We start from the raw sequence: 42,432 nt of genomic DNA, 5'->3' as shown, positions 1-42,432 counted from the left end.
GCGCCGCTGGGTTTTTTTGCTCACGCACAGATGTGACTTCCCTCCCCCCCCCCCCCCTTTCCCGCAGCTATCCTCCCACCCAACCCCACCCCCCCCCCCCCCCCCCCCCCGCCACCGAAACTCGAAACGTTACTGGCGACCCGGGAACAGCCGTACCGCATCGGAGGGGAGCCGCCCGACGAGGAGCTCGGGCCGGTGACGGCGCGCGTGCTCGAGCTGCCCTGGGACGACGGCGTGTCCCTGATGACGAGAGAGGTGTTCGGCCGGCTGTGCACCGCCGCGATGCTTCCCGCGCTGGAGGAGGCATGCCGCGTGGCGGCCAGTCTGACGCGCCTGCCGGCTTCCCTCGATCCCTCGCCGTACGCCGTGACCCACCGCTACCACGAACCGTTCCTGGGCAGTGAGCAGGAGTGAGCCCGCCCTACTGGCACGCCCCGAACGGTCTTGGGCGCGCTGGTCCTCCGCTTTCGCGTCCTGGGCGGCGACGCATATCACGTATGCGGTCCGTTCCAGGCGGGCGGAATCCCTACGACCTGGCCATGTGGGTGTGGCCAGAGGCGACGGGGAGGCCCCGAACCATCACTCCGGTGGAACGGGGGCCCCGACTGCTGACGCCACACCCGGCGTTCCAAGTCGCAACGAACACGTTACGCACACCCCGCCGGGCACACCCACAGATCGTCACGCCGTTCACTCAATCGTGCCCATGTTCGCCAAAACAAGGTGCTGGCCAAACAGTTGTGAACCCCTTCGTCCGGGCGTACTGCCGAACTGGTGGGGCGGGGTCGAGGAACCGCTCGTCTACCTCACCCTGGGCACCGTGGCGGGCGCCATGCCGACCGCCGCCGGCCTGTACCGGGCGGCGCTGGAGGCGGTGAGCGGACTGCCGGTGCGGGTACTGCTGACGACGGGGCACGGCGCCGACGTATCGGGGCTCGGGCCGATTCCGCCCAACGTCCATGTGGAGGCGTGGGTGCCGCAGGCCGATGTCCTGGGCAGTGCCTCCCTCGTGGTCTGCCACGGCGGGTCGGGGACGGTCTTCGGCGCCCTGGCGGCAGGCGTCCCGCTGGTCTGCGTCCCCCTCTTCGCCGACCAGCCCGTGAACGCCCGGCTCGTGGCCGAGGCGGGCGCGGGGACAGCTGTCACCCCGACCGCGGGCCCGGCGGACGAGTCGACGGTGCTCGGCCCCGACGATGTCTTCCGTATCCGGTCGGCCGTCGAACTGGTCCTCAAGAAACCCTCGTACCGGGCGCGGGCCGAGTGCCTGTCCGACGAGATGCGGGCCACCGCCACGGACAGGGAACTGATCGGCGCCCTCGAACCGCGCTCCTGAGCCACGACATCCGCAGCTCCGCCCAGCGGCACGTCCGTACGGTGGGGTTCGGTGCGCCGAGGCGCTGTGGCGGCGTACGGGCGGGCATGGGAAAGAGATGGCACGAGTATCCGCACCCGTGATCAAGCTCGTCCGGCGTACGACCGAGCCCGTCGGAGCGCAGACCCTGCGTTCCACGGCAGCCTCCGTCATCGCCTACGTCGTGGCGGTGTGGACCCTTCCGCATCCGGCACCGCTCACCGCACCGCTCACCGCACTCCTCGTCGTACAGGTCACCCTCTACGCGACCCTCACCACGGGGATCCGCCGGGTGAACTCCGTCATCGTCGGGGTGCTCATCGCCAGTGCGCTCAGCTCCCTGGTGGGACTCAGCTGGTGGAGCCTCGGCCTGACCATCTTCGCCTCGCTGATCATCGGGCGGCTGGTGCGGGTCGACGAGTTCGTACCCGAGGTGGCGATCAGCGCGATGCTCGTACTGGGCGTCTCGCAGGTCGCCTCCACGGCATGGGACCGCGTGCTGGAGACACTGATCGGCGCGGGCGTGGGAATGCTGTTCAACCTGCTCTTCGCGCCACCCGTCTGGGTGCAGTCCGCGGGCGCCTCCATCGACAGTCTGGCCCAGGCGATGGGACATCTGTTCCGCGCGATGGGAGAGGACGTGGGCCGTCACACCTCCGTCCAGCGGGCGGTCGACCGGCTCCACGAAGCCCGTCGGCTGGACCATGACATCGTGGAGGTCGACGCCTCGCTGCGGCAGGCCGAGGAAGGCCTCACGCTCAACCCGCGCGTCCGGCAGGGACTGCTGTACCGGGTCGTGCTGCGTACCGGTCTGGACACCCTGGAGATCTGCGCCGTCGTGCTGCGGGTGCTGTCACGCACCCTGACCGACCTGGCCAAGGCCCGCACCGACGAGACGCTGTTCCCCGCCGACGTGGCCGAATCCCTGACGGAGCTGTTCGGACAGATGGCCGGTGCCATCGAGAGCTTCTCGGAGTTGATCATCACTCCGGTCGCGGAGAACGGCGAGGAGGCTGAGGACCGGCTCGCCCGCGCACTTGCCGTCAGCCGTGCGACCAGGGACCGGGTGGCGAACCTGCTCCTCGAAGACGTTCAGGAACATCCCAGACAGTGGCAGTTGCACGGAGCCCTGCTCGCCGAGGTCGACCGGATTCTGGACGAGCTCGACATCGACAAGCGCACGGAACGCCTGGGCAAGGAGCTCGACCGGCACTCGGCGCAACTGCACGAACACCATCCCTGGTTGCGTGCCGTATCGCGCCGGCTGCGAGGCAGTCGGACCTGAGCGGTGCGGGCGGGTGGCGTCACCCGGAGGCCGGAAGCCGTTCGATGGCGACCAGCGCCGCATCGTCGCCCAGGCGGCCGCCGGCGTGGCGGACAAGGTCGGCACACAGAGATTCCAGCAGGGAGTCCGGGCCCTGGCCGCATCGCAATGCGGCCCGCTCCGGGAGCGGATAGAAGACCCCTGACCGGTCCCGGGACTCGATGACACCGTCCGTGTACAGAAGCAGGGTGTCGCCGACGCCGAAGGCGAACGTCTCCGCCGTGTGTTCGGTGACCAGCAGGTGCGTCAGACCGAGCGGCGGGGCGGGCGCTCGTACTTTGAGCGGGATCGCCTCTCCCGCGCGTAGTAGGAGCGGCGGTGGATGACCGCAGCTGACGAGGTGGAGTTCGGTGGAGGCATCCGGGATGTCGAGAACGGCCGCGGTGACAAAGGACTCCGCAAGGTCCTGGTCGTCGTCCATGCCTTCGTGAACGGGGTGGTTCTCGTCCAGTGCGATGCTCGCCTCCAGATGCGCCACCAGATCGGGCAGCTGCGACTCCTGGCGGGAAAGAGCGTGGAAGGCACCCAGGACGCTGGCTGCCTCGCCGATCGCGGACAGTCCCTTACCGCGGACATCGCCGATGATCAGGCGGGTTCCGTCGGTGGTGCGGGCGGCCGCGTACAGGTCGCCCCCGATCTGCGCCTCCGCCTCCGCGGCCAGATAGGCCGAGGCGATGCGCAGGGGGCCACTGCGCCTGGGCAGCGGCCGAAGCACCACTCGCTGCGCCGCTTCGGCCACCGAACGGAGCTGGGACACCGCCTGCTCGTTCCGTTCTCTCAGATGGGCGAAGAAGGTGACGAAGCCAGAGATGAGAATGAGCGCGATGATCTGGTAGGTGTGATTGAGGTCGTTGATGCTGGTGCGCGCGATGGCCACCAGGGATTGGGCCAGCACGGCGACCGCACCGACGAAAGCGGTCATGCGCGGCCCCGTGAAAGAGGCAGCCACCGCGGGAGCCGCCACCAGGAACGGGCCGAGGTGCACATCCGGCGGCGAGGTGACGTCAACCACCGTGACGACGGCGATCAGCGCGAACGGCATCGCCACGAGAGCGTTCCTGCGCCTTCGGGTCTTTCGGAACGACTGAAGGAACCGCCGGGAAGCCATGCTTCCGGGATACCGCACCCGGTCCGCCTCCGCTCGCGTACCGCTGATCGGCACGCATGGCACATCCTCGGCTCCCGTCACTCCGTGTTGCACATCGCTCACTCGAACGGTCGCCCGATTTCACTCCCTTGCTTCGCGCGTCGCGCCATTCGGGCCGGGCCTGGCAACGCTGAGCCCACCAACCGCTCCTCGACGAAGAGAGAACAGCATGACCGTCTCAACCTTCCTCGCCCCGCGGATGCGGATACGCGGGCGGCGCGCGCAGACCGTCGCCGTGACGCTCACCGCGGCCGCCCTTGCCGCGGGCGCCGGACCTGCCGCAGCCGAGGGCGGTGTCGATCCGGTCGGCGCCAAGCCCACGGTGGTGGTGGTACACGGCGCGTTCGCCGATGCCTCGGGCTGGAACGGCGTGGTGGAACGCCTGCAGCGTGACGGGTACAAGGTCATGGCCCCGGCCAATCCGCTGCGCGGGCTCGCCGGTGACTCCGCGTACATAGCCGGCGTGCTGAAGAGCATCAGGGGCCCGATCGTGCTGGCCGGGCATTCCTACGGCGGTGCGGTGATCAGCGACGCCGCCGCGGGGAACCCGCAAGTGAAGTCGCTGGTGTTCGTGTCCGCGCTCATGCCGGACAAGGGGGAGAGGCTGTCGGACCTGTCGGCGAAGTTCGCGGGAAGCGAGCTGAATGCGGCTCTGAAGCCGGTGCCGTTCCCGGAGGCCGACGGAAAGGAGGGGACCGATCTGTACATCCAGCCCGCCAAGTTCCACGACGTCTTCGCGGCGGACTTGCCGTCGGGCACCACGGCCGTGATGGCCGCCACTCAGCGCCCCATCAACGGAGCCGCGTTCATGGGCACGGCGGCTGCGGCGGCCTGGAAGACCATTCCGTCCTGGGCGCTGGTGGCCACCCGGGACAAGGCCATCGCCCCGGATCTCGAACGCTTCGAGGCCAAGCGCGCCAATTCGCACACCGTCGAGGTCGACTCCTCCCATGTCGCGATGATGTCGCACCCCGATGTCGTCGCCGATCTCATCCGGCAGGCCGCCGGAGACCGAACACCCGCGAAGTCGCTCATGGCCCCGACGGGCACCAGCACTGTGGTCCTGGCCTGCATCGGCGGACTCGCGGGCGTGACCGTCCTGACAGGCGCGGGCCTGGTGACGGCGGCCCGCAAGCGCCGCGTCACCAATGACGGTCCCGACACGGCCCTCTGACACGAATACACGAATCAGCGAGCACCCGGTACCAGGCCGACCCCCGGGTTCGGCTGCGCCCGTCACGGCACGGCGCCACCAGGAGCTCCGCTCCGGCCCGGGGGCCGGAGCGGAGCTCCTGGGTGTCTACGGCACCAGCCGGGACTCCGACAGGTGGGGCGACGGCGGTGCCGCGCCGTCCACCGTCGCGGAGTGCAGCGCGGCGTGCTCCTCGCGGGACACGACCGACCGGCCGCCGCGCACCGTCAGCCGGCGTCCCTGAGGGGTCGTCCAGCACACCTCGGCGCAGTCGCCGACCACGTCCACCTCGGGATCCGGTGCCGGCTCCGCACCCTGCTCCGTGCCGGACCGTACGAGGGAGAGGGTCCCCGCCGCGAACGTGTCGCCCAACGCCGCCCAGCCCAGCTCGACCGGGGTCGCGCTCTCGAAAAGGACGACTTCGATCCGCACCCCGTCAGCGAGCGGGACCAGCCGGGCCGTCGGCGTACGGCCGCCGAAACTGCCCCCGGCCAGGCTGAAGCCCAGCCGCGCCGTCCCCAGGACGAGGTCGACATCGCCGTCGACCACGGACGTCTTTGCCACGGGCGGCGCACCGATCACGTCCACCACCAGACGCAGCGACCGCGCCCGGAACCGGTCACCCGGCTCGATCATGTCGAGGTGGTGGTGCCGGTCGCCCGCCGGGCAGGCGAAACCCGCCAACCAGGCCACATGCGGGCCGCTCTGCACGGTGGAGAGCACACCGGACGCGAAGTCGAAGTCCTCCGCCCCGTCGTCCCTCATCAGATGGACGTGCAGATGTCCGGGAGAGCCGTCGGGGCGCACCCAGTGGCCGAACAGGGGGCGGCGCTGCAGCCAGGTGTCCTGGTGGTTCACGCTGCCCAGTGTGGTGACCGCGTCCAGCCAGGTGGTTCCCGTCTCCGGGGAAGGGCTCTCGGCGAAGAGCTCCCGGTGCTCACGCTCACCCTCCAGTGCCAGCAGTCGAGGCAGGGCCCAGTCGGGCATGCGGTACTCCACACAGGCGTGCACACCGATCGACATCTCCCCCCGGACAGAGCCGATCTCCGGGGTGCTCAGCACACCGCGTACCGCCTTCACCAGGAACGGTGGCACGCCCAGATCGTTGCTGTAGCAGCGGGCCATGGGGCCGGAGAGCTGACGGGTCGGCGGGTGCCAGCGGGCCAGGAAGTGCAGCCAGAGCCGGTCGTGCAGCCGGTTGTTGAGCTCCAGCACCTCCTCGTCCCGGACGTGTTCCCTGATCAGGGGCAGCGTCTGGAGCACGACACCCCAGTAGGACGGGCTGTTGAACTCGGTGAAGCTGCCGGTGCTGTCAATCGCCTCGCACAGCCGCACCATGCGGTCCTTGCCGTACGCGAACAGCGCCTCGTCGTCGAGGAGCCTCCCGGCGGCAAGCGTGACGAACGTGCCCATCACGGCGACGTTGGTGTACGTCATGTGGACATTCCGGCGGACGATCGACGCCGCCGCGTGCCGTACCGACTCCCGGAGTTCACACAGCACCGCGGGTGGCAGACGGTCACCGGCCGGGCGTGCACCAGCAGCAGCTGGATACCGAGGAAGTCCGCCCAGTTCCAGTCGGCGGGGTCCATCTTCGCTGCCGGTTCCTCGGCGTAATAGCCCCAGATGCCCTAGGTGGCGCTCTCCGTGGACCGGTCCTGGAGCTCCGCGATCCGCAGGATCACTGAGTGAGCGTGCTCGCCGTCGCCGTCACCGTCCCGTTCGAGCAGCAGCAGCGCGTACTGCAGGGAGTTGCGGGTGGGGTGCGCAGGGCCGCCCTTGATGTGGGTGTGGATGGGGTTGTACGGGGCTTCGACCTGCAGCAGGTTCGCCTCGGAGTCCCAGCAGCGGTCGCCCTCGGAAAGGGCCGCTCGCAGCAGGGCGCGGTCGTACCCGGCGGCCGACCAGGCAGGGTGCACGGGATGTCCTCCAGCTCGCGATCGTCGGACCGACGATCTCCGGCAACGCTTGGGAAACGTTTTCCAGAGGCTAAGCCGATGTCAACGGCCGGGCAAGGGGCATGCGGTGAGACCCCGGGTCAGAAGTCCATCCCGAACCCATTGGCGCGGCGATATCGGGCGGTGCAAGGTGACCCCGGCTGGAAAACGCTTTCCAGTCCCGAAGGATCGGCGACAAAGGTACCCAGACCCCGGCGGCGTACCAACAACCCTTCCGCGACAAGGTCGTTGAGTGCCCGGACGGCGGTGGTGGAACTGACCCCGAAACGCTCGCGCAGCTGGTTCTGAGTGATGAACGGGGCGCCGGCCTCGTACTCGTCACGTGCCACCTCGGCCCGCAACTCATCCTTGATGCGCTGGTACTTGGGCCCGGACGTACCCATCCAGCCACCGCCCTCCCGGATTTTACGCGTCAATCGGCCTTGATCACAGTGTGGTGGCGGTTAACGTATTATTTCAAGGGGGTTGCGGCGAAAACCGGCAACTTAGTGCGTCAATTAGGGGAGTTGACGATTCAATGCGTCAATCCAGTGGCCCGGACGGGGTCCTCAGCCGGTCGTGCGGGGCGGCGGTGCCGTGCTGGCACGCACCACCAGTCGCGACGGCACGGCGAGCGTGCGCGGCGTCGCCGTCGCGTCGCCGAGGGCCAGCAGCAGCGCCCGGCGGCCGATCTCTTCGAGCGGCAGCCGCACGGTGGTCAACGCGGGCGTGACGTCGCAGGCCACCGGCAGATCGTCGAAGCCGACGACGGAGACATCGGCGGGCACGCTCCGCCCGAGGTCGTCACGGAGCGCCGCGAGCGCCCCGAGCGCCATGGCGTCATTGAGCGCGAAGAGTGCGGTGATCCCCGGCGACCTGCGGAACAACTGCACCGCCGCGGCCCGCCCGCCGTCCCGGGTGAAGTCGGCCTCGACGCGATGGCGCTCCTGAACGGAGATGCCCAGTTCGGCCGCCCGCTCCAGGAAGCCGTGCAGCCGGTCCTGTACGGAGACCAGCGCCAGCGGTCCGCAGATGATGCCGATCTCCGTGTGCCCCAGCCGGGCGAGATGCTCGGCGACCGCCCGGCCACCGTCGCGGTTTCCCGGCGCGATCGTGTCCACCGGAAGATCCTGGTGCGCGACCGCGGTCACCCGGCCGCCCTGCGCCGCGAACGCCTCCAGCTCCTGGGTGAGCGCGGGGCTCCCGCCGGTGAAGCCCGAGCCGGCCAGGACGACGGCGCGGGCCCGCTGCGCCCGCAGCCGTGCCACATACTCCGCCTGGAGTCCGGGCTCATGGAAGGTGCCGGCCAGCATCACGAGGAGCTTGTGGTCGCGGGCGACCTCCATGACACCGGCCGCGATGGCGGAGTAGTAGGCGTCGTTCACATCGTGCACGATCAGACCGACGATGGACGTCGTGGACTGCACGAGCGCGCGGGCCGGCGCGTTGGACACATAGCGGAGCCGGGCGGCCGCCTCCAGGACGCGCTCCTGCAGCTCCCGGGTGACGTTGCGGTCGCTGTCGCTGAGGACGCGCGAAGCCGTGGCGAGAGAGACCCCGGCGTCCTGCGCGACCTGCTGGAGCGTCACGGCGGACGGCGGGCGGGGACGGGCGGAACGTCGATTGACCTGGCTTTGCATAGGGCTACGATAGCTGCACTGAAAGCGTTTTCCCATTGCGTACGCAATAGGAAACCCGGCACCGGGACCTCGGTCGGCCCGTGCTCCATCGGCCCGGCCCGGTCGGCGGCATCGTGGCCTCGTCCTCAGAATCCTCTGGACGTCTCGTTCACCACGGGTGCTCCGCGAGGTACTCGGCGACCCGTTCCCGGTCCCATGCCCCGTCCGCGACAGTGACGCGGTAGCGGCGGGACAGGGTGTCGCCCGGGGCCAGCTCCAGTTCGTCGTAGAACGCGAAGGAGGGCGCGACGGCCGCGAAGGGTTCGTTGCGGACGAACCAGTGCGCCGGGTGGGTCCCACTCTCTCCCGTGTGATCGTTCTCCGGGGCGTGCCGGAAAATCAGTGTGGCGTGGCCGTCGGCGCCGTCGTGCTCACCGCTGTAGGCCAGCCACGGCGCCTGCGTCCCCATCAGCTCCGGCCCCGCGCCGTCCGGCCCGAGGATCAGCCCGCCCCGGAAGGCGCGCGGCCCACGCCAGAAGAGACCGGTGTAGCCCGCCGCCTCCCGGCCGTGCGTCGTGGGGCTGCCGAAGTGCAGCGGCTCGGTACGCCGATTGGTGATCGCGCTCGACCAGGTCAGCGTCCAACTGCCACCGGCGCCCGTACCGGCGCCGGATCCGGCGTGCTCCACGTCATGCATCTCGATACGCCGCTGCTCGTCCGCCCAGTGCGTGCCGTCGTGGTGGAGCCAGCTCAGCCGCTCCGCGATGACCGCACGCCCGGCGTCCGCCGCCACCTCGTCGAACCCGATGTGCGCCATCGATCCGACCCGTTCGGGCAGCGGCCGGTAGTCCTGGCCGTGCACATAGGTGTTGCCTCCCCACAGGTTCTGCCCGGACAGATGGGAGGCCGTCATCTGGAGGCCCTTGTGCCAGCGGAGATCACTGGGCCGATAGTCGGTGACAACGTTATCGGCCAGTGTGCGCATGGGGTGGACGTACGGCTTCGGGGCCCCCAGGCCGCCTCCGGGCGGTAGACATAGCTGATCAGATCGATGCCGCCCCGCTCCTCCGTGACCGTGATCCGGTCCCCGTGGGCGTGCGTGATGCGCAGTGGACTGCTCATGTCCCGAGTCTCCCGGGTACGACCGGAAAGCGCTTACCAAAACCTAGGGCCTGCGCCGGACGAACGTCAACAACAAGGAAACGGACCGGTGTTCCGCACGCTCGGCGCCCACCCGCTGCGCACCCCCCACCTGTGAAATTCCGGGCACGACCCGCAACCGGGGCTGCCGCCATGGATGGACAACGCTCCGAGCCCGCAGCCGCCGCGCACCCGGTTCCATCGGCCGAGCTGCCGGGATTCCCTCCCGGCGCCCGGGTGCTGATCGTCAACGCCGACGACTTCGGGATGTACCACGCGATCAATGCCGCGGTCGTCGATGTGATACCGGGGGCCGACCGGCCGACGGCTTGCCGCTCACTCATGGAAGGGCAGCAAGACGTCGGCCGTTTCTCTGAGGCAGGTACTGCGTGACACGGGTACTACGTGACGCAGGTACTACGTGACGCAGGTACTACGTGACGCAGGTACTACGTGACACAGGTACTACGTGACACAGGTACTACGTGACACAGGTACTACTTCGGCGGGCGGATGTTCTCGCTGCCGATGTTGCCCTGCTGGTCACTCTGCTCCTGCAGCTTCTGGGCCTTCTCCTGGAGCCGCCGGCGCTGCTCAGGGTCGGTGGTGCGCTCAGCGGCCTCGGTCATGTGCCGGGCCTTCTCGCGCAGCTGCTGCGCACGGTCACCGGATTCACGTGCAACGCTCATCATCGCTCCTTGTGCGGTTGGGAAGAGCTTGCTCCATCAGAGAACCAGCGTCGCCGGTTCACCGCACCTCGAATCGTCACTCAGTGTTACGGTGTGCCGTGGGGGTGGTGCGGCGCTGGCATGATCGAGGGCATGAACGAGAGCATCATCGCCGCGTGTGACGGGGCATCGAAGGGCAATCCGGGGCCTGCGGCCTGGGCGTGGGTCGTGGCCGATGCGCAGGGGCGACCGGAGCGCTGGGAAGCGGGTCCGCTGGGGACCGCCACCAACAATGTCGCCGAACTCACGGCGCTGCAGGAGCTGTTGGAGTCCACGGATCCGTCCGTGACGATCGAAGTACGGATGGATTCGCAGTACGCGATGAACGCGGTGACGAAGTGGCTGCCGGGATGGAAGCGCAACGGCTGGAAGACCTCGGCCGGAAAGCCGGTGGCCAACCGTGACCTGGTGTCCCGCATCGACGCCCTGCTGACCGGCCGGACCGTGGACTTCGTCTATGTGCCCGCCCACCAGGTGGACGGAGATCCGCTCAACGCCCTCGCCGACCAGGCGGCCAGCGAGGCTGCTGTGGCGCAGCGGCCGGCCGGTACCGCGCACGGCTCGCAGTTGCCGACGCCCGCTCCGGCCCGGGCGACCGAGGGGCGGGGCAAGAGTGCTCCGGCGAAGAAGGCAGGGGGCGCGGCGCGCTCCGCACGCTCCGGTGGAACCATCCGGGCCAGGTTCGCGGGCCGCTGCCACTGCGGAAAGCCTTACGCGGCACAGGAGATGATCGCCAAGAACCCTAACGGCTGGGGCCACCCGGAGTGCCGCACAGCGCCCGTCTGAGGCACGGCCCGTCGGGCCTGCGCACCCGGTGCGGCCCGACGGAGGCGGTTCGCCGCCCGGAGCGGGCGAGTGGCCACGCGAAATGGGGCCCGCGTGCCATGATGCGGCTCCGACGGCAGCGTCCGCAGTGCTCTGCCGATGCCGCCGGCAACGGCGACACGCTGGGGGGCGTATGGGAAGCACGGGCACGGTTCTGCGCGAATTGCGCGGCGCGCAGAAGACGGCCAAGGGGGTGTCGCTGTACTCGCGGTACGTGAACCGCCCGGCCGGACGGTTGTTCGCGGCAGGTGCATATCGCATCGGACTGACGCCCAATCAAGTCACGCTGATCAGCGCGGCATTCACCTTCGCCGCCATCGCCTCGGTGGCTCTCGTCCGGCCGTCCTGGGGGCTCGCGGTCGCGGTGTACGCGGGGCTCGTCATCGGCTTCGCCTTCGATTCGGCCGACGGGCAGCTGGCCAGGCTGACCGGCAGGGGAGGTCCGGACGGCGAGTGGCTGGACCATGTCGTGGACTGCGCCAAGATGATCCTCGTACACACCGCCGTGCTGATCTCGTTCCAGCGGTTTTTCGATCTGCCGGCCGAGGGCTGGCTGCTCCTGCCGCTGGGCTTCCTGTTCACCGCCGTTCTGACCTTCTGCGCCGGGCTGCTGCGTGAACAGCTGGGCAGGGCGGCCGCCTCGCCCACGGCGGGCAGCGGTGCCGCGGCCCCGGTGTCCCGGGTGCGGGCCGTGGCACTGCTGCCCGCAGACTACGGGGTGTTCTGCCTGGTGTTCCTGCTGCTCGGCGACCGGACCGCGTTCCGCATCGGCTATGCGGTGCTCGCTGTCGTGCACGCACTGTTCCTGGTGGCGTTCCTCGCCAAGTGGTTCAGGGAGCTGACAGCGCTCCGGACTGCGGACTGACGAGCGTGTCCAGCGCCCGGCGCAGCTGGGTGCTGGACGTGTGCACGGTGTACGGGAAGTAGACCACCTCGACGCCTACCTCGGCGAAGTCGTGCTCCAGCCGCTTGCCCTTCTCCGTGTCCCGCCAGTCGTCCCCCTTGAAGATGACGTCGAACCTGACCTGCTGCCAGGTCTCGACCTTGTCGGGCACGGTCTCGACGAACGCGGCGTCCACGTAGCGGACACTGCGTACGATCTCCAGCCGTTCCGGCAGCGGAATCACCGGTTTGTGGCCCTTGGCGAGCGCGGCCATCTCGTCCGAGACGACACCCGCGACGAGGTAGTCGCACTGGCTGCGGGCATGCCGCAGGATGTTGAGGTGCCCTATGTGGAACAGGTCGTAGACCCCCGGCGCGTAGCCGACCCTGTGCACCATCCGTTCTCTCCCCCCACGGTGAACGTGATGTCCGTGTCCAGCAGCCGTTGTCCGGACATGGCATCCGGTGCTGCGGGATATCGGTATCGGTGTTGATGGTGCAACGACCTTACTGTGAAGACCACTTGCGCATCTCGTGAACGGATAAGCTCACTTTTGGGGCTGTTCCTTGGGGGGAACACAGAATGTTCCGGGGGGAAGGCGAGCGTCCATGTCCGATGCCGATCGTCACAAGCCGTTCGAAGACCGCACGCTGCTGGTCGTCTCGACCAACTACGCACCGGAGCTGACGGGCATCGGCCCGTACGCCGCGCAGCTCGCCGAGCACTGGGCCGCGTCCGGGGCCGAGACCCATGTACTGACCGGCATGCCGCACTACCCGTCCTGGCGTACCGAAGCGGAGTACCGGGGCGTGTGGCGGGTCGCCGAGAAGCGGGCCGGGGTCACCGTCCACCGGCGAAGACACTATGTGCCGCCGCGCCAGACTGCCCTGCGCAGAGCGGCGTTCGAGGCCACGGTGCTCGGGCACGGTCTGCTGTCGCCGCCCGTTTCGCGTCCGCCGGACGCGGTGATCTCCCAGATGCCGAGCCTTGCGGGCGGTGTCATAGGGGCCCGGCTGGCGGGCCGCCACCGAGTCCCGCACATACCGGTCGTGCAGGATCTGATGGGTGCCGCCGCCGCGCAGAGCGGTATCCGGGGCGGGGGCCGGGCGGCAGCCGTCGCCTCGGCGGCCGAACGTTACGCGCTGCGCGGCGCCGCCCTCGTCGGAGTCATCCATGAGAGTTTCGTCCCGCGTGTCACCGAGTACGGCGTGGACCCGGGGCGTATCCGTATCGTTCCCAACTGGTCGCATGTGCAGGCGTCTTCGGCAGACCGCACGGGGACCCGGGCAAGACTCGGCTGGAGCGAGGGCACTCCCGTGGTCCTGCACTCGGGGAACATGGGACTCAAACAGGGCCTGGAGGTCCTGGTCGACGCAGCCCGGCTGGCACCGGAGATACGTGTCGTGCTGATGGGGGACGGGAATCAGCGCGAGGCGCTGCTGGGGCGTGCGACGGGCCTGCGCAATCTCGACTTCCTGCCGCCGGCCGGGGCGGACGAGTTCACGGACATTCTCGCTGCCGCAGATGTGCTGGCGGTGACCCAGCGGGCATCCGTGCTCGACATGAGCGTCCCGTCCAAACTTACCTCGTACTTCGTCTCGGGCCGCCCCGTCGTCGCCTCGGTCGCCGACGGGGGAGGCACCGCCCAGGAGGTCCACCGGTCCGGCGCCGGGATCCTCGTCGCACCGGAGGATCCCGCCGCGCTGCTGTCAGCCGTACGCAAGCTCTTCGAAGCGCCGGCCGAAGCGGACCGGCTCGGCGCCAACGGACCGCAGTACGTCGCACGTCACCTGAGCCGAGAGGCGGGCCTGGCCCGCTTCGACGCACTGCTCACCGAGGTCCTCGCGGACGCACAAGGGAGACCACGCCGATGACCCAGCCGATCCGCGCCCTGGAGGACCAGGACGAACCCGCGCTGCTGAGGGACCAGTTCCGTCAGCTCCTGCGCTATCGCGCACTACTCGCCTCCGGCGTGGTCCTCGGACTGCTGGGCGGCGGCTGGCTCGCCCTGAGCGGCGAGGAGAGCTACACATCGACGGGCGAGGTGGTCGTACGCTCCGCCGCCTCGGATCCCTTCGCCGCGGGCGCCTCCGCCGACAAGGGCATCAACATCGGCTCCGAGCGGCAGACCGCCGTCAGCGACACCGTGGGCACCCTGGCCGTCGGCTCCCTGGCCAGGCACGGCGACCGGGTGGAGGTCGGGACCCTGCTGTCCGGTCTCCAGGTCACCAACCCGCCGAACACCCTCGTGCTCCGCTTCTCCTACACCGGCCGCACCCCCGCGCTGGCGAAGGCGCGGGCCGAGGCGCTCGCCGACGCCTATCTGGAGATCCGCAGACAGCGCACCGAGGACAGCATCGCCAACATGGTCGACGGCTACCGTGCCCAGCTGAAGCCCCTCACCGAACAGCGCGATCAGTTGGCGGAGCAGGCCGGGACGAGCAACGACGTGACCAGCGCACGGGGCAACCTCGTGGTCTCGATCTCCGAACTGACCAGGAAAATCTCGGAGTTGCGCGCTCTGGACACCACTCCCGGCTATCTGACGAAGAAGCCCGTCGCGCCCACGGACCCCACCGGTGCGGGGCTGCCCCTGCTGCTCGGACTCGGCGGTGTCGTCGGGCTCGCGCTCGGACTGCTCCTTTCGTGGGTACGCCTGGTCTTCGACCCTGCCGTGCGCTCCACCCGGGAGCTGGTCCGTTCGCTCGGCGCCCCGCTGCTCGGCACCCTGCCCAGGGAACGAGCATCCGTGGGCGCGCTGCTCGCCATCGGACGGAGCGGGAGCCGGCTCGCCGAGGAGTACCGGGCGGTCGCCTTCCGGCTCGCCTACGACCCGTCGTTCGCCCAGCGCCGCAGACTCCTGGTCACGGCCCCGCGCGGGGACAACGACGCAGCGGCGGCCGCCGCGGTCAACCTGGCCGCGGCCTTCGCCGAGATGGGACGTGACGTACTCCTGGTCGAGGCCGATCTGCGCACCCCCTCGCTGGCCGGGGACCTCGGCCCGGCCGTGCAGGGCGCCGGGCCGCGCTGGGCGTCGGAGGGCGAACGGGCCTGGCCGTCGGACAGCCGGATGAATGTGGACGTACCCGGTTCGGGTGCCTTCACCCTGATAGCGGGCCGGCGCACGGACAACGTCCCGCGTGCCCTGACCTCCGCGCCCGTCGGACGGATCGTCGCCGAGGGCGACCGGCCGGGCGCCGTCGTCATCGTGCTGGCCCAGCCCGTGCTCTCGTACGCCGACGCCGTCGCACTGATCGACCGGGTGGAGGGTGTCGTGGTGGTCTGCGACCCGCGCGAGGTGCACCGCAGCGACCTGGAGCGGATCCGCGAGATCATCGAGGCGGCCGGAGGCTCCGTACTCGGCGCCCTGCTGCACCCCGGCCGGAGCCGCTACGAGCGCCGGGCCCGCAAGAAGGCCGGCCGGCGCCGCACGGGCGGCGGCCGGTCCGGCTCCGGGACGGGCCGGGGCGACGGCGGCCGCGGCGGCCGGGAGCACACCGGTGACCCGGCCGAGACGCTCGGCCTGCGCACCTTCGACTACACCGCGGGACACAGATGAAGGCACGGACCGCGATCGTCTGCTCGGTCGCGGACCAGGGCGTGGCGGCGCTCACCAACATCCTGGTGCTGGTGGCCGCCGCCCGGCTCTCCACGGTGGCCGACTTCGCCCGCTTCTCGGCGGTCTACCTCGCCTTCACCGTGTTGCTGGGGGTATCCGGCGCCTACACCGGGCAGCCGCTCGTGCTGCGGCGCGGCGAGAGTGACGAGGTGCGAGGGGCGTGCCGGTCGGCGGTCGCCTTCACCCTGCTCACCGCGACCGCGCTCGGCGCCCTGCTCGCCACCGTCTGCCTGACGCTGCCGGGAGCCACCGCCCGTGCCCTGATGATGCTGGGGCTCGTCCTGCCGGTGGTCCTGGGGCAGGACACCATGCGTTACGCCTTCTCCACCCTGCACCTGCCGCACCTGGCGTTGGCGAGCGATGTGCTCAGACTGGTCTGTGTGCTGGGCGCGCTGGCCATGCAGCCGTACGGTGCCCCGGCGGCCAGGCTCGTCAGCGTCTGGGGGCTGTCCGCGCTGCCCGCCCTCCTGCTGTCGGCTGCCCTGCTGCACCGCAGAGTGGCCGGTACGAACCTGCGGCTCAAGGTCCTGCTGCGGAAAGGGCATCTGGGACGGCGCTTCGTGGTGGAGTTCGGGGTGGGAAACGCCACCAGCCAGCTCTCCGTCCTCGGACTCGGCATGGTCGGCAACCCGCTCGTGGTGGGAGCCCTGCGCGGCGCCACCACTCTCTTCGGGCCGTTGAACGTGCTGTTCACCTCGGCCACCGGCTTCGGCCCGCCCCTGCTCGGACGGCTCGCCTCCGAACGGCGCAGGGTACGCGCCACAGCGACGCTCGCCGCGGTCCTGGCCGCCACAGCCGCCGCCTGGGCCACCGCACTCGCCCTGCTGCCCGACGGAATCGGCCGCCATCTGCTCGGCGACACCTGGCCCACGGCCGCCGCCCTGCTCCCGGCGACGGGCAGCCAGTACGCGGCGATGGCCGTCGGCACCTGCGGGCTGCTGGCGCTCCGGATGCTCGACCCCCGTACCACCCTCTCCATCCAGGTGATCTTCTCGCTCGCCGCTGTCGCCTTCCTCACCGGCGGCTATGTGCTCGGCGGGGTGCCGGGTGCGGCCTGGGGCCTGTGCCTGGGATCCGTCTGCAAGGCGGTGGCCACCTGGACCCGGGTGGCCCGGCTCAGACGCCGCACCGCGGTGGAACAGGCGCCCGTCAGCGCGCGCGCTGTCCGTTCCGGCTCCTGAAGCTGGTGATCAGCAGCAGACAGAGCGCCGCGATCGCCAGTTTCCCGACGGACTGCAACAGCGGTCCGCGCAACAGAATGAAGGTGTACCCGGCGATCAGCGGCGCGGCGATGGCCAGAACACTGCCGGGGCCCGGGCCGTCCCGGGACACCGCCCGCGCGTAACGCCGGTCGGTGCGTGCGGCGACGTACCCGATCAGTGCGAGACCGCCGACCACGCCCGGAGCACCGAAGTCGACCCAGAGCTCGGTCCACAGCGGTGCCGACAGGTTGGTCATGTTCATCCCCATCCACTGGCCGACGCGGACCCCCGTGTCCTCCGGCTTGCCGCTCCACACCGACCGCGGCACGAAGAAGAGGGCGGATCCCGCCAGTTGACGCCCATAGGTGTGGCCGCGGGTGTCGACCCAGGTAATGGTGTTGGCGAACATCACCGTCTGGTCGTAATCCTTGGTGGCCAGCGGCTCGAAGACCGACGACGAATCCACCGGCCGGTACCCGGCGCCGTCGTAGCGGAACCGGTCCGCGTACGGGAACAGCACCAGCGCCCCGACCACCCCCATGGCCAGCACCGACCGGTACATCGCCGCGCTGCTCGGGAACGCGGTGAACAGGAGCGAGACCAGTACGGTCAGGAACCAGTAACGGGCATTGGATATCGGGTTGTTGACGACGACGTTGAGGATCAGCAGCCCGCACCAGACGAGAACCGTCGAGGGGGAACGCCGGGCCCTGCGCGAGGTCACCAGGCGGCGGGTGTAGAAGAGCAGCCCCAGCAGCGCGGGTACCGTACCGAAGCCCTTGAGGAAGGCCGACCCCACGTTGGACTGGCTCGACGCGACCCCGCTGACCGCGACCGAGGCGCTGATCTCCTGGCGGCTGGTGAAGAAGATCGCGGGCCCGCCGAGCTTCAGGACGTAGTAGCCGCTCGCCGCGAAGGCCAGCACCACCAGCAGCCTGAGCCGCATCCGGTGCGCGGTGGCCGGACCGCTTCCGGAGCGTGCGGTGGCCCGGCGGCGCAGTGGACGCCGGGACGCCAGCAGCGCCCCGAGGTCGAACGCGGCGCACCCCACCAGGATCAGCGCGATGGCCGTCATCAGATCCGACCGCGGCCCGACCATCGGGGTGGGGGTCTGCCCGATGACCGCCTGCGCGAACGGCGCCACCCCCATCGCGATGTACACGAACATCCAGAACACGCCCTGCAGCAGACGCCGCCGCGTGGACAGAATCATCGTGGCGAGCCGGGCTCCCGCGTAACACGTCAGCACCAGCTGCAGCCAGTACGCGGTGTCCCGGACGCCCGTCCCCGGCTGCGCCGCGATCACCGCGGGCAGGAAGCAGACCAGGCCGAGGATGAGAGGCACGGCCAGAGCCCGCGACAGCATCGCCCAAGACATGGGCTTCGCCGGCGGCTGGACCGGGTCTTGCGGGCCGTGCTCCGGTACGGGTACGGACGCCGCCGCCTCGTGCACGGACGTCATCTGTTCCCCGTTCCGTGGACCTGTGAACACTCTAACGAATCAACCCACTTGGGGGGTTTGGATGACTAGTCTGGAAAAGGTCGGCCGAGGTTGAGGGGAACCCTGGTGAAGATCCTGCACGTTGTCACACTGCACACCCCGGACCATGCGTTCGGCGGCCCGACGAGGGTGGCGCTCAACCTGTCGAAGGTTCAGCGGGCCGGGGGCGACGACGCCCGCATCATGGCACTGGGCGACGGCTTCGAAGGCCGACTGCCGCGCGAGGTCGAGGGAGTGCCGGTCCATCTCTTCCGGGCCCGCCATCTGCTCCCCGTGTTCGAGGTCAGCGGAATCACCTCCGGTGCGCTCCTGCTCGCCGCCCGTCGCATGATGCGCGGCGCCGATCTCGTCCATGTCCATCTCATGCGCGACCTGGTGACGCTGCCCGTCGCACTGCTCGCGCTGGCCTCCCGCACACCCCTGGTCGCCCAGACCCATGGCATGGTGGACCCGACCGAGAAGCGGGTTGCCCAGCTGACCGATCTGCTGGGGGTACGCAAGGTGCTGCGGGAAGCCGACGCCGTGCTGCACCTGACCGAGATGGAACGCCTCGATGTGAACGCCGTTGCCGCACCGGTGCCGTTGACCCGCACCGTACGGCTGGTCAATGGCGTACGGCCGCAGGAGCTGGGCCCGGCCCGGGAGCCTGGGCGGCCGCCGACGGTCCTCTTCCTGGCCCGGATCCAGGAGCGCAAGCGCCCGGAGGACTTCGTCGCCGCGATGCCGACGGTCCTGGCCGAGCATCCGGACGCCCGGTTCGTGCTGGCCGGCCCCGACACCGGAGCGCTGCCCGCGACTCTCGAACTCGCCCGCAGACTGGAGGTGGTGGACTCCCTCGACCAGGTGGGAGCGCTCGACCACGAAGAGGTCCTGGCGGCGGGGCGGCTGGCCGATGTGTACGTACTGCCGTCGATCGAGGAACCCCTGGGCGTATCCGTCCTCGAAGCGATGTCGGTCGGCACCCCCGTGGTCATCACCCGCACGTGTGGCCTCGGCCCCGATGTCGCGCGGGCCGGGGCGGGCCGGGTGATCGACAGCCGGGTCGGTGAGAACGGGACGAACGCGCTCAAGGTCGCCGGGGCGATACTGGAACTCCTCGAACCCGAGGCCAACGCCCGGGCGGGAAAGGCTGCTTGGGAACTGGTCAATGAGCAGTTCACCATAGAGGCCGTGACCCGGACCCTCCGGCGGACCTACGAGGACGTGGTCCGCCGGAAGGGCCGCTGAGTCAAAAGGTCTTCCCCTCACGGGACTTGAGCGCGATCTGCCAGCGGTAGAAACTCATCGCCAGCGCGAAGTCGAAACCCGCCCGCCCGTCGAGGAATCCCCGCCGGTACACATACATGTACGCGAACGACACCAGGGGCTTGAAGGGCGCCTTGTGGAAAAGCTGTCCCTGGCGCGACTTCACTCTCCGTACCTGCTCCTTGACCTCGGGGTGGTGCTCCAGCCACGCCTCCCAGTCCGAGTACCGGTTGTGCCGCTCGAACCAGGCGGTGACCGGGTCGAGGTCCTGGTGCTCGATCGGATTGCGGAGCGAGCCGGCCGACTCGGCGACCGGCTGGTAGTGGCCCTCGACCTCGCCGATGCCCGGCGCTTCGAGATCCCCGACCTCCGGGTATCTGCAACGGGTGCGGTCGGTCAGTGACCGCTTGCGGATGGTGTAGCCGTGCCGCAGCCGCTTTCCGGAGAACCAGTAACCCAGCGGTATGTCGTACGCCGCGGGCTTCGGCGCGCCGGGATCGGCGAAGATCTGCCGCAGTTCGGCCAGCAGACCGGGGCTGAGCCGCTCGTCCCCGTCGAGCAGCAGAATCCAGTCCAGGTCCGTGCGGACATGGTCCAGGCACCACTGCTTCTTGCGCGGATGACCGCCGTCCCAGGTGTATGTCATCACCTCGGCCCCGCACTCCTCGGCGATCTTCGCCGTGTCGTCCGTACTGTGCGAGTCGACGACGACGACCGCCTCGAAGTGGCCGAGCACCGACTTCACCGCCTCGGCGATGTTCAGCCCCTCGTTCTTCGTGGGGATCGCCACGGCTATCGGCAGCTTGCTCATCCATGGTCTCCTTCGGGCAGCCAGGCGTAGCAGCCTGTGGAGGTGAACACGCGGGCCGCCTCCGGGACGGTGATCTCGGCCCGCTTCCCGGAAGCGGAGGAGCCCGACACCAGGTTCTTGCCGTTGGCCCCGGTGATCTGCCAGGTGCAGTTCTTGGTGGGAGTGACGTCGTGGTAGCGGCCGGGCCGGATCTGCTCGTCCTCGTACGTGCCGTCCGCGTACCCCTGTGAGGCCTCCCGCACCAGCTCTTCGTGCTGGGTGCAGAGGTGCTCGACGGCGGGTTTCGCATCCGCGATCTCGCCCGTCACGATCGCGCCGACCGCCGTGTCCCGGTCGACCTTCACGAGGTACGTCAGCTTGTCGCAGGTCTCCTGACCGGTCTGGAGCACGGCCGCCGGATCCATGCCCTTGGGCACGCGGCCGACCAGATACTCCTTCTGCTTCTTGTTGAAGGAGCCGGTGGCCGGCGTGAGTTCATCGGTGGGCAGTTTCGGTGGTTCGCTCGTCAGCGGAGCCGACGGGCCACTGGGCGAGGTGGCGCCGGGACCCGCCGAGGGGGCCGTGACAGGGGTCCGGGTGGCCGACGGCCTTGCATCGCTCGCAGCCTTGTGACCGTCGGAGGACGAGCCGCAGGCGGCCAGCGCCGCCGTCAGTACGACGACGGCGGCGCCGGCCGGGAACGGATACCTCATCCACCCGTCCTCAGGGCGTAGTGGGCGCTGACCTGCGAGCTGCTCAGCGCGGTCGGGTAGACGGCGGTCTCGTCGATCTGCCCGGCGAAGAAGCTGCTCGTCGGCTGGTTCGGCCAGTTGTTCAGGTTGTCCCCGCCCACCCTCCAGAAGCCGCTGTAGCTCTCGTTGCCGGTGTAGAGGGCGTTGGTGGCGCGGAGTTGCCCGTCCACGTACAGCGCCATGCCGCCGGTGCCCTGCGTGGCGACGACATGGTGCCAGGCGCCGTCGTTGTAGGCGGCAGGCGTCGTGATGGTCCTGGTGCCGCCGCTGCGGACCCCGAAGATCAGCCGCCCGTCATTGCGCATGTACACATGCTTGTCGTACTGGTTGCTGTTCTCCATGGTCATATTGCCGAAGCCGATGATCTTCCCTCCCCTGGTGGTCGTCGTCTTGATCCATGTCTCCACCGAGAACCTGGTGGGCTGTGCATGACGCTTGTTGCTGTACGCGTACTGGTTCGATCCGTTGAAGCCGATCGCGGTCGAGGCACCCGCCACAGCGGCCGGAGTCTGCCGGTAGGCGGGGGAGTTGCGCAGGAATCCGTTGTCCAGCTTGCTGCCGGTGTCTGCGGCGAAGGTCGAGGTGCCTTCGTCGTACCGCCAGTACAGCGAAGCACCGTCCGCCAGCACCTTGGCGGGGTACTTCCCGGCGGCTGACGCCACGGTGGCGGACAGGGCGGGCGACTTGGCACTGGTGTTGGTGCCGTCGCTCGCGCTGATCCGGTACGAGTGGGTCTCACCCGCGGCCACGTCCGTATCGGTCCACCTCAGCTGTGGCCGGTCCCAGAACAGCGAGTACCCCGTCGTGGTGTAAACCGGGGTGCTCGCACCGTCCTTGTAGATCCGGTAGGTGAGCTCACCGTCGTCGGCGTCGAAGCTCGTCTGCCAGTTGACCTCCACCTTGCCCGCGGCAATAGTGGACAGGCTGACGTTCGGCACCCATGGCGCCCCGGTGTCGGGGCCGTCGGCGAACCGGGTGAGGCCCTGCTGCGCGGACCCGTTGACGGTGGTGAACTCGCCGCCCACCCACAGATAGTGATGGCCGCCCTTGTCGGTCTGCGCCATCACCCGCGGTCCGACCGGCTCCCCGATGCCGTCGTTGGTGTCCGGGAACCAGGGGAGCAGCTTGGGGTCGTCGACGGACTGGGCCAGCAGATGCTTGCGCGGCTGCTCCGGAAACTCGCCCATGCTGGCGCAGTCGTGCGCGTGACTGCCGCTGTACAGAACGCCGTTGTGCACGAGGACGGCCTGGGTGGCGCCCAGGCAGGTGTCCCGCCAGCGCTGGTCGAAGTTGCTGAGGTTCAGCGCGATCCGGCCGTCGAAGACACCGCCTCCGGTGCCCTCGTTGGCGGTGTAGAAGCCGGTGGCGTCCGTGGTCAGGTCCTGCACCGTGGAGGTGTTCGGAATGAAACCGGCCGGGTAGCTCTTGGCGACGGCCCCGGTGGTGGCGTCCACGACGGCCAGCGCGTGCGAGGTGGTGCCGTTGACGGTGAAGAAGTCACCGCCGATCAGCACGTGCTTCTGATCGGGCGTCAGCTCCACGGCCCGGCCCACCTCGTCGGTGTTGGCCGTCCACGGCTTCAGCGCGGCACCCGTGGTGACCGCGGCGAACTTGTTCCGGGTCTGCCCCGCCACTGTGTTGAAGTCACCGCCCAGATAGACGGTGCCGGCCGTGACAGCCAGCGCCCGTACCGTTGCGGAGACAGAGACCTTGAAGTCCTGGCGCGGGGTGCACGTCGCGGTGTCGATCGCGGCGATATTGCTCACCCCGACCCCGCTCACCGCCCCGAACTGCCCGCCGACGTACAGCGTCTTCTGATCGGGGGAGAGCGCGAGGGCCCGTACGGTCGCCGTCCCCGACGAGAGCGTGAACGACAGACTGCAGCCGGTCGGTGCACCGGTCGCCGCGTCGAACGCGGCGAAGTTCACTGCGGGCTGTTCGGAGGTTCCGGCGGCCGCGTCCGGCGGCCGGACGGTGGAGAAGGTCCCGCCGGTGTACACGACACCGGCGTCCGACGCGGCCATCGACCAGACGATGCCGTTGGTCTGCCAGGTGGTGAGGTCGTCCGCGGTCAGCGAGACCGGCGGTGTGAGGGCCGCGGCCGGGGAACCCCCGGACGCGGCGGCGGTCAGGGCTCCGGCGAGCAGGCAGAGCGCGGCGGCCGCGGCACGTGCTCTGCCGCGTCCGATGGGTCTGCGCCCCGTACTTCCGTTCATCATTCAGCTCCGAAGGTGAGAACGAGCTGCGGCCGGAAGGCCGCGGTTCCTGCCTCGTCCGACCGGCGGCGGAAACTGTCCGTCCCGCTGCCGGCGAGGGCGAGTGAGTGGTCCGGGCCCGGGGCCCGGACCGGTGCGGACGCGCTCGGGTCCACCGGGCAGCCGGTGGAGAGCGAGGTCGTGCCCGTTTTGGTCCCCGGCACGGTCGTGGGGTGCGACGGCCGGGTGCTGTGGGTGATTGCCGAACCGGTCGACACACCGGTGACCGGCGGGGCGGTGCCTCCGTCGGATGTGCCCGGATCTCTCATCGGTCGACCCGCACAGCCGCTCCGGCGAGCTGGTCGGACAGCTGCCGGATGTCCGCCTCGACCATGATCCTGGCGAGCTCCTGCGATTTCACGGCCGGTTTCCAGCCGAGCAGTTCCTCGGCCTTGGCGGCATCACCGATCAGCGCGTCGACCTCGCTGGGGCGCTCGTACTTGGCGTCGTAGCGGACGTGCTCCCGCCAGTCCAGGCCGGCGTGCGCGAAGGCGTACTCCAGGAACTGCCGGACGCTGACACCCTCGCCGGTGGCCACGACGTAGTCGTCCGGGTTGTCGCACTGCAGCATGCGCCACATCGCGTCGACGTACTCGGGGGCGTAGCCCCAGTCGCGCACGGCATCGAGATTGCCCAGATGGAGGTGGGTCTGCAGACCCGCTCTGATCCTGGCCACCCCACGAGTGATCTTCCGGGTCACGAACGTCTCGCCGCGGCGCGGGGACTCGTGGTTGAAGAGAATCCCATTGACCGCGAACATCCCGTACGCCTCACGGTAGTTGACGGTCGCCCAGTACGAATAGACCTTGGCGACGCTGTACGGGCTCCGCGGATGGAAGGGGGTCTTCTCGTTCTGCGGCGGAGGCATGGCGCCGAACATCTCCGACGAGGACGCCTGATAGACACGGGTGTCGATACCGCTCGCGCGGACCGCCTCCAGCAGCCGGATGGTGCCGAGACCGGTGATGTCACCGGTGTACAGCGGAGCGTCGAACGAGACGCGGACGTGCGACTGCGCACCCAGGTTGTAGACCTCGTCCGGCCGGATGTCGCGCAGCAGATTCACCAGCGCGACCCCGTCGGCGAGGTCGGCGTGATGCAGGACGAACGAACGGTTCTCTTCCTCCGGTCCCTGGTAGATGTGGTCGATCCGCTCGGTGTTGAAGCTCGACGACCGGCGTATCAGTCCATGGACCGTGTACCCCTTGTCGAGCAGCAGCTCGGACAGGTACGAACCGTCCTGTCCGGTCACGCCGGTGATGAGCGCGGTCTTCGCCACGACTCCCCCTTCTGTGTTCGTCTTAAAGGCTGTTGGTTCCCACCGAAATATCGGAATTGAGCGATCTGCGGCAAAACGTCACCGCGGCCTGCGGCTGCTGGCACAATCCGAGCCATGACGACTGATCTCCCCGGCCCTCCCCAGGAATCCGTCCGCCCCCTCCTGCGACCCGGCGCCCGCATATTCGTCGCGGGCCACCGCGGTCTGGTCGGTTCGGCGGTGGTACGGTGCCTCACCGCCGCCGGACACGAGGTGATCACCCGCGATCGCGATCACCTCGATCTGCGCGACGCCGCGCGGACCGAGGCATTTCTCCGCGAGGTCCGTCCGGACGCGGTGGTGCTGGCCGCCGCCAAGGTAGGCGGGATCATGGCCAACAGCACGTATCCGGTCCAGTTCCTCGAAGACAATCTGCGCATCCAGCTGAGCGTCATCGCCGGAGCACATGCCGCCGGGGTCGAGCGGCTGCTCTTCCTCGGCTCGTCCTGCATCTACCCCAAGCGCGCCCCACAGCCGATTCCCGAAAGTGCCCTGCTCACGGGCCGGTTGGAGCCGACGAACGAGGCATACGCACTGGCCAAGATCGCCGGAATCGTGCAGACCCAGTCCTACCGCCGGCAGTACGGCGCCTCGTACATCAGCGCCATGCCCACCAACCTCTACGGCCCGGGCGACAACTTCGACCTGGAGACCTCGCACGTACTGCCCGCGCTGATCCGCCGCTTCCATGAGGCGCGACGCGACGGCTCGCCCGCGGTCACGCTCTGGGGCTCCGGCAGCCCGCGCCGCGAATTCCTGCACGTCGACGATCTGGCCGCCGCGTGCCTCCTGCTGCTGGAGCGCTACGACGGTGACGAGCTCGTCAACGTCGGCTGCGGGGAGGATCTGACGATCCGTGAACTTGCGGAAATGGTATGTGATGTGACGGAGTACCAGGGGTCTGTCGAATGGGACGCGTCGAAGCCCGACGGCACCCCGCGCAAGCTGCTCGACGTCTCCCGGCTCACCTCCCTCGGCTTCGCACCGCAGATTCCACTGCGCGACGGGATCGCCCGTACCTACGCATGGTGGCTGGAGCGGCAGACCGCACAGGTCTGAGCGGACCCGACGGGCCGACCGGCAGGGGCCGGCCGTCGCAACGAGACGGCCGCCCCTCCCTCCGCCCCCGCACGGCCGGAGGTTTCGCACTCTTCGCATCGACGGCCGCCGCACTCAGTACGCCCCGCGGCCGTCGGTGACGGCGCGCAGCGTGCGGGCCATGAGTCCCATGTCCGTGGCCACCGACCAGTTGTCGACGTACCACAGGTCGAGCGAGACGGTCTCCTGCCAGGACAGGTCCGAGCGCCCGCTGACCTGCCACAGGCCGGTCAGCCCCGGCCTGACCGCGAGCCTCCGGAGCTCGCGTTCGTCGTAGCGGGACACCTCATCCGGCAGTGGAGGCCGTGGACCGACCAGTGACATGTCGCCCCGGAGCACATTGAGCAGTTGCGGCAGCTCGTCGAGAGACGTCCGGCGCAGCAGACGGCCGATCCCGGTCACCCGGGGGTCGCGGCGCATCTTGAACATCGGGCCGTCGTTCTCGTTCGCCGTCACCAGCTGAGCCTTGTGGCTCTCGGCGTCCACCACCATCGTCCGGAACTTCCACATGGTGAACGGCCGGCTGTGCTGCCCGTGGCGGACCTGACGATGGAAGACCGGCCCGTTCGAGCCGAGCCGCACCGCCGCCCCGATCAGGAGCAGCAGGGGTGACAGAACCAGCAGACCGAGTGCGGCGCCGGTACGGTCCAGCACGGCCTTCAGGACCATCTGCGGCCCCTGGCGCAGCGGTGGCGCGATGTGCAGCAGGGTCAGCCCGGCCGCTGCGGACGGCCGTACCCGGCCGGCCGCGATGCCCGAGAGCTCCGACAGCACGGACAGCGGAAGCCCGCCGTCGTGCAGTCCCCAGAAGAGCCGGCGCAGCCGCTCCTCGGAGAGCTGCGGCCCGGGCACCACCAGAGCCAGATCCGCGTCATGGGCGAAGGCTCCTCCCAGCACGGTCGACGCATCGTCGTCGGCCGGTGCCGGTGCGAGCCGGCCCGGCACCTGGACATCGCACTCCAGCGGCGTGGTCCCCACCGGTATGGCGGCCACGACCGAGTACGGATGGTCCGCGCGGGAATCGAGCAGCTGCACCGCGCGTTCCACCCCCGGAGCCTCACCGACCACCAGTACCCGCCGGACCGCCCGCTGCTGCCGCCCCGGCCAGGGCATTTGCCGCACCCCCCATATCGCAATCCCCACGAGCAGGCCGGGCAGCAGGGCCACGACCGCCGTCGCAGGATCGGCCGAATCGCCGGTCATGGTCCTCAGTACGGCGAGTACGCCGATGAGCAGCAGCCAGTCGCCTGCCGTGCTCAGTACACCCGGCGGATCGTCCGGCGGCCGGTCCGCGTACCGGCCGCGCGCGGCCCGCACACCGGACCATGCAAGCGCGGCCACGGCCGCGGCGACCGCGGCCCGCGACTGCCCTCCGGCCCCCAGCACGAGCCATGCCGGAATCCCCAGGCCGGCAAGTTCGGCCCCGATGACGACCGGCAGACACCGGCCCGTCCTTCTCTTCGTCGGGGTTGGTCCTGAACGTTCGCGCTGTACGGTCGGCGCCCTCCACAGATTGTCGAGTTCCTTGTTGCGAGGCCGATTTGAAGCAGTCCGTGGACGAGGCGCCCCCGCCAGTCCCACAGGTCCTGATCTGTCCGAATCGGGTAGCTCGACATGCCCCATGAACCCCCCAGTCACAGTTGCACCGCCACAAACGGGACGCATCCGCCGATCCCATGGACTGACGGATGCGCCCTCGCTCGCTGCACGATATCCACACACGTGCCATTTCGCTGGAGTTCCAGTGAAGTTCAGACATGCGCACTGGCTCGGAACTCGTCCCGTTCCGGGCTGGATCTCTTGGTCTGCGGGAGACTGTTCGTATTTGGAAGGTGCCGGAATCGGATGGTGTGCGGACATGTACGTCACCAGTTGCATCGCCTCACCAACAGGTTTGTCTGGGAAAATGCACCGTCGGGATCGCGACACCCGGCCATGAATGAAAGTGGGGACGTGCGGTGACTCCCGCGGAGAAGAACTGGGCCGGAAACATCACGTTCGGCGCGCGGCGGCTGAGTATGCCCCGCTCCGAGGCCGAGCTGCGGGAGACGATGTCCGCGACCGCGGTACATGCGCTCGGCACCCGGCACTCCTTCAACTCCGTCGCCGACACCCGCGGCGATCTGGTGTCGGTGGCCGGGCTGCCCCGCAGGGTCGAGATCGACCGGGAGGCAGGGGCGGTCACCGTCGCCGCGGGGCTGCGCTTCGGGGAGTTCGCCGACGTACTGCACGAGAACGGGTACGCCCTGCACAACCTCGGTTCGCTGCCGCACATCTCGGTCGCCGGGGCCTGCGCGACCGGAACCCACGGTTCGGGAGTCGGCAACAGTTCCATTGCGGGGGCCGTCCGGGCGCTGGACATGGTCACGGCCGACGGCCGGAACGTGTCACTGAGGCGTGGCGACGCGGATTTTCCCGGAGCCGTGGTGGCCATGGGCGCGCTGGGCGTGGTGACCGCGCTGACGCTGGACGTGGTGCCCGCCTTCGACGTACAGCAGTGGGTCTACGAGGATCTGCCTGAGTCCCGGCTCACGGGCAGTTTCGACGAGGTGATGTCGGCCGCCTACAGCGTCAGTGTCTTCACCGACTGGCATGAGGGGCCGCTCAATCAGGTGTGGCTCAAGCAGCGGGTGGGTTCTGAGGGGCCACAGCGGGCGCCCGAGGAGTGGCTCGGCGCGCGGCTCGCGGACGGGCCGCGCCATCCGATCGCCGGGATGCCGGCCGAGAACTGCACCCGCCAGCAGGGCGTTGCCGGACCGTGGCACCGGCGCCTTCCGCACTTCCGCCTGGAGTTCACCCCCAGCAACGGGGACGAACTGCAGTCGGAGTACTTCGTGGCCCGACAGGACGCGCCTGCGGCGTACGAGGCACTGGGCCGGCTCCGGGAGCGGATCGCCCCGCTGCTGCAGATCACCGAGATCCGCACCGTCGCCCGCGACGATCTGTGGCTGAGCCCGGCGGGCGGCAGGGACTCGGTGGCCTTCCACTTCACCTGGGTGCCGGACACGGCCGCCGTCACACCGGTGCTCGGGGCGATCGAGGAGGCCCTGGCACCGTTCGGTGCGCGGCCGCACTGGGGAAAGGTGTTCACCACCACCCCCGGGACACTGCGCACGCTGTACGGGAAATACGCCGACTTTGAGCGGCTGACGGCCCGGTTCGACCCGGAGGGCAAGTTCCGGAACGATTTCCTGGCGCGCCACTTCCTCCCCTGAGCGGCCTTCCGCAGCGGTGTCCCGGCTGCCCGGGGGGAGCGAGGTCAGAGGCTGTCGAGGTCGTCCTCGGACCGGGACGGCCGGGCGGGGGCCGCACTTCCCGGGGCCGGATGCTCCACCAGGCAGCGGGGTGACCACGAGCACGCCCATCGCGTCGCCCGCATGGCGATGCGGATCCGGCCCATGAAGGCGGCCGCCCCGACGTCATGGCCGGCTCCACCCGTGCCTGATGCAGCTCCACCTCACGGCGTGCCCGTGAGGTGAGCTGTTGCAGAGTGGAGAGCAGTTCGCCGGCGCTCGCCGAACGAGCAGGACGACGCCGGTTTCAAGGGCTGCTCCGCACTCGGTGGAAGTGACTCCACGCATCCTATTTCTGCGGTGTGGTCCCCGCAGGACGAGCCGGAACGCGCGGACGGGCCCAGCCGGGTGGATCCTGATGACAGGACCGTGTCGTGGCGGCGGACCGAGGCCGGGCGCGGTCGCAGGAGGTGCGCGATGACTCGCACGCTGGAGTGGCAGGTCCGCGTCGGTCTGTCCGAGGAGGACGGTACGACCAGGGCCGAGGCGGTACTGGACACCGGCTCCGAAAAGCTCATCGGACATGGGGTCGCCCGCTGCAACCCGCAGGACGTGGACGTCCCCGTCATCGGCGACGAACTCGCGGCGAGCCGCGCCATGAAGGACGTTGCCGCGCAGTTGATGAAGGCCGCCGACCATGAACTGGAAACGGTCGGAGCCGGACCCGCGAGCGGGCCGGTCGCACCGCCGTACGCATGGTCCGACACCACGGCCTGAGCTCTGGGGAGGGCATATGACCCGCATCTCGATGACGGTGGACGGCACGAGGTACGAGGACGAGGTCGAGCCCCGGCTGCTGCTGGTCCACTACCTCCGAGACCACCTGGGGCTCACCGGCACGCCCGTCGGCTGCGACACCAGCAACTGCGGGGCGTGCACCGTCGAACTCGACGGCGACAGTGTCAAGAGCTGCTCCGTACTGGCCGTGCAGGCCGACGGCGGCGAAGTGACGACCGTCCAGGGGCTCGACTCCGATGGAGAATGGACACCGCTGCAGACCGCCTTCCACGAACAGCACGCGCTGCAGTGCGGCTACTGCACCCCCGGCATGATCATGGCGGCCAGGGACCTGCTCAAGGAGAACCCCGGCCCCACTGCGGAGGAGGTCCGTCACGGGCTCGAGGGCAATCTCTGCCGGTGCACCGGCTACCAGAACATCGTGCGCGCGGTCCTGGCAGCGGCCGCCGAGGAGCGCCGCCGCGCCCTCGCGCCCCAGCCCTCGGACACCGGCCGGCCGATGCCGAGGAGCGGCGCGGCCCCGATGGGCGCCGGGCAGGAGGCCCGGACATGACCGGCCTGATAACCACCGGGGAATCCCGCCCCGAGGTCGGCCGCTCCCGGATGCGCAAGGAGGACGCCCGCCTCGTCACCGGCCGTACCACCTGGACCGACAACATCACCGTGCCGCGCCTGCTGCACCTGGCGATCCTGCGCAGCCCCATGGCCCACGCGCACATCGACCGGGTCGATGTGTCGCCCGCGCTGGAACGTCCTGGGGTGGTTGCCGCCTTCACCGGCCGCGACCTGGCCGGTGAACTCGGCCCCATGCCCTGCGTATGGCCCGTGACGGAGGACATCGTCATGCCCGACCACCCGGCACTCGCCGTCGACGAGGTCAGGTACGTCGGTGACCCCGTCGCCCTGGTGATCGCCCGCGACCGGTATGCCGCCGCGGACGCTCTGGAGGCCGTGGAGGTCGACTACACACCCCTGCCGCCCGTCCTCGACCTGGAATCCGCACTGGCCGACGACGCCACGCTGGTCCATGCCGACAAGGGCACCAACCGCTGCTACACCTGGCCGCTCGCCACGGGCGACTACGCAGCGGAGAAGGCCCGCGCCGACGTCGTACTCCACCGCCGCTACACCCAGCAGCGCCTCATTCCCAATGCCATGGAACCCAGAGCCGTCGTCGCCGCGCCGCCCACGGCCTCCGACGAATACACCCTGTACTCCTCGACCCAGGTCCCGCACGTGGCCCGGGTCATCCTGTCCATGGTCACCGAGATCCCCGAACAGAAACTGCGGGTGATCGCCCCGGACGTCGGCGGCGGCTTCGGGTCCAAGCTCCAGGTGTACGGGGAGGAGGCCGTCGCCCTCACACTGGCCAGGAAGCTCGGCCGGCCCGTCAAATGGACCGAGTCCCGCTCCGAGGGGTACCAGGCCACCCATCACGGCCGCGGCCAGATCCAGGACATCGAGATCGCGGCAACCGGTGACGGGCGGATCCTCGGCCTGAGCGTCGGCCTGCTCGCCGACATGGGCGCGTACCTGATGCTGATCACCCCCGGCACTCCGCTGCTCGGCGCGTTCATGTACCCGGGGATCTACAAGATGAACGCATACACGTTCCACTGCACCGGCGTCTTCACCACCAGAACACCGACCGACGCCTACCGCGGCGCCGGCCGCCCCGAAGCGACGTTCGCGATCGAGCGGACCATGGACGAACTCGCGGCCGAACTGGACCTGGACCCCATCGAGTTGCGCCGCCGCAACTGGATCGGGCACGACGAGTTCCCGTACACCTCCGTCGCCGGACTCACCTACGACAGCGGCAACTACGAAGCGGCCACCGACCGCGCACTCGCCCTCTTCGGCTACGACGGCCTGCGCACCGAGCAGCGCGAGCGCAACGCACGGAACGACCCGGTACGGCTCGGCATCGGCATCTCCACCTTCACCGAGATGTGCGGCCTCGCGCCCAGCCGGGTCCTGCGTGATCTGCGGTACGCCGCCGGGGGCTGGGAGGCAGCCACCATCCGCATGCTGCCCACGGGAAAGGTCGAGGTCACCACCGGCACCAGCCCGCACGGGCAGGGCCACGCCACCTGCTGGAGCCAGATCGCCGCCGATGTGCTCGGCGTGCCCTTCGACGACATCGAAGTGGTGCACGGCGACACCAGGGCGGTACCGCAGGGCATGGACACCTACGGCTCCCGTTCGCTCGTGGTGGGCGGTCTGGCCGTCCACCATGCCGCGCTGAAGGTGGTGGCCAAGGCCCGCAGGGTCGCCGCACACCTGCTGGAGGCGAACGAGGCCGACCTGGAGTTCTCCGGCGGCACCTTCGCGGTGAAGGGATCGCCGGAGGCGACGAAAACCATCCAGGAAGTGGCCTTTGCGACGTTCTCCTCCCACGACCTGCCCGACGGACTGGAACCGACGATCAATGCCGAGCACCTGGTCGACCCCGACAACTTCTCGTTCCCGCACGGCACCCACCTGTGCGCGATCGAGGTCGACACCGAGACCGGCCGCGCCCGGATCCGCAGCTATGTCTGTGTCGACGACATCGGGAAGGTGATCAACCCGGTGATCGTTCAGGGCCAGATCCACGGCGGCCTGGCGCAGGGCATTGCCCAGGCGCTCTACGAGGAGGCGGTGTACGACTCCGAGGGCAACCTGGTCTCCGGAACGATGGCGGACTACCTGGTGCCCTCAGCACCGGACCTGCCGGACTTCGTCACGGACCGCACCGAGACCCCGGCGACATCGAACGCCCTCGGGGTCAAGGGAGTCGGCGAGGCCGGGACCATCGCGTCCACCCCCGCCGTCGTCAACGCGGTCGTGGACGCACTGCGGCCGCTCGGCGTGAAGGACGTGGCCATGCCGTGCACACCGCAGCGGATCTGGCAGGCGGTCACGGACGCACGGGCCGAGGAGGCGACGGCATGATCCCCGCCGCATTCGACTATGCACGGCCGCAGACCCTCGACGAGGCGGTACGAACGCTGCACGACGGCGGCGAGGACGCGAAGGTCCTGGCGGGCGGACAGAGCCTGATCCCCATCCTGCGGCTGCGCCTCGCCTTCCCCGAACTCCTCGTCGACCTCGGGCGGATCCCGGAGCTCCGCGGCGTCCGTGAGGACACCGACACCGGATCGCTCGTGATCGGAGCCATGACGACCCACCACGACGTCATCCACAACTCGTTGGTGCGCCGCCACGCCGGACTGCTGGCCGCCGCCACCGAGACCGTCGCCGACCCCGCCGTACGGCACCGAGGCACACTCGGCGGTTCGCTCTCCCACGCCGACCCGGCCGGCGACCTCCCGGCGGTGCTTCTCGCCCTCGACGGCGAGATGGTGGCCGCGGGGCTGCAGGGCCGACGTACCATCCCGGCACGCGACTTCTTCGTCGACTATCTGCAGACCGCCCTGACGGGGGACGAGGTGCTGGAGGAGATCCGGGTGCCGAGGACCGACGGCTGGGGTTTCCACTACGAGAAGTTCAGCCGGGTCGCCCAGGGCTGGGCGGTCGTCGGCATCGCGGCGCTCGTACGACGCGACGACGGCCACATCGCCGAGGCCCGCATCGGCCTGACCAACATGGGCACCACGCCACTGCGCGCGAGCGCCACCGAGCAGGCGCTCACCGGCGCGGAGGCCGGACCGGCCGCCGTGGCGCGGGCTGCCGAAGCCGCGGCTGAGGGAACTCACCCGGCTTCCGACCTGTCGGCCTCACCCGAGTACCGCGAACACCTCGTACGGGTGCTGACCCGGCGTGCGGTGCTGGCTGCGGCCGGGATGGAGTGACAGGTGACGAGCCCGGCGAACTGGGTGATCGGAGCCGACGGGCCGGGGGACGGGCCGGGCGAACTGCGCGCCCGCCTGGAGGAAACGGGCTACCTCGTCGACGAAGGGCTCGCCATCGCCTGCTTCCTGGCGCTCAGGCTGCACCGGCCGCTGTTCTGCGAGGGCGACGCGGGCGTGGGCAAGACCGCACTCGCCCCGGCCCTAGCGAAAGTCCTTCACGCCCCCCTGATCCGCCTCCAGTGCTACGAGGGCATCGACGCCTCCCAGGCCCTGTACGACTGGGACTTCCCGCGCCAGCTGCTTCACCTGCGGGCCGCCCAAGCCGACGGGGTCACCGAGCCGGACCGGCTGGAGAGCGAGTTGTACAGCAGACGCTTCCTGGTCGCACGCCCGCTGCTGCAGGCGGTGGAGACCCAGCCGTCGGTCCTGCTCGTCGACGAAGTCGACCGGTCGGACGACGAGTTCGAGGCATTTCTGCTGGAACTCCTCTCCGATTACACGGTCACGGTCCCGGAGCTGGGCACCCTGCGCGCCCAGTCGCCCCCCGTCGTCGTACTGACGTCCAACCGCACCCGGGAAGTCCACGACGCATTGAAACGGCGCTGCCTGTACCACTGGTTCGACCACCCGGACTTCGACCGCGAACTCGCGATCGTCCGCAGCCGCCAGCCGCAGGTGACCGCCCGTCTCGCCACACAAGCCACCGCCGTGGTGCAGAAGTTGCACACCCAGCATCTGCTCAAGCCGCCCGGAGTGGCCGAAACCATCGACTGGGCCGAGGCCCTCGACGCGCTGGGTGCCACCGAACTGGACGCGGAGCTGGCCTTCGCCACGCTCGGCTCGGTGCTGAAGTACAGGGAGGACTCGGAACGCGCCCGCTCCCTCGATCTGTCCGCGGTCCTCGCGGCGAGGGGAGCGTGAGCCGTGCCCACCGCACCCGCCATCGATGCGACCGCCGTCGCCGTCGGGCTCACCCGGGCGTTGCGCGCGGCCGGAGTCGCCACCGGCCCCGACCGTACACAGGCGTTCCTGGGCGCGCTCGGTCTGCTGCGCCCCGCATTCCGCTCCGACGTCTACTGGGCGGGCCGTCTCACCCTGTGCGGCAGCCGGGACGACCTGGAACGGTACGACCGCGTATTCGCCGCCTGCTTCGACCGGCGCCCGCGACCCCGCGATCCGATGCGCTCGGTGGGCGTACCGAAACCGCAGCCGCGCGTGGCGGCCGCCGCGTCCGGCGCGTCTGACGGCACCGACAAAACGGGCGACGACCGAACACCGTCCGCGGCGGCCCTGGCAAGCTCCGCCGAGGTCCTGCGCCACCGTGACATGGCCGAGCTGACCCCCGCCGAAAGAGCCCAACTACGGCGACTGCTCGCCGCGTTCGCGCTGAGCGGCGAGCCGCGCCGCACCCCCAGGCTGCGCCCGGCCCGACGCGGCGATGTCGACCCCCGACGCACCGTGCGCGAATTCCTGCGGCACGGTGGCGAACCCGCCCGGCTGCGCCACCGTACCCCCACCACCAAGCCGCGACGGGTCGTGCTGCTGCTGGACATCAGCGGCTCCATGGACCCGTACGCGGATGCCCTGCTGCGCTTCGCACACGCCGCAGCACACGGCGCGGCGGCTCGCACACCCACCGAAGTGTTCACGATCGGCACCCGGCTGACCCCGGTGACCCGCGAGATGGCCCACCGGGATCCGGACGCGGCACTGGCCGCGGTCGCCGACGCGGTCCCCGACCGCGGCGGCGGCACCCGGCTCGGCGAGATGCTGCGAAGCTTCCTCGACCGCTGGGGGCAGCGCTCCTGCGCACGGGGAGCGGTGGTGGTCGTCCTCTCCGACGGCTGGGAGCGGGGTGACCCCGCACTGCTCGCGGCCCAGATGCGCCGACTGCACCGGCTGGCGCACCGCGTGGTGTGGGTCAACCCCCGCAAGGCACGCCCGGGTTACGCACCGCTCGCGGCGGGCATGGCGGCGGCGCTGCCACACGTGGACGCCTTCGTCGAAGGGCACAGCCTGGCCGCCCTGGAGCGGCTGGCGGCAGTGGTGCGAGGGGCGGTGGCCGATGCGTGAGATCCTTCCGGCGCTCAGCCGCTGGTACACCGCCGGGGAACCGTTCGGGCTCGCCACCGTCGTCGCGGTCAGCCGCAGCGCACCGCGCGGCCCCGGCGCGGCGATGGCCGTGGGCCCGGACGACGAGGTCGTGGGCAGTGTCTCGGGCGGCTGCGTCGAGGGCGCCGTCTTCGAACTGGCCAAGGAGGTCGTGGAAACGGGCCGGGCCCAGCTCCAGACCTTCGGCTACAGCGACGAGGACGCCTTCGCCGTCGGCCTCACCTGCGGCGGCGAGATCACCCTCCTCGTGCGTCCCGTGACGGCGGTGTACGACACCTCCTTCGGCGAGGTCGCCGCATCGGTCGCCGGGCACCGCCCGGTGGTGGTCGCCACCGTGACCGACGGACCCGCCCCGCGCGGCGCCGCCCTCGCCGTCTGGCCGGACACCGTCTCCGGATCGCTGGGCGCGAGCGGCCTCGACGCCGCCGTCACCGCCGATGCGCGTGGGGAACTCGCCCAAGGCGCAACCGGCTTGCGGCACTACGGCCCCAACGGCGAACGGCGCGAGGACGACGTCACCGTGTTCCTCCAGTCGTTCGCTCCGCCGCCCCGGATGCTGGTCTTCGGCGCCATCGACTTCGCTGCCGCGGTGGCCCGGATCGGTGCGTTCCTCGGCTACCGAGTCACCGTCTGCGACGCCCGCCCCGCCTTCGCCGACCCCCGCCGCTTCCCGGACGGTGCGGAGGTGGTCGTCGACTGGCCGCACCGGTACCTCAACGACACGGAGATCGACGGGCGGACCGTGATGTGCGTACTCACCCACGACCCGAAGTTTGACGTTCCACTGCTGGAGGTGGCCCTGCGCACCCCGGCCGCGTATATCGGCGTGATGGGCAGCCGCCGGACCCACGAGGACCGCCTGGCCCGGCTGCGCGAGACCGGTCTCGGCGAAGCAGAACTGGCCCGGCTGCGCTCGCCCATCGGCCTCGACCTCGGCGCGCGTACCCCCGAGGAGGTGGCCGTCTCGATCGCGGCGGAGATCGTCGCACTGCGCTGGGGCGGCACCGGCAGCCCGCTCGCGGACACGGTCGGGGCGATCCACCCGCCGCGGCTGAATTCCGTATGACTTCGTGACCCTTGTGATTCGTGACCCTGTGATTCGTGTGAGGAGCAGACCATGCAGCTGCAGAACTCATTCACCGTGCCGGTCCCGGTCGACGAGGCCTGGCGGGCGCTCCTCGACATCGAACGCGTCTCGCACTGCATGCCGGGTGCGACCGTGGAGGAGTTCGACGGCGACACCATCAAGGGCTCCGTGAAGGTGCGGGTGGGACCGATCACCGTGACGTACCGGGGCACGGCGACCTTCCTGGAGAAGGACGAGTCGGCCCACCGCGTGGTCCTGTCCGCCCGGGGCAACGAAGTACGGGGCCAGGGCACGGCGAGCGCCACGGTGACCGGCACGCTGGCCGATCACGACGGAGGGACGACCGTTGCCGTGACCACCGACCTGACCGTCACCGGGCGGCCGGCCCAGTTCGGCCGCGGAGTCATGGCCGATGTGAGCGACAAACTCATCGGCCGGTTCGCCGACTGCCTGTCGCAAAAGCTGTCGGCAAGGGAAGAACCGTCCACGACAGCACCGGCCACTGCCGCTTCCGCGGCCGACGGTACGCAATCCGCCGCGTCCGACAGCACGCCGATGCGCGAGGCCGAGCCGATCGATCTGCTGCGCACAGCAGCCGGTCCGGTGACCAGACGCGCGGCGGGAGCCTTTGCCGTGGTCGCAATCGCGGTACTGGCCGTGGTCCTCGCCCGCCGCAGCCGTTGCCGCAGCCGTTGCCGTTGCCGCTGCCGCTGCCGCTGCCGCTGCCGCTGCCGCTGCCGCTGCGGCGGAGTGTGCCGGTCGTGTCACAGCGGGCGCCTGTCGGGAGAGCCGTAGCGTTGCGCACGGGAGAGGCCGAAGCCGCGATTCCGGGTCCAGCGGGAGCCATGTGCTGGAGCGCGACCGCCGATCTCGTTGCGGGCATCTGCATCGCCGCCGCCGGAGTGGCGTGCGTCGCGCAGGTGCGCCGGGTCCGTGACCTGTCGCTGGCGGCGCTGCCGCTGCTCCTCGGGGCCATCAGATCATCGAGTCCGTGATCTGGCGCTCGGGCGGCGGCACCGGTCCCGCCACCCTTGCCTGGGCCGTCATCGCCCTTCCGCTGCTGCCGTTGTGGGTTCCGCTGGGTGTGCTGTGCGCCGCGCCGCCGCACGCCCGATGCCCGTTGCTGGTGCCCCTCGCGGCCGGAATCGCGACCGTCGCGGCGCTCGCGTACTGCTGGCGACCCGTCCCGTGACCGCAGAGATCCGCGGGCACACCCTCGGCTACGCCTTCGACCTACACGGCTCCGGGCTGCTCGTCGGCGGGTACCTCCTGGCCACGGTGGGCTCACTGCTCCTGGCCGGGGACCGCCTGCTGCGATGGCTCGGTGTGCTGGTCGCGGTCGGGGCCGCCGTCTGTGCGGCCCTTTGGCGGCTGGAGTCCGTCTCGACCTGGTGCGCCTTCGCGGCGGTGTGCTCGGTGATCCTGCTCGGCTGGACCCGCCGACGCCCTGCGGAGCAGTTCGTCTAGACGGACCGGGGCAGGCCGATCGGGTTCGGGAACGGCAGCAGCCCAGCCGCCAGCACCTGCCGGGTCGGCAGCTCCAGAGCGGCGAGCAGCGCGTCCACCATGCTGTCGGTGAGGGGGCGCAGCAGCCGGGCGGCCAGCCGGTCGGTGGTGTCCTCGATCAGGTCCCGTTCCTCACGACCGCGCGGCGTGACAGCCGATTCCGCGTCGATCAGCCCGCGGGAGCGCAGCCGTTCCTCGGCAGCCGCCCACTCCATGTCGCTCCAGCCCCGGTCGAGCTGGATGCCCTCGCGCGGAACACGGTCGGTGGCGGCGGTGAGAACGAGCGCCTCGGGGGAGTCGAGACCATGGTCGGCAAGGGCGGCGGCGTGCGCGTCGCCCCGGATGAGGCCCACGGACCGGCAGATGCCCCGGCACTCCTCGTCGAAGTAGATCACTGGGTGGAGGGGCTCACAACTGCTGGTCCGGTTCCTCGTTTTGGCGAACATGGGCACGATTGAGTGAACGACGCGACCTTTCGTGGGCGCGCCTGGCGGATGTCCGTAATGTGTGACGCGATCTGGGACGCCGGGTGTGGCGTCAGCAGTCGGGGCCCCCGTATCACCGGAGTGATGGTTCGGGGCTTCCCCGTCGCCTCTGGCCACACCCACATGGCCAGGTCGCAGGAATTCCGCCCACCCGGGACGGACCGCATACGGGATATGCGTCGCCGCCCAGGACGCGAAAGCGGAGGACCAGTGCGCCCAAGACCGTTCGGGGCGTGCCAGTGCAACTTATGTTCACTGCCCAGGAACGGTTCGGTGCGCAGCCACAGCGTGCGGGGTCTCGACTCCATGGGAGCCAACCTAACGCCCATGTCGGCGGATATGCCGTACGACGACGGGCGGGCGGGGGCTTTCTTCGGCCTCTGCCCGTCCGTCGTTGCCGCACCGGGGGATCGGCGGCGGTGACTGCCTCAGATGGTCCCGCCGAAGTGCCGCTCCACGATTGCCGCGGCATCGGTGCCGCGCGGCAGGATGCCGTACTGATGGCCACGGGCCTCGCCGAGCCGGGCGGCGACGAACGCTTCGGCTGTCGCCGCGGGAGCGTGACGCAGCATCAGCGAGGACTGCAGAGCCAGCGCCATGCCCTCGACGGTCGCCCGCGCGCGGGTCTGCGCGGCCAGCGGGTCGCGCAGGTCCTCGGCCAACTCCTGGCGCACCCGACGGATGTGTGCGTCCAGTACGGAACTGGCACCGGCCGTGGTCTCCAGCTCGGCCCAGAAGGCGTCCAGCGACTGCGGGGTCCTGACGATGCCCCGCAGCACATCGAGGGCGATGACGTTTCCGGAGCCCTCCCACACCGCCATCACCGGCTGCTCGCGGTAGCGCCGGGCCAACGGCCAGTCCTCGGTGTAGCCGTTGCCGCCCAGACACTCCAGCGCTTCGTAGGCGTGGTGCGGGCCGCGCTTGCAGATCCAGTACTTGGACACCGCGGTGGCCAGCCGCCGGAACATCGCCTCGGACTCGCCGCTGTCGGCCTCGTAGGCATGGGCCAGGCGCAGTGAGGTCCAGGTCGCGGCCTCCGTCTCCAGCGCCAGATCGGCAAGGACCGCCGTCATGGCCGGCTGGTCGACCAGCCGGGCACCGAACGCGCTGCGGTGGTGCGCGTGCCAGATCGCCTCGGACACCGACTGGCGCATGCCGGCGGTGGTGCCGAGCACACAGTCGAGCCGGGTGTGGTTGACCATCTCGATGATGGTGGGGACGCCGCGGCCGGGCTCGCCGACCCGTACCGCCCAGGTGCCGTCGAACTCCACCTCGGAGGAGGCGTTCGACTTGTTGCCGAGCTTGTTCTTCAGCCGCTGGATACGAACGGTGTTACGGGTGCCGTCGGCCAGTACCCGCGGTACGAGGAAGCAGGTGAGCCCGGCCTCGGCCCGGGCCAGGACCAGGAAGGCGTCCGACCGCGGGGCCGAGAGGAACCACTTGTGGCCGGTGAGCAGATGGGCCCGGCCCTCGGGGTCGGAGGGCAGCGGGACGGCCCGCGTGGTGTTGGCGCGGACGTCGGAGCCGCCCTGCTTCTCCGTCATCCCCATGCCGAAGGTCAGCCCGGACTTGCTGCCTGGGGCGATCAGCCGCGGGTCGTAGGAACGGCTGAGCAGGCCGGGCAGCCAGTCCCGTCCCACGTCCGGATCGCGCTGCAGTACCGGGACCACGGCATGCGACATGGACATCGGGCAGGCGTGGCCGGGCTCGATCTGGGCGAACAGCATGAACGAAGCCGCCCGCGCCACCGCTGCTCCGGGTTTCGGGTCGGCCCAGCCCGCGGTGTGCGTGCCATGACTCACCGCCGCGCCGATGACCTCGTGGTACGCGGGGTGGAACTCGATCTCGTCGACGCGGTTGCCGTAACGGTCATGGGTGTGCAGGACGGGCGGGGAGGTGTGGGCGAGCTCCGCACTGATCTGGAACCGCGCGGAACCGACCAGGTTGCCGATGTCGTGCAGCTCCGGCTCGTGCCAGGCCGCGCCGAACGTCCGGACGGCCAGTGCGAGCGGCAGATTGGTGCCGTACTCGTCGAGGCCGGTCCGGGGCGGGGCCTGGTTGGTGACCGCATGGGTGGGGTGCGGCGCGGGGGCCTCGGGCCGAACGTCGGTCCGGTGCGGGGTGACGGTCATCGCGGGTTCCTGTCCTGGTCGATGGGCGGGGGAGTGGGTGCGGCGGTGTGCGGCTCGCGATCAGGTGCCGTCGGCTACGGCGGCTCTGAGGCACAGCGTGGCGATGCCCTCCACGACCGGTCCCGGGCCGGTCCGCTCGCCGACCGGAGACAACGGGCCGAGAAGTGCCTCGCCGACCGCCCCGATCACGGCGGCGGCCGACAGCTGTGCATTCGCCGCAGGCAGCCCACCCGCGGCGATGGCCGACTCGGTGAGGGCGCGTCAACGATGTTCTGAACCTCAATTCATATCTTCCTCTGTCACTCAATCACTGTTGTTCTCGCGGCGCAATGGCGCCGCAGTAGAACTGTCGTTCTTCTTTCCTTAAGTAAGGGAACGGGTGTTCAAGGCTGTGCGGACGGTGGTTGTTACGGATTTCCCGGACCGGTCGCGCAGGGGGTGCGTGGGTGTGCGCCGGGTGTGGGATGCCGCCACTGACTGCATCGGTTCGGTGTCGCGCGGATGGGTGCAGCAGGCAGGGGTTGGCAGGTACTCGGAGGGTCGGATGTGTGCCGGTTACAGACGCGTGTGACGGAAATGTCCGTACTTCGTAACGTGTATCGGTGCGTCTTTCGCGACTCGGGCAATCGGGCCACAGTGTGCGTTCTCGGCAACAGGCCGAGACCGAACAACGCTCGGACCGCACGGTCCGGGCCCGCATCTGAGGGGTCTTCATGTCCCGTTCCGCACGGCGGCTCACCGCTACCGTTCTCGCCTCCGGCGCACTGGTGGCCGCCGCCGCACTGCCGGCGATCGCAGACGAACACGACCACGGGATCGGTCGCGACCGCGGTCACGGCCACACCCAGACCGATCCACGTTCGTCCGTGGTCCTGGGCGCGATCCAGTACAACAGCCCCGGGTACGACAACGGCTCCAACTACAGCCTCAACGGTGAATGGGTCACCGTCACCAACACCGGCCGTCACTCGGTCAACCTCCGCGGCTGGACTCTGAGCGACGAGAGCCGCCGCACCTACCGGTTCGACCTGCGGCTGGCCGGCCGCTCATCGGTGCGTGTGCACACCGGAGTCGGCCGCGACACCAGCCGCGACGTCTACCAGGACCTTCGCAACCACGTATGGGACGCCAGCGACACGGCGACTCTGCGGGACGCGTACGGCCGCAGGATCGACTCGAAGTCCTGGGGCCGCGACCGTGACCGGGACCGCCACGACCGGGACCGCGATGGCCGGGACCGCCACGACCGGGACCGCGATGGCCGGGACCGCCACGACCGGGACCGCGATGGCCGGGACCGCCACGACCGGGACCGCGATGGCCGGGACCGCCACGACCGGGACCGCGATGGCCGGG

At 69.9% G+C, this 42,432-nt stretch carries 39 protein-coding genes and 4 pseudogenes; 23 read left to right on the top strand and 20 right to left on the bottom strand.

The genetic code is table 11. From position 1 onward, the window contains the following. Nucleotides 1-195 precede the first annotated feature (195 nt). From ACZ7IB_RS15455 to ACZ7IB_RS15445, 3 genes are all read left to right on the top strand, one after another. Entirely contained in the window at nt 196-414 is a 219-nt protein-coding gene (locus ACZ7IB_RS15455) for a hypothetical protein (protein WP_470912972.1), read from the top strand. 292 nt (nt 415-706) lie between these two features. Then, the gene (locus tag ACZ7IB_RS15450) at nt 707-1,333 is read left to right on the top strand and encodes a glycosyltransferase (RefSeq protein ID WP_470912971.1); all 627 of its coding nucleotides are present in this window, start codon (nt 707-709) and stop codon (nt 1,331-1,333) included. A gap of 97 nt (nt 1,334-1,430) precedes the next feature. Further along, on the top strand, nt 1,431-2,636 hold the full coding sequence (locus tag ACZ7IB_RS15445) for an FUSC family protein (protein WP_470912970.1): 1,206 nt from the start codon (nt 1,431-1,433) through the stop codon (nt 2,634-2,636). Nucleotides 2,637-2,655: 19 nt separating this feature from the next. On the opposite strand, the gene ACZ7IB_RS15440 is transcribed toward ACZ7IB_RS15445, so the two are convergent. Beyond that, the gene (locus ACZ7IB_RS15440; RefSeq protein ID WP_470913173.1) at nt 2,656-3,717 is read right to left on the bottom strand and encodes a PP2C family protein-serine/threonine phosphatase; all 1,062 of its coding nucleotides are present in this window, start codon (nt 3,715-3,717) and stop codon (nt 2,656-2,658) included. Between the two features lie 274 nt (nt 3,718-3,991). Between ACZ7IB_RS15440 and ACZ7IB_RS15435 the strand changes: the two genes are divergently transcribed. Next, nucleotides 3,992-4,996: an alpha/beta fold hydrolase gene (locus tag ACZ7IB_RS15435; protein ID WP_470912969.1), complete on the top strand. Its 1,005-nt coding sequence runs from the start codon at nt 3,992-3,994 to the stop codon at nt 4,994-4,996. A gap of 126 nt (nt 4,997-5,122) precedes the next feature. On the opposite strand, the gene ACZ7IB_RS15430 is transcribed toward ACZ7IB_RS15435, so the two are convergent. From ACZ7IB_RS15430 to ACZ7IB_RS15405, 6 genes and pseudogenes are all read right to left on the bottom strand, one after another. Continuing rightward, nucleotides 5,123-6,451, bottom strand: coding sequence for a hypothetical protein (locus ACZ7IB_RS15430; protein ID WP_470912968.1), 1,329 nt, complete (start codon nt 6,449-6,451; stop codon nt 5,123-5,125). Beyond that, nucleotides 6,448-6,606, bottom strand: coding sequence for a hypothetical protein (locus ACZ7IB_RS15425; protein ID WP_470912967.1), 159 nt, complete (start codon nt 6,604-6,606; stop codon nt 6,448-6,450). The genes ACZ7IB_RS15430 and ACZ7IB_RS15425 overlap by 4 nt, the downstream gene beginning before the upstream one ends. Nucleotides 6,607-6,645: 39 nt before the next feature. Then, on the bottom strand, nt 6,646-6,933 hold the full coding sequence (locus ACZ7IB_RS15420; protein WP_470912966.1) for a hypothetical protein: 288 nt from the start codon (nt 6,931-6,933) through the stop codon (nt 6,646-6,648). A 119-nt stretch (nt 6,934-7,052) separates the two neighbouring features. After that, the gene (locus ACZ7IB_RS15415) at nt 7,053-7,355 is read right to left on the bottom strand and encodes a GntR family transcriptional regulator (protein WP_470912965.1); all 303 of its coding nucleotides are present in this window, start codon (nt 7,353-7,355) and stop codon (nt 7,053-7,055) included. Nucleotides 7,356-7,520: 165 nt separating this feature from the next. Next, the gene (locus ACZ7IB_RS15410; protein ID WP_470912964.1) at nt 7,521-8,591 is read right to left on the bottom strand and encodes a LacI family DNA-binding transcriptional regulator; all 1,071 of its coding nucleotides are present in this window, start codon (nt 8,589-8,591) and stop codon (nt 7,521-7,523) included. A gap of 148 nt (nt 8,592-8,739) precedes the next feature. After that, nucleotides 8,740-9,692 (bottom strand): annotated as a pseudogene (locus ACZ7IB_RS15405) (DUF6807 domain-containing protein). Nucleotides 9,693-9,863: 171 nt separating this feature from the next. On the opposite strand from ACZ7IB_RS15405, the gene ACZ7IB_RS15400 reads away from it, so the two are divergent. Beyond that, nucleotides 9,864-10,103 carry a hypothetical protein gene (locus ACZ7IB_RS15400; RefSeq protein ID WP_470912963.1) on the top strand — a complete coding sequence of 80 codons (240 nt, stop codon included), beginning with the start codon at nt 9,864-9,866 and terminating at the stop codon, nt 10,101-10,103. Between the two features lie 104 nt (nt 10,104-10,207). Here ACZ7IB_RS15400 and ACZ7IB_RS15395 read toward each other — a convergent pair whose 3' ends face one another. Continuing rightward, nucleotides 10,208-10,399, bottom strand: a complete 192-nt coding sequence (locus ACZ7IB_RS15395) for a DUF6381 family protein (RefSeq protein ID WP_470912962.1) — start codon at nt 10,397-10,399, stop codon at nt 10,208-10,210. A 132-nt stretch (nt 10,400-10,531) separates the two neighbouring features. Between ACZ7IB_RS15395 and ACZ7IB_RS15390 the strand changes: the two genes are divergently transcribed. Beyond that, a complete protein-coding gene (locus ACZ7IB_RS15390) occupies nt 10,532-11,224 on the top strand; it encodes a ribonuclease H family protein (RefSeq protein ID WP_470912961.1) in 693 nt (230 codons plus the stop codon). A 172-nt stretch (nt 11,225-11,396) separates the two neighbouring features. After that, nucleotides 11,397-12,128, top strand: a complete 732-nt coding sequence (locus ACZ7IB_RS15385) for a CDP-alcohol phosphatidyltransferase family protein (protein WP_470912960.1) — start codon at nt 11,397-11,399, stop codon at nt 12,126-12,128. Here the strand turns inward: ACZ7IB_RS15385 and ACZ7IB_RS15380 are convergent. Next, on the bottom strand, nt 12,094-12,543 hold the full coding sequence (locus ACZ7IB_RS15380; protein WP_470912959.1) for an FAD synthase family protein: 450 nt from the start codon (nt 12,541-12,543) through the stop codon (nt 12,094-12,096). The two genes, ACZ7IB_RS15385 and ACZ7IB_RS15380, sit on opposite strands and share 35 nt — an antisense overlap. 211 nt (nt 12,544-12,754) lie before the next feature. Here ACZ7IB_RS15380 and ACZ7IB_RS15375 point away from each other — a divergent pair, with 211 nt between their 5' ends. Genes ACZ7IB_RS15375 through ACZ7IB_RS15365 form a run of 3 tightly spaced genes read left to right on the top strand, consistent with a single transcriptional unit; the run spans nt 12,755 to nt 16,946 of the window. Next, the gene (locus ACZ7IB_RS15375; protein WP_470912958.1) at nt 12,755-14,020 is read left to right on the top strand and encodes a glycosyltransferase; all 1,266 of its coding nucleotides are present in this window, start codon (nt 12,755-12,757) and stop codon (nt 14,018-14,020) included. Then, entirely contained in the window at nt 14,017-15,705 is a 1,689-nt protein-coding gene (locus ACZ7IB_RS15370; RefSeq protein ID WP_470912957.1) for a P-loop NTPase family protein, read from the top strand. The genes ACZ7IB_RS15375 and ACZ7IB_RS15370 overlap by 4 nt, the downstream gene beginning before the upstream one ends. Then, nucleotides 15,702-16,946, top strand: a complete 1,245-nt coding sequence (locus ACZ7IB_RS15365; RefSeq protein WP_470912956.1) for an MATE family efflux transporter — start codon at nt 15,702-15,704, stop codon at nt 16,944-16,946. Before ACZ7IB_RS15370 ends, ACZ7IB_RS15365 begins: the two co-directional genes overlap by 4 nt. On the opposite strand, the gene ACZ7IB_RS15360 is transcribed toward ACZ7IB_RS15365, so the two are convergent. Further along, nucleotides 16,915-18,429, bottom strand: a complete 1,515-nt coding sequence (locus tag ACZ7IB_RS15360; RefSeq protein ID WP_470912955.1) for a hypothetical protein — start codon at nt 18,427-18,429, stop codon at nt 16,915-16,917. The genes ACZ7IB_RS15365 and ACZ7IB_RS15360 overlap by 32 nt on opposite strands. Before the next feature lie 105 nt (nt 18,430-18,534). Between ACZ7IB_RS15360 and ACZ7IB_RS15355 the strand changes: the two genes are divergently transcribed. After that, nucleotides 18,535-19,695: a glycosyltransferase gene (locus tag ACZ7IB_RS15355; RefSeq protein WP_470912954.1), complete on the top strand. Its 1,161-nt coding sequence runs from the start codon at nt 18,535-18,537 to the stop codon at nt 19,693-19,695. Between the two features lies 1 nt (nt 19,696). On the opposite strand, the gene ACZ7IB_RS15350 is transcribed toward ACZ7IB_RS15355, so the two are convergent. The 5 genes from ACZ7IB_RS15350 to gmd are packed head-to-tail and all read right to left on the bottom strand — an operon-like array spanning nt 19,697 to nt 24,789. Beyond that, nucleotides 19,697-20,524 carry a glycosyltransferase family 2 protein gene (locus tag ACZ7IB_RS15350; protein ID WP_470912953.1) on the bottom strand — a complete coding sequence of 276 codons (828 nt, stop codon included), beginning with the start codon at nt 20,522-20,524 and terminating at the stop codon, nt 19,697-19,699. Beyond that, nucleotides 20,521-21,216, bottom strand: coding sequence for a hypothetical protein (locus ACZ7IB_RS15345; RefSeq protein WP_470912952.1), 696 nt, complete (start codon nt 21,214-21,216; stop codon nt 20,521-20,523). The genes ACZ7IB_RS15350 and ACZ7IB_RS15345 overlap by 4 nt, the downstream gene beginning before the upstream one ends. Next, a complete protein-coding gene (locus ACZ7IB_RS15340; protein WP_470912951.1) occupies nt 21,213-23,474 on the bottom strand; it encodes a LamG-like jellyroll fold domain-containing protein in 2,262 nt (753 codons plus the stop codon). The genes ACZ7IB_RS15345 and ACZ7IB_RS15340 overlap by 4 nt, the downstream gene beginning before the upstream one ends. After that, on the bottom strand, nt 23,471-23,779 hold the full coding sequence (locus tag ACZ7IB_RS15335) for a hypothetical protein (RefSeq protein WP_470912950.1): 309 nt from the start codon (nt 23,777-23,779) through the stop codon (nt 23,471-23,473). The genes ACZ7IB_RS15340 and ACZ7IB_RS15335 overlap by 4 nt, the downstream gene beginning before the upstream one ends. Continuing rightward, the gene (gene gmd / locus ACZ7IB_RS15330; RefSeq protein ID WP_470912949.1) at nt 23,776-24,789 is read right to left on the bottom strand and encodes a GDP-mannose 4,6-dehydratase; all 1,014 of its coding nucleotides are present in this window, start codon (nt 24,787-24,789) and stop codon (nt 23,776-23,778) included. The genes ACZ7IB_RS15335 and gmd overlap by 4 nt, the downstream gene beginning before the upstream one ends. 114 nt (nt 24,790-24,903) lie before the next feature. Between gmd and ACZ7IB_RS15325 the strand changes: the two genes are divergently transcribed. Further along, a complete protein-coding gene (locus ACZ7IB_RS15325) occupies nt 24,904-25,887 on the top strand; it encodes a GDP-L-fucose synthase family protein (protein ID WP_470912948.1) in 984 nt (327 codons plus the stop codon). A gap of 114 nt (nt 25,888-26,001) precedes the next feature. On the opposite strand, the gene ACZ7IB_RS15320 is transcribed toward ACZ7IB_RS15325, so the two are convergent. Next, nucleotides 26,002-27,549 (bottom strand): sugar transferase, encoded by a 1,548-nt coding sequence (locus ACZ7IB_RS15320; RefSeq protein WP_470912947.1) that lies wholly within the window; start codon nt 27,547-27,549, stop codon nt 26,002-26,004. 335 nt (nt 27,550-27,884) lie between these two features. On the opposite strand from ACZ7IB_RS15320, the gene ACZ7IB_RS15315 reads away from it, so the two are divergent. Then, nucleotides 27,885-29,141, top strand: coding sequence for an FAD-binding protein (locus ACZ7IB_RS15315; RefSeq protein ID WP_470912946.1), 1,257 nt, complete (start codon nt 27,885-27,887; stop codon nt 29,139-29,141). Nucleotides 29,142-29,334: 193 nt separating this feature from the next. Here ACZ7IB_RS15315 and ACZ7IB_RS15310 read toward each other — a convergent pair. Further along, nucleotides 29,335-29,427, bottom strand: a pseudogene (locus ACZ7IB_RS15310) (serine/threonine-protein phosphatase); the annotation flags it as partial. 209 nt (nt 29,428-29,636) lie between these two features. Here ACZ7IB_RS15310 and ACZ7IB_RS15305 point away from each other — a divergent pair. The 9 genes and pseudogenes from ACZ7IB_RS15305 to ACZ7IB_RS15265 all read left to right on the top strand — a co-directional run bounded on the left by ACZ7IB_RS15305 (nt 29,637) and on the right by ACZ7IB_RS15265 (nt 38,420). Then, entirely contained in the window at nt 29,637-29,936 is a 300-nt protein-coding gene (locus tag ACZ7IB_RS15305; protein ID WP_114242894.1) for a DUF1876 domain-containing protein, read from the top strand. Nucleotides 29,937-29,952: 16 nt separating this feature from the next. Further along, the gene (locus tag ACZ7IB_RS15300) at nt 29,953-30,510 is read left to right on the top strand and encodes a (2Fe-2S)-binding protein (protein WP_470912945.1); all 558 of its coding nucleotides are present in this window, start codon (nt 29,953-29,955) and stop codon (nt 30,508-30,510) included. Beyond that, nucleotides 30,507-32,894: a xanthine dehydrogenase family protein molybdopterin-binding subunit gene (locus ACZ7IB_RS15295; RefSeq protein WP_470912944.1), complete on the top strand. Its 2,388-nt coding sequence runs from the start codon at nt 30,507-30,509 to the stop codon at nt 32,892-32,894. The genes ACZ7IB_RS15300 and ACZ7IB_RS15295 overlap by 4 nt, the downstream gene beginning before the upstream one ends. Further along, a complete protein-coding gene (locus ACZ7IB_RS15290) occupies nt 32,891-33,754 on the top strand; it encodes an FAD binding domain-containing protein (protein WP_470912943.1) in 864 nt (287 codons plus the stop codon). The genes ACZ7IB_RS15295 and ACZ7IB_RS15290 overlap by 4 nt, the downstream gene beginning before the upstream one ends. 3 nt (nt 33,755-33,757) lie before the next feature. Continuing rightward, nucleotides 33,758-34,675 (top strand): AAA family ATPase, encoded by a 918-nt coding sequence (locus ACZ7IB_RS15285; RefSeq protein WP_470912942.1) that lies wholly within the window; start codon nt 33,758-33,760, stop codon nt 34,673-34,675. A 3-nt stretch (nt 34,676-34,678) separates the two neighbouring features. Further along, nucleotides 34,679-35,827, top strand: a complete 1,149-nt coding sequence (locus tag ACZ7IB_RS15280; protein WP_470912941.1) for a vWA domain-containing protein — start codon at nt 34,679-34,681, stop codon at nt 35,825-35,827. Beyond that, nucleotides 35,820-36,932, top strand: coding sequence for an XdhC family protein (locus ACZ7IB_RS15275; RefSeq protein ID WP_470912940.1), 1,113 nt, complete (start codon nt 35,820-35,822; stop codon nt 36,930-36,932). Before ACZ7IB_RS15280 ends, ACZ7IB_RS15275 begins: the two co-directional genes overlap by 8 nt. A gap of 51 nt (nt 36,933-36,983) precedes the next feature. Beyond that, nucleotides 36,984-37,748: an SRPBCC family protein gene (locus ACZ7IB_RS15270; protein WP_470912939.1), complete on the top strand. Its 765-nt coding sequence runs from the start codon at nt 36,984-36,986 to the stop codon at nt 37,746-37,748. A gap of 50 nt (nt 37,749-37,798) precedes the next feature. Beyond that, nucleotides 37,799-38,420, top strand: a pseudogene (locus ACZ7IB_RS15265) (DUF6629 family protein). Here ACZ7IB_RS15265 and ACZ7IB_RS15260 read toward each other — a convergent pair. The 3 genes from ACZ7IB_RS15260 to ACZ7IB_RS15250 all read right to left on the bottom strand — a co-directional run bounded on the left by ACZ7IB_RS15260 (nt 38,417) and on the right by ACZ7IB_RS15250 (nt 41,265). Then, nucleotides 38,417-38,905 carry a helix-turn-helix domain-containing protein gene (locus tag ACZ7IB_RS15260; RefSeq protein ID WP_470912938.1) on the bottom strand — a complete coding sequence of 163 codons (489 nt, stop codon included), beginning with the start codon at nt 38,903-38,905 and terminating at the stop codon, nt 38,417-38,419. The pseudogene ACZ7IB_RS15265 and the gene ACZ7IB_RS15260 overlap by 4 nt on opposite strands. Nucleotides 38,906-39,372: 467 nt before the next feature. Beyond that, nucleotides 39,373-41,076 (bottom strand): acyl-CoA dehydrogenase family protein, encoded by a 1,704-nt coding sequence (locus tag ACZ7IB_RS15255; protein WP_470912937.1) that lies wholly within the window; start codon nt 41,074-41,076, stop codon nt 39,373-39,375. A gap of 60 nt (nt 41,077-41,136) precedes the next feature. Continuing rightward, nucleotides 41,137-41,265: a hypothetical protein gene (locus ACZ7IB_RS15250; RefSeq protein WP_470912936.1), complete on the bottom strand. Its 129-nt coding sequence runs from the start codon at nt 41,263-41,265 to the stop codon at nt 41,137-41,139. 524 nt (nt 41,266-41,789) lie between these two features. Here ACZ7IB_RS15250 and ACZ7IB_RS15245 point away from each other — a divergent pair. Continuing rightward, nucleotides 41,790-42,269, top strand: a pseudogene (locus tag ACZ7IB_RS15245) (lamin tail domain-containing protein); the annotation flags it as partial. Nucleotides 42,270-42,432 lie beyond the last annotated feature (163 nt).

This window comes from Streptomyces sp. NPDC037301, assembly GCF_055602785.1.
The sequence above is the reverse complement of the archived record's forward strand: the minus strand, read 5'-3'. Positions and strand labels throughout refer to the sequence as shown.

Bases quoted from the DNA above. Each gene is read 5' to 3' on its own strand.
- ACZ7IB_RS15450 (WP_470912971.1), top strand. From the start codon at position 707: ATGTTCGCCAAAACAAGGTGCTGGCCAAACAGTTGTGAACCCCTTCGT.
- ACZ7IB_RS15445 (WP_470912970.1), top strand. From the start codon at position 1,431: ATGGCACGAGTATCCGCACCCGTGATCAAGCTCGTCCGGCGTACGACC.
- ACZ7IB_RS15440 (WP_470913173.1), bottom strand. From the start codon at position 3,717: ATGCCGTTCGCGCTGATCGCCGTCGTCACGGTGGTTGACGTCACCTCG.
- ACZ7IB_RS15435 (WP_470912969.1), top strand. From the start codon at position 3,992: ATGACCGTCTCAACCTTCCTCGCCCCGCGGATGCGGATACGCGGGCGG.
- ACZ7IB_RS15430 (WP_470912968.1), bottom strand. From the start codon at position 6,451: ATGACGTACACCAACGTCGCCGTGATGGGCACGTTCGTCACGCTTGCC.
- ACZ7IB_RS15425 (WP_470912967.1), bottom strand. From the start codon at position 6,606: ATGGACCCCGCCGACTGGAACTGGGCGGACTTCCTCGGTATCCAGCTG.
- ACZ7IB_RS15415 (WP_470912965.1), bottom strand. From the start codon at position 7,355: ATGGGTACGTCCGGGCCCAAGTACCAGCGCATCAAGGATGAGTTGCGG.
- ACZ7IB_RS15410 (WP_470912964.1), bottom strand. From the start codon at position 8,591: ATGCAAAGCCAGGTCAATCGACGTTCCGCCCGTCCCCGCCCGCCGTCC.
- ACZ7IB_RS15400 (WP_470912963.1), top strand. From the start codon at position 9,864: ATGGATGGACAACGCTCCGAGCCCGCAGCCGCCGCGCACCCGGTTCCA.
- ACZ7IB_RS15395 (WP_470912962.1), bottom strand. From the start codon at position 10,399: ATGAGCGTTGCACGTGAATCCGGTGACCGTGCGCAGCAGCTGCGCGAG.
- ACZ7IB_RS15390 (WP_470912961.1), top strand. From the start codon at position 10,532: ATGAACGAGAGCATCATCGCCGCGTGTGACGGGGCATCGAAGGGCAAT.
- ACZ7IB_RS15385 (WP_470912960.1), top strand. From the start codon at position 11,397: ATGGGAAGCACGGGCACGGTTCTGCGCGAATTGCGCGGCGCGCAGAAG.
- ACZ7IB_RS15380 (WP_470912959.1), bottom strand. From the start codon at position 12,543: ATGGTGCACAGGGTCGGCTACGCGCCGGGGGTCTACGACCTGTTCCAC.
- ACZ7IB_RS15375 (WP_470912958.1), top strand. From the start codon at position 12,755: ATGTCCGATGCCGATCGTCACAAGCCGTTCGAAGACCGCACGCTGCTG.
- ACZ7IB_RS15370 (WP_470912957.1), top strand. From the start codon at position 14,017: ATGACCCAGCCGATCCGCGCCCTGGAGGACCAGGACGAACCCGCGCTG.
- ACZ7IB_RS15365 (WP_470912956.1), top strand. From the start codon at position 15,702: ATGAAGGCACGGACCGCGATCGTCTGCTCGGTCGCGGACCAGGGCGTG.
- ACZ7IB_RS15360 (WP_470912955.1), bottom strand. From the start codon at position 18,429: ATGACGTCCGTGCACGAGGCGGCGGCGTCCGTACCCGTACCGGAGCAC.
- ACZ7IB_RS15350 (WP_470912953.1), bottom strand. From the start codon at position 20,524: ATGAGCAAGCTGCCGATAGCCGTGGCGATCCCCACGAAGAACGAGGGG.
- ACZ7IB_RS15345 (WP_470912952.1), bottom strand. From the start codon at position 21,216: ATGAGGTATCCGTTCCCGGCCGGCGCCGCCGTCGTCGTACTGACGGCG.
- ACZ7IB_RS15340 (WP_470912951.1), bottom strand. From the start codon at position 23,474: ATGATGAACGGAAGTACGGGGCGCAGACCCATCGGACGCGGCAGAGCA.
- ACZ7IB_RS15335 (WP_470912950.1), bottom strand. From the start codon at position 23,779: ATGAGAGATCCGGGCACATCCGACGGAGGCACCGCCCCGCCGGTCACC.
- ACZ7IB_RS15325 (WP_470912948.1), top strand. From the start codon at position 24,904: ATGACGACTGATCTCCCCGGCCCTCCCCAGGAATCCGTCCGCCCCCTC.
- ACZ7IB_RS15320 (WP_470912947.1), bottom strand. From the start codon at position 27,549: ATGGGGCATGTCGAGCTACCCGATTCGGACAGATCAGGACCTGTGGGA.
- ACZ7IB_RS15305 (WP_114242894.1), top strand. From the start codon at position 29,637: ATGACTCGCACGCTGGAGTGGCAGGTCCGCGTCGGTCTGTCCGAGGAG.
- ACZ7IB_RS15300 (WP_470912945.1), top strand. From the start codon at position 29,953: ATGACCCGCATCTCGATGACGGTGGACGGCACGAGGTACGAGGACGAG.
- ACZ7IB_RS15295 (WP_470912944.1), top strand. From the start codon at position 30,507: ATGACCGGCCTGATAACCACCGGGGAATCCCGCCCCGAGGTCGGCCGC.
- ACZ7IB_RS15290 (WP_470912943.1), top strand. From the start codon at position 32,891: ATGATCCCCGCCGCATTCGACTATGCACGGCCGCAGACCCTCGACGAG.
- ACZ7IB_RS15275 (WP_470912940.1), top strand. From the start codon at position 35,820: ATGCGTGAGATCCTTCCGGCGCTCAGCCGCTGGTACACCGCCGGGGAA.
- ACZ7IB_RS15270 (WP_470912939.1), top strand. From the start codon at position 36,984: ATGCAGCTGCAGAACTCATTCACCGTGCCGGTCCCGGTCGACGAGGCC.
- ACZ7IB_RS15260 (WP_470912938.1), bottom strand. From the start codon at position 38,905: ATGTTCGCCAAAACGAGGAACCGGACCAGCAGTTGTGAGCCCCTCCAC.
- ACZ7IB_RS15255 (WP_470912937.1), bottom strand. From the start codon at position 41,076: ATGACCGTCACCCCGCACCGGACCGACGTTCGGCCCGAGGCCCCCGCG.